Origin of the sequence: Chitinophaga sp. YIM B06452 (assembly GCF_039655965.1) — a bacterium.
Lineage (GTDB): Bacteria > Bacteroidota > Bacteroidia > Chitinophagales > Chitinophagaceae > Chitinophaga.
Genome location: NZ_JAWLKY010000006.1, coordinates 230,686 through 288,356, shown reverse-complemented (window position 1 = coordinate 288,356; position 57,671 = coordinate 230,686). Strand labels below are relative to the sequence as shown.

40 protein-coding genes (2 of these 40 only partly in view) are annotated in these 57,671 nt (G+C 55.2%); 19 read left to right on the top strand and 21 right to left on the bottom strand.

What is annotated here, in order from left to right:
* The 4 genes from R3I13_RS24175 to R3I13_RS24160 form a co-directional block, all read right to left on the bottom strand.
* Positions 1–1,346 carry the 5' portion of a RagB/SusD family nutrient uptake outer membrane protein gene (locus R3I13_RS24175; RefSeq protein ID WP_346320562.1) on the bottom strand. Its footprint begins 127 nt before the window's first position, so only the first 1,346 of its 1,473 coding nucleotides appear in the window; its start codon is at positions 1,344–1,346; its stop codon lies off the left edge, out of view.
* A gap of 11 nt (positions 1,347–1,357) precedes the next feature.
* Positions 1,358–4,744 carry a SusC/RagA family TonB-linked outer membrane protein gene (locus R3I13_RS24170; protein ID WP_346320561.1) on the bottom strand — a complete coding sequence of 1,129 codons (3,387 nt, stop codon included), beginning with the start codon at positions 4,742–4,744 and terminating at the stop codon, positions 1,358–1,360.
* A gap of 67 nt (positions 4,745–4,811) precedes the next feature.
* Positions 4,812–6,035, bottom strand: coding sequence for a FecR domain-containing protein (locus R3I13_RS24165; protein ID WP_346320560.1), 1,224 nt, complete (start codon positions 6,033–6,035; stop codon positions 4,812–4,814).
* Between the two features lie 48 nt (positions 6,036–6,083).
* Positions 6,084–6,680: a sigma-70 family RNA polymerase sigma factor gene (locus R3I13_RS24160; protein WP_346320559.1), complete on the bottom strand. Its 597-nt coding sequence runs from the start codon at positions 6,678–6,680 to the stop codon at positions 6,084–6,086.
* Positions 6,681–6,982: 302 nt separating this feature from the next.
* Here R3I13_RS24160 and R3I13_RS24155 point away from each other — a divergent pair, with 302 nt between their 5' ends.
* On the top strand, positions 6,983–7,237 hold the full coding sequence (locus tag R3I13_RS24155; protein ID WP_346320558.1) for a hypothetical protein: 255 nt from the start codon (positions 6,983–6,985) through the stop codon (positions 7,235–7,237).
* 82 nt (positions 7,238–7,319) lie between these two features.
* Here the strand turns inward: R3I13_RS24155 and R3I13_RS24150 are convergent, their stop codons facing one another.
* The 4 genes from R3I13_RS24150 to R3I13_RS24135 all read right to left on the bottom strand — a co-directional run bounded on the left by R3I13_RS24150 (position 7,320) and on the right by R3I13_RS24135 (position 12,095).
* Complete coding sequence (locus R3I13_RS24150) at positions 7,320–8,063, bottom strand: DUF1080 domain-containing protein (RefSeq protein ID WP_346320557.1); 744 nt, start codon at positions 8,061–8,063, stop codon at positions 7,320–7,322.
* Between the two features lie 7 nt (positions 8,064–8,070).
* Positions 8,071–9,354 (bottom strand): Gfo/Idh/MocA family oxidoreductase, encoded by a 1,284-nt coding sequence (locus R3I13_RS24145; protein ID WP_346320556.1) that lies wholly within the window; start codon positions 9,352–9,354, stop codon positions 8,071–8,073.
* Positions 9,355–9,493: 139 nt separating this feature from the next.
* Positions 9,494–10,996, bottom strand: coding sequence for a magnesium chelatase (locus R3I13_RS24140; RefSeq protein WP_346320555.1), 1,503 nt, complete (start codon positions 10,994–10,996; stop codon positions 9,494–9,496).
* A 4-nt stretch (positions 10,997–11,000) separates the two neighbouring features.
* On the bottom strand, positions 11,001–12,095 hold the full coding sequence (locus R3I13_RS24135) for a VWA domain-containing protein (RefSeq protein ID WP_346320554.1): 1,095 nt from the start codon (positions 12,093–12,095) through the stop codon (positions 11,001–11,003).
* A gap of 134 nt (positions 12,096–12,229) precedes the next feature.
* On the opposite strand from R3I13_RS24135, the gene R3I13_RS24130 reads away from it, so the two are divergent.
* From R3I13_RS24130 to R3I13_RS24110, 5 genes are all read left to right on the top strand, one after another.
* Positions 12,230–13,072: a TIM barrel protein gene (locus R3I13_RS24130; RefSeq protein ID WP_346320553.1), complete on the top strand. Its 843-nt coding sequence runs from the start codon at positions 12,230–12,232 to the stop codon at positions 13,070–13,072.
* A gap of 92 nt (positions 13,073–13,164) precedes the next feature.
* On the top strand, positions 13,165–13,983 hold the full coding sequence (locus R3I13_RS24125; RefSeq protein ID WP_346320552.1) for an AraC family transcriptional regulator: 819 nt from the start codon (positions 13,165–13,167) through the stop codon (positions 13,981–13,983).
* A 102-nt stretch (positions 13,984–14,085) separates the two neighbouring features.
* Positions 14,086–15,456, top strand: a complete 1,371-nt coding sequence (locus R3I13_RS24120) for a TolC family protein (RefSeq protein WP_346320551.1) — start codon at positions 14,086–14,088, stop codon at positions 15,454–15,456.
* Between the two features lie 88 nt (positions 15,457–15,544).
* On the top strand, positions 15,545–18,679 hold the full coding sequence (locus tag R3I13_RS24115) for an efflux RND transporter permease subunit (protein ID WP_346320550.1): 3,135 nt from the start codon (positions 15,545–15,547) through the stop codon (positions 18,677–18,679).
* Between the two features lies 1 nt (position 18,680).
* Complete coding sequence (locus tag R3I13_RS24110; protein WP_346320549.1) at positions 18,681–19,757, top strand: efflux RND transporter periplasmic adaptor subunit; 1,077 nt, start codon at positions 18,681–18,683, stop codon at positions 19,755–19,757.
* Between the two features lie 74 nt (positions 19,758–19,831).
* Here the strand turns inward: R3I13_RS24110 and R3I13_RS24105 are convergent, their stop codons facing one another.
* From R3I13_RS24105 to R3I13_RS24075, 7 genes are all read right to left on the bottom strand, one after another.
* Positions 19,832–22,996 carry a DUF2723 domain-containing protein gene (locus R3I13_RS24105; protein WP_346320548.1) on the bottom strand — a complete coding sequence of 1,055 codons (3,165 nt, stop codon included), beginning with the start codon at positions 22,994–22,996 and terminating at the stop codon, positions 19,832–19,834.
* A 182-nt stretch (positions 22,997–23,178) separates the two neighbouring features.
* A complete protein-coding gene (locus R3I13_RS24100) occupies positions 23,179–23,475 on the bottom strand; it encodes an antibiotic biosynthesis monooxygenase family protein (protein ID WP_346320547.1) in 297 nt (98 codons plus the stop codon).
* On the bottom strand, positions 23,475–24,299 hold the full coding sequence (locus R3I13_RS24095; RefSeq protein WP_346320546.1) for an SAM-dependent chlorinase/fluorinase: 825 nt from the start codon (positions 24,297–24,299) through the stop codon (positions 23,475–23,477). The genes R3I13_RS24100 and R3I13_RS24095 overlap by 1 nt, the downstream gene beginning before the upstream one ends.
* Positions 24,300–24,427: 128 nt before the next feature.
* Positions 24,428–25,243 carry an SDR family oxidoreductase gene (locus R3I13_RS24090; RefSeq protein ID WP_346320545.1) on the bottom strand — a complete coding sequence of 272 codons (816 nt, stop codon included), beginning with the start codon at positions 25,241–25,243 and terminating at the stop codon, positions 24,428–24,430.
* 88 nt (positions 25,244–25,331) lie between these two features.
* Positions 25,332–26,486 (bottom strand): efflux RND transporter periplasmic adaptor subunit, encoded by a 1,155-nt coding sequence (locus tag R3I13_RS24085; RefSeq protein ID WP_346320544.1) that lies wholly within the window; start codon positions 26,484–26,486, stop codon positions 25,332–25,334.
* A gap of 2 nt (positions 26,487–26,488) precedes the next feature.
* Complete coding sequence (locus R3I13_RS24080) at positions 26,489–30,853, bottom strand: CusA/CzcA family heavy metal efflux RND transporter (RefSeq protein ID WP_346320543.1); 4,365 nt, start codon at positions 30,851–30,853, stop codon at positions 26,489–26,491.
* Positions 30,854–30,939: 86 nt separating this feature from the next.
* On the bottom strand, positions 30,940–31,260 hold the full coding sequence (locus tag R3I13_RS24075; RefSeq protein ID WP_346320542.1) for a DUF6660 family protein: 321 nt from the start codon (positions 31,258–31,260) through the stop codon (positions 30,940–30,942).
* 109 nt (positions 31,261–31,369) lie between these two features.
* On the opposite strand from R3I13_RS24075, the gene R3I13_RS24070 reads away from it, so the two are divergent.
* On the top strand, positions 31,370–31,807 hold the full coding sequence (locus R3I13_RS24070) for an SRPBCC family protein (protein WP_346320541.1): 438 nt from the start codon (positions 31,370–31,372) through the stop codon (positions 31,805–31,807).
* On the opposite strand, the gene R3I13_RS24065 is transcribed toward R3I13_RS24070, so the two are convergent.
* Together R3I13_RS24065 and R3I13_RS24060 are read right to left on the bottom strand one after the other, a co-directional pair.
* Positions 31,804–33,033 (bottom strand): sigma-70 family RNA polymerase sigma factor, encoded by a 1,230-nt coding sequence (locus tag R3I13_RS24065; RefSeq protein WP_346320540.1) that lies wholly within the window; start codon positions 33,031–33,033, stop codon positions 31,804–31,806. The two genes, R3I13_RS24070 and R3I13_RS24065, sit on opposite strands and share 4 nt — an antisense overlap.
* Positions 33,026–33,370 carry a YciI family protein gene (locus tag R3I13_RS24060; protein WP_346320539.1) on the bottom strand — a complete coding sequence of 115 codons (345 nt, stop codon included), beginning with the start codon at positions 33,368–33,370 and terminating at the stop codon, positions 33,026–33,028. The genes R3I13_RS24065 and R3I13_RS24060 overlap by 8 nt, the downstream gene beginning before the upstream one ends.
* A 735-nt stretch (positions 33,371–34,105) precedes the next feature.
* Between R3I13_RS24060 and R3I13_RS24055 the strand changes: the two genes are divergently transcribed.
* Genes R3I13_RS24055 through R3I13_RS24020 form a run of 8 tightly spaced genes read left to right on the top strand, consistent with a single transcriptional unit; the run spans position 34,106 to position 48,411 of the window.
* Complete coding sequence (locus R3I13_RS24055; protein ID WP_346320538.1) at positions 34,106–37,078, top strand: SusC/RagA family TonB-linked outer membrane protein; 2,973 nt, start codon at positions 34,106–34,108, stop codon at positions 37,076–37,078.
* A 17-nt stretch (positions 37,079–37,095) separates the two neighbouring features.
* Positions 37,096–38,577, top strand: a complete 1,482-nt coding sequence (locus tag R3I13_RS24050; RefSeq protein WP_346320537.1) for a RagB/SusD family nutrient uptake outer membrane protein — start codon at positions 37,096–37,098, stop codon at positions 38,575–38,577.
* A gap of 9 nt (positions 38,578–38,586) precedes the next feature.
* Positions 38,587–40,206 (top strand): carbohydrate-binding protein, encoded by a 1,620-nt coding sequence (locus R3I13_RS24045; protein ID WP_346320536.1) that lies wholly within the window; start codon positions 38,587–38,589, stop codon positions 40,204–40,206.
* A gap of 9 nt (positions 40,207–40,215) precedes the next feature.
* Complete coding sequence (locus R3I13_RS24040; protein ID WP_346320535.1) at positions 40,216–41,283, top strand: DUF5007 domain-containing protein; 1,068 nt, start codon at positions 40,216–40,218, stop codon at positions 41,281–41,283.
* 33 nt (positions 41,284–41,316) lie between these two features.
* Complete coding sequence (locus R3I13_RS24035) at positions 41,317–44,544, top strand: SusC/RagA family TonB-linked outer membrane protein (protein ID WP_346320534.1); 3,228 nt, start codon at positions 41,317–41,319, stop codon at positions 44,542–44,544.
* A gap of 17 nt (positions 44,545–44,561) precedes the next feature.
* On the top strand, positions 44,562–46,058 hold the full coding sequence (locus tag R3I13_RS24030; protein WP_346320533.1) for a RagB/SusD family nutrient uptake outer membrane protein: 1,497 nt from the start codon (positions 44,562–44,564) through the stop codon (positions 46,056–46,058).
* A gap of 20 nt (positions 46,059–46,078) precedes the next feature.
* Complete coding sequence (locus R3I13_RS24025; RefSeq protein ID WP_346320532.1) at positions 46,079–46,783, top strand: hypothetical protein; 705 nt, start codon at positions 46,079–46,081, stop codon at positions 46,781–46,783.
* Between the two features lie 5 nt (positions 46,784–46,788).
* On the top strand, positions 46,789–48,411 hold the full coding sequence (locus tag R3I13_RS24020; RefSeq protein WP_346320531.1) for an IPT/TIG domain-containing protein: 1,623 nt from the start codon (positions 46,789–46,791) through the stop codon (positions 48,409–48,411).
* A gap of 39 nt (positions 48,412–48,450) precedes the next feature.
* On the opposite strand, the gene R3I13_RS24015 is transcribed toward R3I13_RS24020, so the two are convergent.
* The 3 genes from R3I13_RS24015 to R3I13_RS24005 form a co-directional block, all read right to left on the bottom strand.
* A complete protein-coding gene (locus R3I13_RS24015) occupies positions 48,451–49,716 on the bottom strand; it encodes a DEAD/DEAH box helicase (protein WP_346320530.1) in 1,266 nt (421 codons plus the stop codon).
* A gap of 253 nt (positions 49,717–49,969) precedes the next feature.
* A complete protein-coding gene (locus tag R3I13_RS24010; protein ID WP_346320529.1) occupies positions 49,970–50,368 on the bottom strand; it encodes a hypothetical protein in 399 nt (132 codons plus the stop codon).
* An 11-nt stretch (positions 50,369–50,379) separates the two neighbouring features.
* Positions 50,380–50,733, bottom strand: a complete 354-nt coding sequence (locus R3I13_RS24005) for a hypothetical protein (RefSeq protein WP_346320528.1) — start codon at positions 50,731–50,733, stop codon at positions 50,380–50,382.
* Between the two features lie 164 nt (positions 50,734–50,897).
* Here R3I13_RS24005 and R3I13_RS24000 point away from each other — a divergent pair, with 164 nt between their 5' ends.
* The 3 genes from R3I13_RS24000 (at position 50,898) to R3I13_RS23990 (ending at position 55,433) form a co-directional block, all read left to right on the top strand.
* Entirely contained in the window at positions 50,898–51,578 is a 681-nt protein-coding gene (locus R3I13_RS24000; protein WP_346320527.1) for a hypothetical protein, read from the top strand.
* Between the two features lie 150 nt (positions 51,579–51,728).
* Entirely contained in the window at positions 51,729–54,068 is a 2,340-nt protein-coding gene (locus R3I13_RS23995) for a family 10 glycosylhydrolase (protein WP_346320526.1), read from the top strand.
* Positions 54,069–54,161: 93 nt separating this feature from the next.
* Positions 54,162–55,433, top strand: coding sequence for a DUF5690 family protein (locus tag R3I13_RS23990; RefSeq protein ID WP_346320525.1), 1,272 nt, complete (start codon positions 54,162–54,164; stop codon positions 55,431–55,433).
* Here the strand turns inward: R3I13_RS23990 and R3I13_RS23985 are convergent.
* Positions 55,410–55,778 carry a DUF1304 domain-containing protein gene (locus tag R3I13_RS23985; protein ID WP_346320524.1) on the bottom strand — a complete coding sequence of 123 codons (369 nt, stop codon included), beginning with the start codon at positions 55,776–55,778 and terminating at the stop codon, positions 55,410–55,412. The genes R3I13_RS23990 and R3I13_RS23985 overlap by 24 nt on opposite strands.
* 179 nt (positions 55,779–55,957) lie before the next feature.
* Here R3I13_RS23985 and R3I13_RS23980 point away from each other — a divergent pair, with 179 nt between their 5' ends.
* Positions 55,958–57,671, top strand: partial view of an ABC transporter permease gene (locus R3I13_RS23980; protein WP_346320523.1) — the 5' portion only. Its footprint extends 713 nt past the window's final position; the window shows 1,714 of its 2,427 coding nt (coding positions 1–1,714); the start codon lies at positions 55,958–55,960; its stop codon lies off the right edge, out of view.

The window sequence follows — 57,671 nt, the reverse complement described above, 5'->3', positions numbered from 1 at the left end:
TTCCCCGTCCGTTTCAGGTTGAACCAGCGGAAGCCCCATTCGCAGAAAAGCTCCGTCTGCCACTCGCGGGCCACTGCATCGAGCAGCGCTGGTTGTGTGAGATTGCCCGGGAGGTCAGGCAGGCCGGCCCTCCTGCGGAGGATGTTGAGGTCGCCCACTGCCTGCGCAACGCCGCCGCCCGCATTGTGCGCCGCGGCTTCCGCCCTGACCAGGTATTGCTCTGCCAGGCGCAGCACCATGTACAGTTCAGTAGGCGTGCCGCCCGGCACGTCGTTATAATCGCCTGTCTGGTACTTGCTCACATAATATAACCGTTGATGGGTGGTATAGTCTACGATACTGTCTACCCACACCCTGCGCCTGGCGTCGCCGGGCTCGAAGGCCTGCAGCAGCTGGGGCGAAGGATTATAGCTGACGTACCCGGTATCTGTTCCGTCAAAGCGGGCGTTCGGCACGAGCAGCAACCCGTCCGGCGTTGCATTGGAAGCGGAGTTGCTGACCTGCTGGTCCAGTTGCCAGATAGCCTCGCGGCTGGCCGCGAGGAATATATTGCGCAGATCGGTTTCCAATGCGAACAGCGATGAATGATCGATCACTTCCGTTGCCATCGCGGCAGCGGCGGAGTAGTCGCCGGTAAACAACGCGACCCTCGCCAGCAGCGCGGTAGCAGCCCATTTGTTGGCGCGTACGCGCCGGCCGCCAGCGGCGCCGAAGTCTTCAGGCAGCGCGGCCCGGGCGTCTTCAAGGTCCTTTACGATCTGTTTATAGACCTCGCTTTGCGGGCTGCGGCTCCTGACCACTTCCGTGTTGTACCGCGTACTCAGCACGATGGGTACGTCGCCGTAAAAGTTGACCAGGTAGAAATAACAGAACGCCCTGATGAATTGGGCTTCCGCCGTGATCGTGGCCCGCACGTTGTCGTGCAGCAGGCCCGACTTTGATGCGGCGATGCCTTCTATCACGGCATTGGCATTATAGATCACGTTGTAAGCCGACGACCAGGCAATGTCCGTCGGGCTGTTAAGCGAACCCGCGGTGCCGGTTACAATGATGTGATTGGCGTTGATCTTAAACAGCTCAGGGCTGCCGGACTGCCCCTGGAAAATGGTCAGCTCGTCGGAAGAAAGCGCGCCGAACAGGGTGGCGGCGCCGCAGCTGAAACCTTTGGTCATTGTGCCGTTGGACGACAACAGGCTGAGGTAAACGCCGTTCATCGCCGCATTCGCAAGCTGATCCGTACTGAAGGCCACGCTGGTGGGTATCCTGTCTGTCGGCTCGGAAATAGAGATCAGCCCGTCGCAGGCGGATAAAAAGAAAGTGAATAATATCAACACATTTTTTTTCATAGCAACCCCGTTTAAAAATGATAACTGAACCTTACCGTGTAAAGGCTCGATGTTGGCATGCCGATAATATCAGACACCTGCGGCTCAATGCCTTTGTACGGTGAAAGGGTGAAGAGATTGTGGGCAGACAGGTGAACCCTGAGGTCTTTGAGCAATATCTTCTTTCCCCATGCTTCCGGCAGGGGATAGGAGAGGTTTACATTGTTCAGCCGCAGGTAAGAGGCGTCTGCAAACGCGAGATCGGATGCCCCGACGTACGCCCAGGGATTATCCGCATTTGAGCTGGCAGTAGCGGCAGGGTAAATGGCAATGTCGCCCGGTTTCTGCCAGCGTTGACCCACCAGCGCTGCAGAGTAGGGGATATTCTGGTTGAACTGCCCGGCCCTGGCTGCAAACATGTAGAAAAGATTGTACGCCTTCTGTTTCCTGAAAGTGAAATCGATGCTGAAATCGAGTTTCCCGAAGTTGCCGCTGAGCCCAAAGCCCCCGTCGAATTGGGGTTGCAGGTCGATGGCAATGCCCCGGTCGTCGCTGCCGGGCGTTGATACGGTCTGGCCATTGTTGGTGATGGCGCCGTCGTGGTTGAAGTCCTGGAACGCGGCTTTTCCCGTTTGCGGATCTACGCCGATGTAATGATACACATACATCGTATTAATGGATCTTCCCACCTGGTATTGGCCCGCATAAGGCGTTTTATCGATGTTCGGGAAGTCGATCAGCTTATTCCGGTTGGCGCTGATGCTTAGCCTGGCAGACAATGAAAATTTCTTGCCGCTCACCAGCTGTGCCACGAGCATGCCGTCCCATCCGCTGTTCTGCATCAACATCGGCACGTTCGTCAGTATCGTAGTGATCTCTGCATTGTTGATGAAACCCGGGGTGGGGTAAGCCGTCAGCTGGTTAGACACCCTGTTCCTGTAAAAAGAAACATCCAGCGTCACCCTGTCGTCCAGCACGCCTATTTTTACGGCGCCTTCAAGCTTCCGGTTGTCTTCCCACCTGTATTGCTGGCTGGGGCGCACGGAGGGCGACAGCGCCATTTGCCCGTTGTAGCCGCCCAAACCGGCGTAGTTCTGTATTTTCCACAGTTCGAGATATTGGTAGTCGGGTATGTTGTCTGAACCGGTGAGGCCATAGCTGCCCCTGAACTTCAGGAAACTGATAAAAGATGGCAGCGCTTGCGCCAGCCACTTTTCTTCCGAGGCTATCCACGCGAGGCCTGCCGAACCGAAGCTGCCGTATTTATTATCCGGCCCGAATTTGGAAGAGCCCTGCCGGCTGCCATTCAGGTTGATGATGTATTTATCCTGCCAGTTGTAATTGATCCCTGCCACGAAGCTGGCATTTTTTGCTTTCGCTGAAGCCGTATTGGCCTGAACGATGCCGGCATTATCTATCGATCTGAGCAGGAGGTCGTTTTCATAGTTCCCGCCGTAGAGATTGGTGCCGTTGGTGGCAACTGCCTGTTCCGTGGCTCCCAGCAATAACTGCAGCCTGCCTTTCCCGATCCTGGTGCTATAAGTGGCCTGTGGATTGATGTTCCAGCTTGCATTTTGTGTAGTGCTGAAATTGGCGCTTCCTTTCAGGTTATTTTGAAACGGGTTCTGCGAGGCAATGGTATAATAGTAATTCGTGGAGTTGTACCCGAAATTATATCCCAGCACTGCGCTCAATACCAGCCCTTTGAAAGGCTTATACTCCAGGCTGAGCGCGCTGGACAGGAAAGTAGTGGCCTGCGGGTTGGCAGGAGCAAGGTTCTGCCCGAAAGGATACAGCGAGAGTTGCCCGTTGGCATTCCATTCCGCCCAGTTAGGATTGCCGTTTGAATCAAACGCCGGCGGGGCATTGGGGGCCAGGAACGGGTTGGAGACCGGCTGCACCACGTTTACATAGTTGTAGGAAAAATTCGCGGAGAGGTTCGCCGAAAACTTTTGATCAGTGGTGGCGGTGTGAATATTGCTCGCCACGGTGAGCCGGTCCGTAGCGCCGGATATGGCGGTGCTGTTGGTTTCGCGGTCGTAGCTTGCGCTGACCAGGAAAGTGGCTTGTTCGCTTCCCCCGGAAAGCGAGGCTGACGCTCCGAGCTTGGTGACCCGGTTGCCCAGCAGCGTTCTTTGCCAGTCGGTCTGCCGGGTGGTATCCCAAAGCATGAGGTCCGGCGCATTGGAGATCGTAGGCGTCAGGCCGTCGTTTTTCAGCGCTTCGCGCCGCAGCTGGAGGTATTCGGAGGTGCTCAGCATCCTGATGCGCCGGGAGGTGGTCCCAAAGCTCAATACCGGCGGGTCGATGTTAAAGTTGAACCGGAGCTTGCCGGGCTTCGCTTTTTTCGTGGTGATCAATATCACGCCGTTGCTGCCCCGCGCGCCGTAAATAGCGGTGGCATCGGCGTCTTTCAGTATTTCTATGCTTTCGATGTCTTTCGGGTTGATGTTGAACAGCGGGCTTTGACCGTTTGTAGTGGTCATGCTTGGATAGGAATAGTTGATGCTTTGAATGAGGCCGGTGGATGTGCGGTTGAAGGTATTGCCCAGCGAAAGCACCGTCAGCGGCGTACCGTCTATCACATACAGCGGGTCGGCCGGTATGGCCGTGTTCAATGAATTGAGTCCGCGGATCTCTATTTTAACCGGGGCGCTGGCGAAGCCGTTGGTAGGGGTCACGGTCATGCCGGGCACCCTTCCTTCAAGCGCCATGAGCGGGTTCATGACGGGTTGTTTTTCAATTTCCTTCGCGGTGATCTTCGTGATGTTGCCGGTGATGAAACGTTCGCTGCTTTTGGTGTATCCCTGCAGGATCACCTCGTCCAGCCGGTTGGTGGCGCCGTTGAGCATCACGAGGATCTCCGTTTGCCCTGAAACGCCTACCTGCTGCGGCGTATAGCCGAGGTAAGTGACCGTCAGCACATCGTCCGGCAACACGTTCTTTAAACTGAAGCGGCCATTGACGTCTGTAATAGCGCCCTGCTTTGTACGCTGCACCACCACGCTGGCGCCGTCCAGTATTTTGTTCTCCAGGTTCATCACTACCCCCGATACGCTGAACGCCCCGCCCGGTACGGCTGGCTTCCCGGGTGTTGCAGGGAAGATGGTAATGGTCGCGTTCATGATGTGATACTGGAAAGGCTTCCCTGCAAGGCACTTGTCTATGGCCAGTGCGAGCGGCGCATTTTTCAGGTCGAGAGACACAGGGCCGATCTGCTTCACCCAGTCTTCCTTGCAAACGTAGTTGAACCCCGTTTGCGCCCTTATTTTTTTGAGCACTTTTTCTATCGAAACATTCTTCTCTGAAATAGTGACATTTTGTGCAGAGGCCCTTGTTCCGGCCATCAATGTGGCGGCCGTTAAAAAAAAGACAAGGCGCGTGCGGTCAAGGCGTTTCCGCCAGGTGAACATTCTCATGTGCTTTGGTTGATCAGGTTGGATAAACCGCCTGTGCCGGCGGCAATTAGCTTATCGTATTGGTTGATTATTGCCGGACGATGATGGTTCCCCTTTCCGGTCCTTTTTCTAAAGTGAAATGAACGCCGCTGGTCAGCTCAAGGCTTTTCAGCACGGTGGCGAGGTCGGTGCTCCTGTTCATCACTCCCACGATAGAGGCCTGCGGTTTCCCGCCTTCGTACCGCACGTCCACATTATACCACCGGCTCACCTGGTTCATGACGGTGGCAAGGTCCAGGTTGTTGAAATTGAATGTGCCGCTTTTCCAGGCCACGGCATCTTCGGCATTTTCAGGCGTGGTCACCGATATGGCAGGAGCGTTCTCCCCAAACCGTGCCTGCTGGCCGGGTTTGAGCAACACGCTTTCAGCATCCTTCATCAGCCTGATCTTCCCTTCCAGCAGCGTGGCATGATGTATGGCGTCTGCCGGATAAGCGCTGACGTTAAAATGAGTGCCCAGCACTTCTACTACAGCGCCGTTGGCCTCTACTTTGAAAGGTTTCCGCGGGTTGCGGGCCACTTCAAAATAGGCCTCGCCGCTGATGGATACCCTCCGCTCGCTGCCCGTGAAAGCTACCGGGAAGGTGATGGTGGAAGCGGCATTCAGCCAGACGGCCGTGCCATCGGAAAGCATTACTTTATATTCCCCGCCGTTAGGTGTTTGGATGGTATTGTATTCGTCTGCCTGGCCGGCGATGGACCAGCTGTCTGCTTCCCGGTAGGCAACCTGGCCTTCTTCCGTTTTGCTGACCGTGGCGCCTGCCTGCCGCGCCAGCTGCCCGTTTGCGGCACTGTCCAGCACAATAGTGGCGCCATTGGCGAGCGTTAACACCGCTTTATTGGTATTGCCCGGCACTACATTAAATGCGACGGGAGCGGTTTCTTTCGGGCCGCCGCCTTCCCGGAAGAACAGGTACCCGAGCGCGCCTGTGAGCACGAGCAGGCAGGCCGCGGCGGCATACTTTGCCCAGGGGCGCATCCGGTGAACAGGTTTGTTGTAATGAAGCGCAGGAATGGCGGAGGAGAGCCTGGCGTATACGGTATCTATGACCTGCTGCTGCCGCTCGCGCGGCAAAACGGCGGCGGGTGCGGCGGGCGCATCGTCGAGCAATTGCTGCCAGGTGTGCTGTACATCCGGGTCGTCTGCATACACGGAAAGCCTGTTGAGCGTTTGCTCATCGCCGGCCCCGTTGAGCCATTGCTCAAACAAAAGGCGCAGTTCGTTTTCTTTTTCAGCGGGCGTCATGTACATAATACGCTGCTTGTGCAAAAAGTAACTACTGCCGGCATAAATTTTTTTTTAGCTGAACAGCCAGGCCAGCAGTAAAGCCCCCGCCAGGTCAGACCGCCTGGCCGCCATTTCCCGGAGGCTTTGGGTGGCTTTTACAAGGTGATTGTTAACGGTGGTCCGGGAAATGTTCAATAATTGGCCGACCTCTTCATGGGATTTCTGCTCCAGCTTGCAGAGCTTAAACACCAGCCGGCGCTGGGGCGGAAGCTGTTCGATTGCATTGTTCAGCCACGCGGTGTTCTCTTTCCAGAACATCCAGCGCTCAATGGTTTCCTGGCTTTCCGCACTGGCTTTCAGTAAGGTGTCTACCAGCTCCTGGTTCCGCTTCGCCTTCCTGAAGAGACTTATAACGAGGTTATTGGATATCTTGAATAAAAAAGCGCCAAACGATTTATCAGGGTCTATCTCCGCCCGCTTCTGCCAGATAATGGAAAAAACGTCCTGCAGGATATCCGCCGCCAGGTCTTCGGATTTCAGCACGCTGACCAGTTTGGCAAGAACGCGGGGGCTATAGTAGTAATAAATGGCATGAAAAGCCTCCGCATCTCCTTCCGATAGGCGTTGGACGTATACTTTCTCATGTGCCGGATCAAAACCAGATGACATACCAGATATTATTTGTGCGGCCTCCGTTCAGGCTTTTGGTTGAAATTGCTGCCGGTGTAAAAAGCAGTTGTTGATGAAGGAAATCCGTTGAAATGTGCAACGGCAATTCATATATGAAAATATGAAATCGCCCCCCTGAGCGTATAAAATTACAAATTTCCTGAAATAAAGACAGTCGTTGCAAAAACAGGCAGGGATGGTTAAGATAAACTAATGCGCTATGCCGTACTTCAATAAAAGGCCACGCGATGTGGTCTTTTTTCTTTGCGTATGTTAAAAGATGCGGTTATATTTAGACAATAATGCTGACGCTGAACAAACTGAGGATCTTCAAACAATACGCCGGCGATCTGGATGCCCTGCGGCACGCAAACAGCGCAGACAAAGACGCCATTACCAGCCACGACTGGTTCGTGATCGGCAACCTGCTGCAGGACATCAGGCTGGTGAACCGCAGCCTCGCTTCCGAAGCGTATGCCGGCAGGGTAGAAGAAGCGCTGGAAGGCGCCTGCGACAACCAGGCGACTATTGATGAATTGAGGAAAATGGCGGAGTAAAAAAAACGCGAAGGAAAATAATATAGCAAAAAAAGGAGGCAATGCAAATTGCCTCCTTTTTCGTAAAAGACTAATTAATATATCAAAGCTTCCTGATCCATATATTCCTGTAACTCACCAAATCCCCATGGTCCTGCAAGGCAAGCGGCAGCGCGCCGTGTTTTTCGTAGAACGGTTTGCCGATGTACAGGGTCTTGCCTTTCAGCTCGGTATTGTTCTGCACCAGTACGCCGTTGTGCAATACAGTCACGCGTGCGGGCGATTTCAGGGTGCCGTCGTCGTTGAAGCGGGGCGCCGTCCAGATCACGTCGTAGGTTTGCCATTCGCCGGGTTTTTTGCAGGCGTTCACGAGCGGGATGGCCTGTTTGTAAAGACTGCCGGCCTGGCCGTTTACGTACGTTTTGTTGTTGTAATTGTCCAGCACCTGCAGCTCGTAATTGGATTGCAGGAAAATGCCGCTGTTGCCGCGGCCCTGGCTTTCGCCTTTCACTACTTCGGGCGACCGCCACTCGATATGCAGCTGGAAATCTTCGAATGACTCTTTCGTTTTGATGCCGCCTTTACCCGGGGCTACGGTCATGGCGCCGTCTTTCAGCGTCCAGGGCGCGTTCCCGCCGTCTTTGTCGGATACCCATTTAGAGAGGCCGCTGCCGTCGAACAGCACGATGGCGTCTGAAGGGGCGGTGTTGGTAGCGGTGCCGGGAGTGATCACGGCGGGCACGGGTTCCCATACTTCAGTGTCTGCGGGTTTCGCCTGCTGGGCGGATGCGTGGAATGCGGGCGCGGCCAGTGCCGTGCAGATCAACAGAGATTTGATACGATGCATGTTTCTTTTATTTAGGAAGTTTATAGTTGTTGTGATATTCCGGCGTGATGTATTTGTTGGCGTCTTTGCTGGTGAATTTGCCCTGCGCCGCTTCCCAGTACACTTTTTCGCCGGTGCGGAAGGCAATGTTGCCCATCTGCGCATTCACGGCCACGTTCGCGCCCGTTTTGATATCGCACTTCAGGTCCGCCATGTTGCGGCTTTTGATCACGTCCAGGAAATTCCGGGTGTGCTTCACCAGCCCGTTGTCTGACGCTTTAACGCGCGGTACGGCTTCCATTTTATCTTTTTCGGGTATCACTTCCCAACCGCCGCGGTCCAGCACCAGGGTACCGTTGTTGCCTACAAAAGCAATGCCATGCGTGCGCCCGTAAGGGCCGCCGTCTATGCCGGTGGCGTGTTCCCATTGCATATTGAAACCGTCGAACTGGTAAATGGCGGTGAGCGTATCAGGTGTTTCCGCCGCATCGTCAGGGTAAGCGAATTTTCCACCGGATGCCACGACAGACACGGGGTTGGAAGCTTTCATGCCATACAGCGCATAGTCGATGAGGTGCACGCCCCAGTCGGTCATCAGGCCGCCTGCATAATCCCAGTACCAGCGGAAATTGAAGTGGAAGCGGTTGGGGTCGAAGGGGCGCTTCGCGGCAGGGCCCAGCCATGCTTCGTAGTTCACGCCTGCCGGCGGTGTGGTGATGTTTTGTTTAGGGATGGATTTCATCCAGCCCATGTACGCCCATACTTTCACGAGGCGCACATTCCCGAGCTTGCCGGAATGCACGAAGGCGATAGCGTCGTTGAAATGCTGCATGCTGCGCTGCCACTGGCCTACCTGCACCACGCGGTTGTGGCGCTCCTGCGCGGCCATCATGGCGCGGCATTCGGCGATGGAATTACCGATGGGCTTTTCAACATACACGTCTTTACCGGCGGAGCAGGCGTCTGTCATCTGCAGGCAATGCCAGTGGTCCGGCGTGCCGATCACCACGGCGTCTATGTCTTTATTTTCGAGCAGCTTGCGGTAATCGGTATAAAGCTGCACTTTGATATTTTTCTGGGCCAGTTCGGCGGCGCGTTTGTTCAGCACGTTCTCGTCTACATCGCAAAGCGCAACGCAATTGGTTTCGGCGTGATTCAGCAGGCCGTTCAGGTCGCTGAAACCCATGCCGTTCACACCGATCACTGCAACATTCACGCGGTCGCTGGGGGCTATGGCGCGGAGCGCGGAGGGGAAAAGGGCGGAGCCGGCAAGGAAAGCGGAGGTGTTTTGGAGGAAGTTCCTTCTGTGCATAATTTTTCACTGTTTTTTTGACGTGGAGAATAAGTGTTACTCTGACAAGATAAAAAATTCCTTTTACATACAAGTGCTTCTTTAAAACGGAAAAGGAGCGGATTGACCGCTCCTTTTTTCTCAATATGATTGATCTGTATTACAATTCCTCCTCTTCCTCCGGGTCAGTGGAAGTGCTGAAATTCATCATGGTACCCAGCAGGTCGGAGAAGCGGGTTTCTTTTTCCAGCGTCTTTTTGCTGAGCAGGCTGTAGGCGGAAAGGCCGTGCAGCACCATTTCCATCATCAGCAGCGATTCCTGTTTGTTCGCCTGGGGGAAAAGCTGCTTCACCAGCTCGGGCAGGCCCGTTACTTTGGTGAGGGCGGCTTCATATTGTTTGTCTGTCGTATCCTGCAGCAGCTGGAGGGAATTCCCCTGGTCGAACCACTGGATAACAGGGCGGTACGGGTTGGTATCCGCCGCGCCGGCCTTCCTTTTCTTGAAAGTGTCCGGGTTAGGGAAATACTGCGCGAAAAGAGTGCGCAGGCTCTTTTCAAGGAGGTTCAGCGCCACCTGCAGCGGCCCTTCCTGCTCGCCTTCGTATACCAGCTCTATTTTGCCGGTAATGCCGGGAATAATGCCCTGCAGGTCGTTAATGCGCACGAAGGTACTTTTCTCTTTGTTGAGGATGGCCCTGCGCTCCGCGGCGCTCACGGCGTTCTCGAACGCGGCGATGGTGAGGCGGGCGGAGACGCCGCTCTTTTTGTCCACGTATTCGCTGCCCCGCGCTTCAAACGCCACCTGCTCGATGATCCTTTTCACGATGTCGGGCATCTTCACCACGTCCTGCTGTTCGGCATGGATGGCGGCTTCCTGTTCGGTGATGAGCAGGGAGTTCTCCAGCGTTTTGGGATAGTGCGTGATGATCTGGCTTTCTATGCGGTCCTTCAGCGGCGTTACGATGGCGCCGCGGTTGGTGTAGTCCTCGGGGTTGGCGGTGAATACGAACAGCATATCCAGCGGCATCCTTACTTTAAAGCCGCGTATCTGTATATCACCTTCCTGCAAAATGTTGAAGAGCGCCACCTGGATGCGCGCCTGCAGGTCCGGCAGCTCGTTGATCACGAATATGCCGCGGTTGCTGCGCGGGATGATGCCGAAGTGGATCACCCGTTCGTCTGCATAACTGAGCTTTTCATTGGCCGCCTTGATGGGGTCCACGTCGCCGATGAGGTCGGCTACAGACACGTCGGGCGTGGCCAGCTTTTCGCCGTAGCGCGCTTCGCGGCCGATCCATTCAATGGGCGTTTTGTCTCCCATCTCGGCCACCAGGTCGCGCGCATAGCGGCTGAGCGGGGCAAAGGGATTGTCGTTCACTTCAGAGCCCGCCACGATTGGGATGAATTCATCCAGCAGGTCCGTCATCTGCCGCGCCATGCGCGTTTTGGCCTGGCCGCGCAGGCCGAGGAAGAGGATATTGTGACGGGAAAGCAGCGCCCTTTCGGTATCCGGTATCACGGTATCGTCGTAGCCGATAATGCCGGGAAAGGTGGTCTCCTTCCTTTTGAGTTTGGCAATGAGGTTCTGCCGGAGCTCTTCCTTTACAGACCTGTGTACATAGCCGCTTTTTTTAAGTTCGCCGAGCGTCCTGATCTTTTCCATTTGCTTATAACTTTTTCCTTTTTCCGCTTTCAAAATCATGGAACAGGAACTGTCCCAGGTGATCTGTGCCTGAAAAAAATGCTTTACCGTTGTTGGTTTCTGTGAATTCGTTGACAAATTGCTGCAGCCACGGGTCCGTAGCCACCATAAAAGTGGTGATGGGTATTTTGAGCTTCTTGCACTGGGCGGCCAGGTTGAGCGTACGGTTGAGTATCTTCCTGTCCAGCCCGAAGCTGTTCTTGTAATATTGTTTGCCCTGTTTGAGGCAGGTAGGTTTCCCATCCGTGATCATAAAGATCTGCTTGTTGGGATTGCGCCGCCGCCGCAGGATGTCCATCGCCAGTTCCAGCCCCGCCACGGTGTTGGTGTGGAAGGGGCCGACCTGCAGGTAGGGGAGGTCCTTGATCTCGATCTGCCAGGCGTCGTTGCCGAACACGATGATGTCCAGCGTGTCTTTCGGGTAACGGGTGGTGATCAGCTCGCTGAGGGCCATGGCTACTTTTTTGGCGGGAGTGATGCGGTCTTCTCCGTAAAGGATCATGGAGTGGGAGATGTCTATCATCAGCGCGGTGGAGGTCTGCGTCTTGAAATCCGTTTCCCGGATCTCCAGGTCGTCCTGCTGCATGCTGAATGCTTCTATGCCGTGGTTGATCTGCGCGTTGCGGATGGAAGCGGTCATGTCTATCTGTTCCAGCGCGTCGCCAAATGCATAGGGCCGCGTTTCGGCGTTCAGCTCGTCGCCCTGCCCGGATTTGCGGATGTTGTGATCGCCTACGCCGGATTTTTTCAGTTTGCCGAATATCTCTTCCAGCGCGCGTTTGCGGATGGTCTGCTCCGTTTTGGAAGTAATGGCGAAAGTGCCTTCCTCCTCGTTGTCACGGATGTATCCTTTGTCTTTCAGGTCCTGTATAAAATCCCCGATGCCATATTCGTTGTTGGTAAGCTGGTATTCTTTGTCCAGCTCGGTGAGCCATTGGAGGGCTTCGCCTACGTCACCGCTGGTGTAGGTGAGCAGTTGGGTGAAAATGTCCAGTAACTTATCAAATGGCGACTGACTGTTTTCGGAAGGATCATACCTGGAGAAAATAAAGCCTTTCATATCTTCACCGAAATTACGTAAAAAGTAAATACAGCACCGTTTGTCACGGCGGTGTTGCAAAATCCGGAAAAGGCTGTTATTTTTCGTGTCAGAAGTACATTTTAAGAAAAAGCTAAATTTTAAAATACACGTCTATGAGAACATTACGGAAAGGCCTGCTGACACTCGGTATGGCTGCGTTGGTGTACGCGATGCCTGCCGCTGCGCAGAAAAAGGAAGCAAAGCTGGGCTGGAAACTGGGCGCCCAGGCCTATTCTTTCAACCGTTTCACCCTGGCCGAAGCGCTGGACAAGCTGGATTCCTGCGGGTTGCAGTTTGTGGAATGTTACCCCGGGCAAACCATCGGGGGCAGCATTGAAGGCAAAATGGACTTCAAAATGGATGCCGCCAAACAACAGGAAGTGAAGAACCTCCTGAAATCAAAGAAAAAGACCCTCGTGGCCTTCGGCGTAGTGAGCCCCCGCAGCGAAGCGGACTGGAAACAGCTGTTCGATTTCGCCAAAGCGATGAACATCCAGATCATCACCTCCGAGCCCCGTGTGGAAGACCTGGACATCGTGTCCAAACTGGCGGATGAGTACAAGATCAAAGTGGCCATCCACGACCACCCGAAACCGAGCCATTACTGGCACCCTGACAGTGTGACCGCCGCCATGAAAGGCCGCAGCCAATACATCGGCGCCTGTGCGGACATCGGCCACTGGGTGCGCTCCGGCCTCGATCCCGTTGAGTGCATGAAAACGCTGAACGGCCGCATTTACAGCCTGCATTTCAAAGACCTCAACGAAAAAAGCCGCCAGGCCCACGACGTGATCTGGGGCACCGGCGTAAGCAACGTAGAGGCCGTGCTGCAGGAGCTGAAAGCGCAGAAATTCAAAGGACTGATCTCCGCTGAATACGAGCACAACTGGTTCAACAGTGTGCCCGAGATCACCCAGAGCGTGAAGAACGTGCGGGGGATGATCGAAAAATTATAGGAAATTAACAGGAGAAAAGCGCCGGGAGGAAACTTCCGGCGTTTTTTGTTGCCCGTGGAATAGCGTATATTTCATGCTTAAATGTGCATACAGTGGAGAGCATCATCCCGGTAAAAAATAAGATACAGGCCGGCAACCATATCAAAGCGGAGGCGTTCCGGAAAGATACCCGGAAAACGGAGCCGCATAAGCATAAACAATATTTCGAGATCATACTCCTCACCGGCGGCGCGGGCTTCCACTGGATAGACGGCGTGCAGTACGCGATCCGGCCCAATGTGCTGTTCTTCATTTCGCAAGACCAGGTGCATCACTGGGACATCTCCGCCGAACCGGAAGGGTATGTGCTGATCCTTAAAAGCTCGTTTGCCGAAAAAAGTTTCGATGCCGAATTGAAGATGCTGCTGCAACGCGTCGGCGGGCTTGCCTGTCTGTACCTGGAAGAAACTGCCAGTATCCTGCAGCTGTTTGAGTTGCTGGCCAGGGAAAACATGGCCTCCTCAGATATGGCTTTCCATTTAAAAGAAGGGCTGGTAAAGGCCCTGGTGGCCAAGATACTCGACAGTGCCGGCTTGCCGGCTTTCCCATCACCGGCCCGCGGCGATCTTTATCATTCCTTCATCGGGCTGCTATTGCCTAAACCCGCTAAAATGACGGTCGCACATTTCGCAGCGATGCTTAATACCACGCCGCAGAACCTGAACGCCGCATGCCGGAAAGCGGTGAACCAGCCGGCGGCAGACGTTATATCGGAGCACGTTATGAGCGAAGCCAGGCGGCTGCTGCGGTTTACCAATAAGACCGTTTCCGAGGTCTCTCTCTTCCTGAATTTCAGCGATCCCTCGCATTTCGTGAAATTCTTCAAGCGCCACTCCGGCCAAACGCCCCTGGTATACCGCGACGCTTCATAAATACCATAACATTTTCAAAAATACCAGGAAACCCTAGTAAATTAGTATACTTTTAAACCCTGACATGCGGGATGATCCCGTGTTAATTAATCAGAGCCAATCATGTTGCTGCCGAAAATCATCTGCTCAGCCGGTTTTTTATTGTTCCTCCCGTATGCGCTTGCCGCCCAGCAAAGACCGTTATCTATTACAGAAGCTGTTGCCGCCGCCACGCAGGCGCCGCGCCTGGCGGTGCTCAGGGAGCAAAGCAATGCATCCATGGCCGGCGTAAGCCAGGTAAAGAATACCCTGGTGCCGGAACTGACGGCCGGGTACCAGGCCGGTTATGCCACCTACAACAATATCACGGGCATGAGTTATCCCGGCCTGTTCCTGCCGATCAGCGGCCCGCCTTCCGCGGGTAATACGTACGACGGGGTGCCGGGCACGGCGCTTACCGCGCTCCTGAAATGGGAACCTCTCACTTTCGGGCAGCGGCAGGCAGCGGCAGAGAAGGCTTCCAGCCAGTACCAGCTGGCCGTCAGCCAATACAATGAAGCGCTTTTCCGGCAGCAATACAGCGTCATCTCCGCTTATCTCGACGGGGTTTATCTTTTGACCCTGATGAAAAGTTACCGGGCAAATATCGAACGCACGCAAACCGGGCTGGGCCAGTCGCTGGTGCTGGCCAGGGAAGGGCTGCGGCCGGGCATAGATACCGTCCAGTTCCAGTCCGCGCTGGCGCAGGCCGAAACCGACCTGCTCACGCTGGAGCTGCGTTATTATGAGCAGCTGGCGGAGATCGTGCGCCTGACCGGTTTGCCCGCCGGCGCCCGCGATATTTCCCTGACCGACACTGCTTTTATCGGGAGGCTGCCGCAATGGCTGCATTCGCAGGCGCAGGGCACGCATCCTGCTATTAAGGTCTCAGAGTTCAGGCTGGAAGCGGGAAAAGCGGCGTTAAAGGAAGTGCAGCGCGAATGGCGGCCCCGATTCGACGTATGGGCCAATGCTTATGCCCGCGGTTCGGGCGTGGCGGCGGATGGAACGGTCACAAAAGCGGACGGCTGGTCGCTCACGCGCAGGAATTATGGAGCAGGCGTACAACTCAGCTTTCCCATCCTCGGGTTTACCCAGCAGAGCATCCGGAAAAAACAATACCGCTCCCTGCTTCGCGCGGATGAAGCGCAGCTGGAACAAACGAAGCTGGACCTGAAGGTGCAGATGGAAACGGCACAGCTGCACTACGACCAGAACGGCCTCATTGCCCGCAAGGCCTTCCAGCAGGCAGCCGCGGCGCAGCTCGCATTCGACGGCCTGAAAATAAGCTACGAAAGCGGCCTGGTCGATTACACACGGCTGATGCAGGGACAGTTTGAATTGCTGCGGTCTGAAGCCTTGCAGGCAGGCGCCGTGCTTAAGCTTTGGCGCTCCGTGCTGGACATGGCCGTTGCGCAGGGCAGCCTCGATTTATTTACCAATACTTTGAAATAAATAATAGCGGATGACACCGGGCATAATAAATTTCCCGCAAGGAAACATGCAAGGTTCCATCCGGCCTTTAAAAGAAAACTATTAGCGGATGAAACTAATTACTGCGGCCTTACGGCATCCCGTGACCATATTGGTGTCCGTGATCGCGATCTTCTTCTTTTCCTTCCTTTCCATCCGCAATGCGAAAGTGGATATCTTCCCGAAGCTCGGGCTGCCGGTGGTATATGTGGCACAGCCTTACGGCGGTTTGTCGCCCGAGCAGATGGAAGGTTTCGTGACCTCTTATTACGAATATCATTTCCTTTATATCACCGGCGTGAAGTATGTGGAATCGAAGAGCATACAGGGCGCTGCCATCATCAAGATCGAATTCAACGAAGGAACGGACATGGCCCAGGCCATGGCTGAAGTGGTGGGATACGTGAACCGCTCGCGCGCGTTTATGCCGCCGGGCACGGTGCCGCCGTTTGTGACCCGTTTCGACGCCGGCAGCGTGCCTGTCGGGCAACTGGTGTTCAGCTCCGAATCGCGTTCGCTCAGTGAGATATCGGACCTGGCGCTGTTCCGCGTAAGACCCATGTTCTCCACGCTTCCCGGCGTTTCCGCGCCGCCGCCTTTTGGCGGGAACCAAAAAACGGTGCTGGTAACGGTAGACCCTGAAAAGATCCGCAGCCATAATCTCACGCCGGACCAGGTGGTGCAGTCGCTCGTGAAATTCAACAGCATTTCTCCCGCCGGCAACCTGCGCATCGGCGATACCGCTTATATCACCCCGCAGAACAGTATGATCGAAACGCTGGAAGACCTCCAGAATACGCCGCTGCAGCTTGGCGCCGGGCCCGCCGTATATGTGAAGGACATTGCCAGCGTGAGCATGGGTGCAGACGTAACCACCAGTTATGCGCTGATCAACGGCAAACGTTCCGTGTACATTCCTGTTACAAAAAGAGCCGACGCGTCTACCTGGGAAGTGGTGCAGCGCGTAAAAGCCGCATTGCCGGACATGCAGGCCGCTATTCCTGAAGATATCAAAGTAACATACGCATTCGATCAATCCGGTTATGTAGTGAACTCGCTGAAGAGCCTGCTGTTTGAAGGCGGCCTCGGCGCTATCCTTACAGGCCTGATGGTATTGCTTTTCCTGGGAGACAGGCGCAGCGCGGTGATAGTGATCCTCACCATACCGCTGGCACTGCTCAGCTCCGCCACGATGCTGTACCTCACCGGGCAAACGGTGAATATCATGACACTGGGCGGGCTTGCATTATCTGTAGGCATACTGGTGGATGAAGCCACCGTAACGGTTGAAAATATCCACCGGCACCTGGAGCTGGGCAAAAGCAAAGCCCGCGCGGTGCTGGACGCATGCCGCGAGATCGCCGGTCCGAAGTTGTTGATATTGCTGAGCATCCTCGCGGTGTTTGTACCCGCGTTCTTTATGAACGGCGTGCCAAAGGCTATGTTCCTCCCGCTGTCGCTCGCAGTGGCTTTTGCGATGATCGCTTCGTTTTTGCTTTCGCAAACGTTCGTGCCGGTGCTGGCCAGCAGGATATTGAAAGATCATGTGAGCGTTCAGAAAGAAGGTTGGTTTGAAAGGATAAAAACACGCTACCGGTCCGCCGGGCAAAGGATGCATGCGGGCGCAGGATTGGTTTCCACGTTGTTCCTCGTTATTTCTGCAGGGCTGGCTGTGCTGTTGTACCTGGCAACAGGTACGGAATTATTTCCCCGGTCAGACAGCGGGCAGGCCCAGGTTCGCCTGCGCCTCCCCGTGGGTACACGCTTCGAGCGAACGGAAGATGCAACGCGCAGGCTCCTGGCATTGTCTGACAGCATTGTAGGAAAGAACAATACCGAGATCAGCTCTGCATTCGTCGGCACGCAGCCTTCCAGCTACCCCGTGAATTACATCCACCTGTGGACGGGCGGCCCGCATGAATCTGTGACCCGCATCAAGCTGAAGCGGGGCGTCATGTCCATTGCCAATTATAAAGAATCGCTGCGCGCCGCCGTGGAAAAGGAAATGCCGGCGGCAAAAATATCTTTTGAACCGGGCGATATCGTGGAGCAGGTATTGAACCTCGGAAGCACCAATCCCATAGAGATCGCAGTAACGAACAGGAATCTTGCCGAAGGCCGGAAAACCGCGCAGCGGCTGCTGCAGGAGCTCAAAAAAATTCCCTCCGTGCGCGACCTCCAGGTGAGCACGCCGCTGGACTACCCGGCCATCAGGCTGGAAGTAGACCGCGTAAAGGCAGGCCAGCTGGGCATTACAAGTGAGCAGATCGCAAGGTCTGTTACCACGGCCACCTCTTCCAGCCGCTTCACGTCGCCCAGCTACTGGCTGGATAAAGCCACCGGCACAGCTTACCAGATACAGGTGCAATACCCTGAATACCGTATGAACAACACCACGCAGCTGGAAGCGATCCCTGTTTCCGGCGGCCAGGGCAATACGCATTACCTCAGCGAGATTGCTTCCTGGAAACCCATGGCAGTGCCCGGGGAATATGACCGGCTCAACCAGCAGCGGTATATCACCATCACCGGGAATGTGCAGGGGCAGGACCTTGGCGGTGTTTTTAAAGAAGTGGAAAAAACGATCACCTCGCTCGGAAAATTACCCACAGGCACCAAAGTGGCCATGCGCGGGCAACCTTTATTATTACAGCAAACGCTGGACAGCCTGCGGGCAGGCCTGCTGGTGGCTGTGGTGGCTATCTTCCTGCTGATGGCGGTCTATTTCCAGTCGTTCCGGGTGGCTTTGTCTATCCTCTCCGTAGTGCCCGCGGTAATAGCGGGTTCGCTGCTGCTGCTGTTCGTAACGGGGCATTCGCTGAACATTCAATCCTACATGGGAGCCATCATGGCGGTAGGCGTGGCCATTGCCAACGCGGTGCTGTATGTGACAAATGCGGAGCAGCAAAGAAAGCAGCACATCGAAGGCGCCAATATGCACGCGGCGGAAGCGAGGCTCCGGCCGATATTGATGACGGGCTTTGCGATGATCGCGGGCATGATCCCGATGTCGCTGGGCATTGGCGAAGGCGGTGACCAAACGGCCCCGCTGGGTATCGCGGTGATAGGCGGCCTGTTGTTTTCCACTATCAGCGTGCTGTTTTTCCTCCCGCATGTGTACCAGTTGGCAGCGGGCCGGCGGAAATATCGATCCGTTTCATTAGATCCTGAAGACGAGAACAGTATTACTTATGATAAACAATAGTATGCGATCCTTTTACATCATAGCATCCTGCGCGGTGCTTGCTGCCTGCGGCAACCAGGGCAAAGCGCCTGCGGAACAGGCCCCGGCGGGCGATACCGTCCAGGTATTTATCCTGAAAACGGACACTGCGCGCAAAACGGTGGAACTGCCCGCCGAACTGATACCTTATGAACATGCGGACCTTTACGGCAAAGTGCAGGGCTTCGTGAAAGCCATGCACGCCGACCTGGGCGACCAGGTAAAGAAAGGGCAGACCCTGGCGGTGATCGAAGCGCCGGAGGTCAACAGCCGCTACGCTGAATCCGAAGCCGCACTGCAATCCGCCAGGGCGAAATGGCTCTCCAGCCGCGATAATTTTGAACGGCTTAACAGGGCCTCCCAGGCCAAAACACCAGGCATTGTAGCGCCGGTAGACCTGGAAAGGAGCCGCCAGCAAATGCTGGCAGACAGCGCATCGTTCCAGGCAGCTTCCAAACAGGCACAGTCTTACAAAGCGGTTTCCGGTTACCTTCACATCACTGCGCCTTTCAACGGCATCGTCACGTCCAGGAATGCGGATCCCGGCGCACTGGCAGGGCCCAACACGGTTCTGCTGACGGTTCAGAACAACAACACCCTGCGTTTACGTGTAGCCGTGCCTGAGATTTACGTCAGCACCATGACGAAGCTGAAAGAAGCAGGCATCCGCGTGGACGCTTATCCTACAAAACAATTCAAAGCCGCCCTCACCCGCAAGTCCGGCGCCATAGACCCGAACACAAGAACAGAAACCTGGGAGTTTATGGTAGACAACAGCCGGCACGAGCTGAAAGCAGGTTCTTTCGCTTACGTAAAGATCCCGATGGAGCGGGAAGGCGCTTCACTCGTGGTGCCTGCCACAGCCATCGCCACCACGCAGGAGAAAAAATTCGTGATCAGGGTAAAAGAAGGGAAAGCGCAATGGGTAGACGTTCGCCAGGGCATGACGCTTGATAAGGGAATCGAGGTTTTCGGCGACCTGCAGCCCGGCGATACACTGCTGGTGAAAGGAACGGACGAACGGAAACCTGGATCGGAGGCGTTTTGGAAGGTGAAATAAATGCCGTCAGCATTAATATAACAAAAGCCCCGGCAGTTCGGATTGCCGGGGCTTTATTATGCTTTTGATAACAATTACTTATTACTGTCCTGCGCAGGCTGCGGTACAGGCACTGTACTGATCTGGCCGCTGCCTACTTCGTTGCGGCGGCTGGTATCGGCGCCGAGGTCTGTTTTCCATTGTTTCAGCATCAGCATGAAACGTTCTGCACGCTGCGCATCGTCCTGCAGGTCGTTGGTAAACTTGTTGGCCGGCAGGGCACGGTAGTAGCGCATCTGCTGCTCCAGGTCCTTGATGATCTGGCCGGAGATCTCCTCCGCTTTTTTGTTGTTGCCTGCGATGTAATATGCGTATACAATTTCCATGCTCCACAGGTTGTGCATATTACCGGGGGAGGTCATGGCGTAAGGCATATTGCCGGGCAGGAACACGGAATCCTGGCGGCTCAGCAGTTTGAGCGCTTTTTCTTTATCGCCTTCTTTCACCAGCGCTACGCTCGCTTTGGTATAAGCGTTGCGGATGGTTTGCAGCATGCGGCGGTTAGGCTCGTCGAAGTACACGCCTTCGATGTTCACGCTGCCGTATACGAACTTGTTCATGAGGTTTTCGTACATGCGGCGGGTGTTCACCTGGTCGTTCAGGCCGGGCAGCATTTCGTCTGAGGGCAGCCTGCGCGTGGGTACAAGGCGGTAGGTCAGGCCTTCCACGGAGAGGTATTCGTTGAAGCCAAGGTCTACCGGCCCGGTGAAATAGATCGGGCGTTTGAACGCGTTGGTGGCGATGATGTCGTACACGGCCAGGTCGTTCTTGTAGATCACGTCTTTCGGCACTTCAAACGGCACCTGCGGCGCAATGCGGCCGCTGTCCCGTATATCCACGGTGCCGTTCTTCACAGCCTCGGTAGCGTCTACGGGTATAAAGAGGCGTTTGGAAGGCAGGTAGTTCACGAACTCGCCGTTCTGCAGCTGCACTTTGGCGGCCGGGTTGTCTTCACCCAGGAAGGTGATCACTTCCTTGAGGTTATAGAAGCGGTCCTGCGGTACTTTGCCGCCGTCGTAGTGCATCACGTAGTTGCGGTTCTCACCGCGGTATTTGTCTGCGCTGAGCGTCATGGCAATGGCCGGGCTCTTGTTGGTGGCTTTGGTCTGTTGTTCGATGTACCAGTCCACACCCAGCAGGCTCAGGTTGATCACCCTGATATCCGGGCGGATGCCTTCCACTTCCTGGGCGTACCACAGCGGGTAGGTGTCGTTGTCGCCTACGGTGAACAGGATGGCGTTCGGTGCGCAGGATTCAAGGTAGTCGCGGGCAACATCCCTTGCCAGCACTTTCTTGGAACGGTCGTGGTCATCCCAGCCCTGCTGCGCCATGAGCACGGGCGCTCCCAGCATGCACAGCACGCCGGCTATTACGCCGGGTTTGGGCAGTTTGGGCGCTTTTTTCAGGAAGAACTGGTAGAGGCTCAGCACGCTCAGGCCGATCCAGATGGCGAAGGCGTAGAAGGAGCCCACATAGGCGTAATCACGTTCGCGGGGCTGGTTGCCGGCCTGGTTAAGGTATAATACGATGGCAAAACCGGTGAAGAAAAAGAGCACGCCTACAATGAGCGCGTCTTTCTTATGACGGTTGTAATGGAAAAGGAAACCGATGATGCCGAGAATGAGCGGCAGGAAGAAGAAGGTGTTGTGCGCCTTGTTGTTCTTCAGGCTGTCCGGCATCATGCTCTGGTCGCCGTAGAGGAAGTTGTCTATGAAAGAGATACCGGAAACGGTGTTGCCGTCTCTCGGGTTGCCGAAGCCCTGTGTATCGTTCTGGCGGCCCACGAAGTTCCAGCCGAAGTAACGCAGGTACATGAAGCCGACCTGGTAACGTACAAAGAAGCTGATATTGTCTCCAAAGGTAGGCGCTTCGCCGTCTCTCAGGCCGAGGTTCGCTTTATAGAAATCGGCATGCCCCTGGTCGTTGCTGGCGTCCCACACGCGGGGGAACAGCATCATGTCTTTGGGATTGTAAACAGGTACCTGTTTTTTGCCGACTACAATGTATTCCTTGTTGCCGCGGGCGTAGATGTTCCCTTTCTCCTCATATTTTTCAGGGCGCGCGGTAAACACCTGGCCGTAGAGCAGCGGGAAGTCACCGTATTGTTCGCGGCCGAGGTAACCCACGAGAGACACGGGATTGTCCACATTATACATGTCCACGGTGGGGTTCGCGGAGGAGCGGATCATGGTGGTCACGTAAGTGGAGTAACCCATGAGCACGAAGAATATGCAGGAGTTGATCAGCTGCACGGAACGTTTCATGCCTGCGCCGCTCAGCTCCACCCCGAACAGTTTCAGGAGATAGGGGATGAACAGTACGCCGGCGCCGATCACGAAGCGCAGCACGCGCATGCCGCCGCTGTCGCCGTCGGCAAATGCCGGGAAGATGATCAGGGAGGCGATGATGATCAGCGGCGCGTAGAGGCCGATCTTGCCGGGTTTGAAATAACCGTATACCAGCAGCGCGATGATGGCCAGGAAATAGAAGGTGAAACCGGAGAAGAACGGCAGGCCGAGGCTGTTCACGAAGAACACGTCCATCATGCCGGATACTTTAATGGTATCCTGTATGATGAATTTCTGCACCAGGCCGGTGATCACGCAGCCGAGCACGAATGCCCAGAATGCGCCTTTTACGGATACGTTTTTGCCGCGTTTGAAGTAATAAATGAGCACCATCGCGGGGATGGTGAGCAGGTTCAGCAGGTGGACGCCGATGGAAAGCCCCATCATGTAAGCGATGAAGATGATCCAGCGGTCGCCGTATTTGGTATCTGCTTCGTGCTCCCATTTCAGCATGGCCCAGAAAACGAGGGCGGTGAAGAGGGATGACATGGCGTATACCTCGCCTTCCACGGCGGAGAACCAGAAAGAATCGGAAAAAGTATAAGCAAGCGCACCTACCGCGCCGGCAGCCATTACTACATGGACCTGCTTTTGGGTGAGCTGTTCGCCGTCCTTGCTGAAAATGCGGCGGGCAAAGTGCGTGATGGTCCAGAATAAGAACAGGATCGTGAAACCGCTGGCCAGGGCACTCATGATGTTGATGCCGAGCGAAGCCTCGGAAGGTTTGAAAGGCAGCGTGAAAATACGGCCCAGCAATACAAACAGGGGGGCACCGGGGGGGTGGGGCACCTGTACTTTATAGGCCGCGGAAATGAACTCCCCGCAATCCCACAGGCTTCCCGTGGCTTCCATGGTCATTAAATAGACAGTACAGGCAATAATACACACTATCCAGCCCGTAATGTTATTAATCCGGTTAAAATACATAAGGTTGTTTTAGATAATTCCGACAAAAATAGAAAAAGTAACCAATTAAGCTAATGTGAGCAATAGTTTTAACTTTTTATAAATACTTTAACTTTTTACTGGGCTTTTTATTGCAACAGGGGCGTTTTATCATCCAGGCTCCAGGCCTCGGGTTTGCCTGTAAACCAGCCTTTAATGCCCGCCCATACCTCCGCAAACAAAGGGGAGTGGCGGTAATGGTCCAGGGACTCCGGCCCGTCCCAGATGCTGTACGTGAAATAAACGCCGGCATGGCTGCGGTCTTTCCACAATTCCAGGTGGCTGCAGCCGGGGTAATGGCGGATGGCTTCCTGTCTTTCAGCAAAAAGGGCCTCAAAGTCGGTTCCCCGTTCGGGGGCCATGGTAAGTTTCACAATGCGGATCATTATTCAAACAGGATTCTGACGGTTTGATAGAAGGAGAGCTGCTGGTAAGCGCCCTGCTGCAGCTGGTCGCGCCGGAAGCCCTGCAGGCCGAACAGCCCGGCGGCGTTTCCCTTGTTCACGGCAATTTCGAGGTAACCCGCAGAATTGAACAGCGCCAGCTTCTGGCCCTCGGGCACGTCCGCATACGTTTCACTGATCTGCGTGATCATTTCATCGCGGCGGAACATGATGGCGAATTTGCGGTTCCTGCGCTGCTCGTCGAACTGCCCGCGGGTGATGTTCACCACTACGTTCTCAAAATTATCGATATGCAATATCTGCCCTTCGATATAATCTTCCCCGGTAAGGGGCTGCAGGTTGTTTTTGACGGTGATCTCCGTGGTGAGCGTGCCCGTTTCGGAGAGGGCGGCGCCCTTGGTGAGGCGGGCCAGGGCTCTGGCCATCACGGCCACCATGTTGAGCGTATTGCGGCTTTCAGCCGGGTCCAGCGGGATGCGGTATACTTCCGCGGGCATTTCCCCGGCTATCATGGTGAGCAGGCCATTGTCCGCACAGAGGATGAACTGGTTGTTGTGGCGGCCGATCAGCAGGTAATCCGTTTTGCGGTCGAACAGGTTGTTGAGCACCAGGTGATAGGTTCCTTCCGGGAAGTAACGGAAGGCGCTGCGGCAAATGTAGGTGGCCTGCGGCAGGTTGAAGGGGGAAATGTGATGGGAAATGTCCACCACCTGTGCATCCGCGCAGTGTTGCAGCAACAGCCCTTTGATGGAGCCTGCCAGGTAATCCTGCAAACCAATGTCAGATGTCAGTGTGATGATGGGCATATGTTATAAAGCCGGAGCTGTAAACCACAGGGGTGTTGTAAATCCTGTGCAAAGAAAATCAATTATTCAGTGTAAACGTGCAAAAGAGCGATAAAAAAAGGGATGTATAACAAAATGAGGACCAGTTTTCAGGCTTCGAGGGGGGAGCCGGGCTCTTTCCTGAAATGGTTGAACACCAGCCTGTCTGCCCAGGCGGGAAACAGCCTGCTGAGCAGCACGGTGAGCTTGCCCTGCGTAGTGAGTATCAGTGTGCGCTTCCGCTGGATGATGGCGCGCAGCGTATGGCGGGCCACATCTTCGGGGCTCATCAGCTGGTCTTCTTTGAGCGGGGTCTCTTTCTGGGAATGCCCGGTTTTATCGAGCGCGGTATTGCGGATATTGGAGGCGGTAAACCCGGGGCATACCCACATCACGTTAACGCCTGTATGGAGATTTTCGGTGCGGAGGGCTTCCAGGAAACCCTGCATGGCAAACTTGGAAGCGGAATAACCGGTACGCCCCGGCAGGCCGCGGTATCCGGCGATGGAAGACACGCCCACGATGGTGCCTTTGTTGGCGGTGATGGAAGGAAGGGCGAATTTGGTGCAGTACACAGCGCCCCAGAAATTGATGTCCATCAGGGATTTGAGCACATCGGGACCGGTGTCTTTAAAAAGGGCGCGCATGCTGATGCCTGCGTTGTTCACCAGCACGTCTATTTTGCCGAAGCGGTTCAGCGCACTGTCTATGAACGCTTTGCATTCTTCCTCGCGGCTTACGTCTGCCACGAAGGTGTGCAGCGCATCGCTGCCTGCCTCCGCCGCCAGGGCTTCCAGGGCTTCCCGGTTGCGGGCGCACACGGAAACGCTGGCGCCTGCCTGCAAAAAAGCAATGGCGAGGGCCCTTCCGATGCCGGAAGAAGCGCCCGTGATAACGACAGAATTATGCTGGAATACGCTTTGCATCCCGCAAAAATAATGTGAAGCACCCCAATAGAAAAATTTATTGCAGGCTAAAAAAACATAGCCTGCAATAAAAATTATCCAAAGCGGGTCAATGGGCGTGCCCTTCTTCGCCGCTGTTCATCATTTTTGCCATCAGGTCGTTGGCGCCTTTCACGGCAAACCGGGCATTGGCGGGCGTTCCATCGGGCAATATCACTTCCGTGTACCCGTTGCCGCTTACTCCCGCAGCCACTTCCAGGCGTTTGAAATGATTGGGCTCTTCCATGGCCATGAACACGTAGTATTTATCGCCTTCCATCACGATGGCATCATCCGGCAGGGATGGCACTTCCGCTGCGCCGGTTTCCACCCAGGCTTTGAGGTAGGTGCCGGGCATCATTTCCTTGTCTTCCCGGTCCAGGTGGCAATGCACGCGGATGGTGCGGTCGCTGTCTATCTCCCGGCCAATGAGATGGATGGTGGCGGTGCGCTCGGCGGTTTCGTTAGACAATACAAAGCGCACCCTGCGGCCGATCTTCAGGCGGGGTATGTCTTTCTCGAACACGGTCAGCTCTGCATGCAGGTGCTCCGTATCTACTATCTCGAACATGGGCTCGTTGGCATTCACAAACTTCCCGATGTTGGCGTTCACCTTCGTCACATAGCCGCTGATGGGCGCTATCACGGGGATGGCGCGGATGATGATGCCTTTTTCGAGGTTCGCGATGCTGATATTCATGAGCAGCAGCTTCTGGCGAAGCCCTTCCATGCGCACTTTGAGGGTACGGTGGTCCGCTTCTGTTTTCTGAAGGGTCTTTTTCGCGGTCACGTTCTCGCGGCTCAGTTCCTGCTGCCTTTCCAGCTCCTGGTCCAGGAAGCCGAGCTGCGCCTTTGCTTCAAGGTAATCCTGCTGCAACTGGATGTAATCGGGATGTTCCATTTCCGCGATCACCTGTCCTTTTTTTACCCAGTAGCCTTCCAGCAACTGGGTGTTGCGGAGGATGCCGCCGAAGGGCGTGGAAATGCTGAGCATCTGTTGCGGCGGCACGTCCAGCATGCCGTTCACTTTAATGGAGCCGCTGAGGGAACGTTTTTCGGCGGCGGCGGTTTGCAGGCCGGTGGTTTTGGCCTGCGCGGCGGTCAGCTCCACGACGGTTTCTTCATGATGTGCTTCAGCGGCCGTGCTGTCGGCCCCGGAAGGTTTAGACGCATTGCCGCAGGAAACAAGCGCGGCGGCGGAAAATATGATCAGTAATCTTTGCATGTCTATTCAGGTTTGTTGCCGGCCAGGTATTGCAGGTGCAGGATACGCTGGTTGTAATTGTTGATCGTTTCAAGATGCTGCTGCTGCACGTTCATGGAAGTGCGCAGGCTTTGCAGGTATTCCACATACCCGATCTCCCCGTTGGCGTAGGCTTTGCCGGCGTGACTGATCATGAGGTCCGTCTGCGGCAGCAGGGAGGTTTCGTAGTATTGAAGGGATTCCCTGTATTTAAGGGTTTCCTGGAGGCTTTCGTTATACATGCCGGCATAGTTCTGCTGCTGCTGCTCGTAGCGGAAAGCGGCTGCCTGCCGGTGCATGCCCGCGGCTTTGATCTTCGCGGCCTGGGGTTTGAACCACAATGGAATGGAAAGCCCGGCTTCCAGCCCGTTGAAGCGGTTGCCGGAGGTGGCCAGCGGCATGCCGGAAGCGTTCACCGGCGTGCCATTGAGCGTTTGCGTAAAAAAGCCGATGGAAATATCGGGCAGGAGGCGGTTCTTTTCGACCTTCTGTTGTTTGTCCGCTATCACGGCCTGTTGCCGGTACCAGAGCAGGCCCGGGTTCTGTGCTACGGCAGCCGAGTCTGCGGCAGTCATATCCAGCGCGCGCAGCGGCTCTTCCTGCACGTTCACAGGCGAGCCTGCATGCATGAGCGTTTGCAGGCGCGTCAGGTACAGGTGCACGTCTGCCTTTACCTGTTGCAGCTGTGTGCGCAGCTGTTGCTGCTGGTTCTGGGCGGAGGTTTGCTCCAGCAGGTTGCTTTCGCCGGTGCGCAGCTTTACGCCGGCGGCTTTTACGAAACGCGCATACACTGTGTCCTGCTCTTCCAGCTTGTGTTGCAGCGCCAGCAGGTATTGCAGCTGGTACCAGGCGCTTTTCACCTGGAAGATGAGATTGTTCTTGTCTGAAGCCAGCTGCAGCTCGCTGCTTTTCACGCTTTCCCCGGCAAGACTGCCTTGCGCACCCAGCAGGGTGGGGAAGGGGATCTTTTGTGATATGCTGATATTGTTATCATTTTTCACGTAGCTGTTGTACTGGCCGTATTGAAGGCTAAGGTCCGCTTTGGCAATCTCCGGGGCAGCTGCGCGCAGCTGGCGGCTTGTGTTCACATCCATCTGCGCGGCCTGTATGCCGCGGTTCTGCTGGACGGCAGCGCTGATGCACTCCGGCAGACTGAGCGGTTTTTCCTGCGCGCCGGCGGAGAACGGAAAGGCCAGCAATGGCAATAACATCAACTTATTCATATGGCCTGTTTTTGATCTGATCTTTTCGAAATACAAATAGAATACGGGCAGCACCAGCAAAGTGAGCAGGGTGGAGGTAACCAGCCCGCCGATCACCACGGTGGCGAGCGGTTTCTGCACTTCCGCGCCCGCGCCGCCGGAAAGCGCCATGGGCAAAAAGCCCAGCGATGCCACGGAAGCGGTCATGAGCACGGGCCGCAGCCTTAGCCGCGTTCCTTCCAGCACTATTTTTTCCAGGTCTGTCATGCCTTCTTTTTTTAACCGGTTAAACTCCGCGATCAGCACAATGCCGTTCAGCACCGCCACGCCAAAGAGCGCAATGAATCCCACGCCCGCTGAAATGCTGAAAGGCATGCCGCGCAGCACGAGGGCAAACACGCCGCCGATGGCAGCCATGGGAATGGCGGTGAAAATGAGCAGGGATTGTTTTACGGAACCGAACGTGAAGAATAGCAGCAGGAAAATGAGCGCCAGCGCGATGGGCACGGCCACGGATAAACGCTGCTGCGCTTCCTGCAGGTTCTCGAACTGCCCGCCATAGGTGATGAAATACCCCGGCGGCAGCTTGATGCCGCGTTCTATTTTTTCCTGCACTTCTTTTACGACGCTGGCAATATCCCGCCCGCGCACGTTAAAACCTACGATGATCCTGCGTTTGGCGGCTTCGCGCTGTATCTGGTTGGGGCCGGGTGAATAGGTGATCTCCGCCAGCTGGTCCAGCGGCACCTGGCGCCCGTCGGGCGTGCTTACGAATACGTTCTGCACGTCGCTGATGTTTTCGCGGCTGGTTTGGGAAAAACGCACCACGAGGTCGTACCGCTTTTCGCCTTCGTATACCTGCCCGGCGCTTTGCCCGGCAAATGCTGCGTTGAGCGCCTGGTTGGCCGCCGCCACACTCAGGCCGTATTTGGCCAGCTGTGCACGGTTGAGGCGCACCACGATCTGCGGCAGGCCGGTGATCTTTTCCAGGTAAAGGTCTTTGGCGCCTTCTGTTCCACCGGCGATCCTGCCCACCTGTTCGCTAAGCGCGGTGAGGGTTTGCAGGTCTTCGCCGAATATCTTCACGCCTACATCCTGCCGTACGCCGGAAATAAGCTCGTTGAAGCGGAGCTGGATGGGCTGGGAGAACCCGAAGCTCACGCCTGGTATGCTTTCCAGCGTTTCCTGCATTTTGCTGACCATTTCTTCCCGGGTGGAAGCGGAGGTCCATTCGGATTTGTCCTTCATCACGATCATTACGTCTACAGACTCCATAGGCATCGGGTCTGTCGGTATTTCGGCGGATCCGATCTTACCCACTACTTCTTTTACTTCCGGGTATTCTTTGAGCAGCAGCTGCGAGGCGAGATTGATCTTGTCTATCGATTCCGAAAGAGAACGGCCGGTGCTGAGGCGCATTTCGATGGCAAGGTCTCCCTCTTCCAGCGTGGGTATGAACTCGCCGCCTAAACGAAAAAAGGTGATGATGGCTGCGGCAAACAGCAGCAGGGATACCAGGGTGGTCAGCATTTTCCTGCGCAGCGTGCCGTGTATAACGGGGCTATATATACGCTGCAGCCAGTCCATCATCCTGTCGGAGAAGTTTCGCTTATGCTCCACGTTCTTGCTGAGGAACAGCGCACTCATCATCGGCACATAGGTGAGCGATAAAATGAACGCGCCCAGGATGGCGAAGCTCACGGTTTGCGCCATGGGTCTGAACATTTTCCCTTCGATGCCTACGAGGGCAAGGATGGGCAGGTATACAATGAGGATGATGATCTCCCCGAAAGCCGCGGCATTCCTGATCTTGCTGGCGGAGCTGTATACTTCTTCGTCCATTTGTTTTTGCGTAAGCCTTTTCAGCGGGCTGAGGCCCAGGTGATGCATGGTAGCTTCCACGATGATCACCGCGCCGTCCACGATCAGCCCGAAGTCGATGGCGCCGAGGCTCATCAGGTTGCCGGATACGCCGAATACGTTCATCAGGCTGATGGCGAAGAGCATCGCCAGCGGGATCACGGAGGCTACGATGAGCCCTGCGCGCAGGTTGCCGAGGAATACGACCAGCACGAAGATCACGATCAGCGCGCCTTCTATGAGGTTTTTGCTGACAGTGCCGAGGGCGCGGCCGACGAGATCGCTGCGGTTGAGGTATACTTCCAGCTCCACGCCTTCAGGCAGTGATTTGCGGATCTGCGCGATCCGTTTTTCCACGGCTTTCACGACGGTGCTGGCATTTTCATTTTTGAGCATCATCACGATGCCGCCAACGGCTTCGCCGCTCTTTTTACCGTCTGCATGCGTGAGCGCGCCATAACGGATGGCTTCGCCGAAACGCACTTCCGCAACGTCGCGCACGAGTACGGGAAAACCTTGCGAAGTGCGGGAAACGACGATCATGCCGATGTCTTCCAGCGAACCGATAAGGCCCTCGCTGCGGATGAAATAAGTGTTGGGCTTTTTATCGATGTATGCGCCGCCGGTGTTCTGGTTATTGTTTTCCAGCGCGGTAAACACGTCGTTGATACCAATGTGGTAACTGGCCAGCTTGTCAGGGTCCAGGGCTATCTCATATTGTTTCAGCCTGCCGCCAAAGCTGTTCACCTCCGCCACGCCGGGTGTGCCCAGCAATTGCTGGCGCACCAGCCAGTCCTGTATGCTACGCAGCTCCATCGCGTCGTACTTCGATTCGAAGCCGGGCTTTGGATGCAGCACGTACTGGTAAATTTCACCCAGGCCGGTGGAAATGGGCGATACCTCGGGGTCGCCGATGCCCGGCGGAATGCGGCTGAGGGCTTCGCCCAGCTTTTCGTTCACCTGCTGGCGCGCCCAGTAAATGTCCACATCGTCGTGGAAAATAACGGTCACTACGGAAAGGCCGAAGCGGGAAATAGAGCGGATCTCTTTCAGCTCTGGAATAACGGCCATGGTTTGCTCCACGGGAAAGGTGATGAGCCGTTCCACCTCCTGCGGCGCAAGGGAAGGGCTTTGCGTGATCACCTGCACCTGGTTGTTGGTAATGTCCGGCACGGCGTCTACCGGCAGGCGGGTGAGGGAATACACGCCCCAGGCTATCAATGCCAGGGTCATCAGCCCGATGATCAATTTATTTTGTATTGAGAACCGGATGATCTTATTCAACATTATCTAAAACTGGATTTAACGGCGCATACGCACGCTATACAGCGTATGGCCATATACGTTAAAATGGGTTGGTCTGCATTAAATGATCACCGGGAAAACCGGGGTGGCTGCCAGGGAATGGCGGTAAAGTCGGCCGCCGGGGGACAGATATACATATCCGGGATCACCGCAAGGGTCACGGGCCGGGGAAAGAATACGGAAGTAACGGGAAGCGTGATGGTCACCGCGCAGCAGTAGCAGGTGCAGAAAGGCGAGCACAGGTCCACGCCGGCTTCCTGTTCTGTAACGGGTATGTGAAGGTAAGCCATGGTCTCCTTCCCGGAATCGTCATGCACATGCCCGTCCGCGCAGGGCGTGCCTGAACAGAGAATGATCCATATGCTTAACAGGAAGCAGAGCGCTTTCATACCTGCGAAGGTAGTTAAACCTGCCGGCCCCGCATAATGTATTTTTACAAACGGGTTGCAAAAAGGACCGGTTTTTGTTGCTCATATCCCTGTACAAACGCGGATCTATATGTTACAGGACTTCGTAGTGAACAAAACCATAGACATTGCCGCCCCGGTGCCTGAAGTGTGGAAATTCATCACCACCCCGGCGGGTATGAAACAATATCTTTTCGGTACAAATGCCATCAGCGACTGGAAAGTGGGCAGCCTCATCCGGTTCACCGGGGAATGGGAAGGGAAGCCTTATGAAGACAAAGGCACGATCGAAGTGATGGACGAGAACGAGGTATTTGAGTATACCTACTACAGCGCTTTCAGCGGCGTACCGGACCAGTCGGAGAACTATACGCTGGTGCGTATGGAGCTGGAGCCTATTGAAACGGGCACCCGGCTGACGGTGAAACACAGCAATTTCCCGAGCGAGACCGCCTACCAGAACAATGAAAAACATTGGGAGCTGGTGCTGGACACTATCAAAGAAAAAACCGAGAAAGCCGCCGGTTAAGGCATTTGCAGGCATGCTTTGATCTTCCCGCGGATAAATGCTTCCTCCCCCGGAGAAGGCTTGCCCCATAACGCTTTGCGGTAATGCTGCAATGCAAGGTGATTGTTGTTCCCGTCCGCATAAATGCGCGCCAGGCTGCAATGCAGCAGGTGGTGATGTTTCATGAAAGGCTCTTGTGCCAGTTCGTCCAGCATATGCAAAGCTGCTTTCGTTTGCCCTGCGAAATGCAGGGCCACGGCCTGGTTCAGCCTCACGAAAGGAGAGGGGGCCATTTCATGCAATTGCGCATAGAGGTTCGCGATCTGCTGCCAGGGCGTTTGCGCAAAGCCTGGCGCAACGGCATGCAGGTAGGCGACGGACGCTTCGATGATGTAGGTGGACGGCGCGGGCACGGTGCTGGCCTGTTTCAGGTAGTCCGTCGCCACCGCGATCATATCACGGTTCCACAGCTGCCTTTGTTGTTTTTCAAGCTCCAGCAGTTCCCCGGCCTCGTTCGTGCGCGTTTCCCAGCGGGAGAGCTGGAAAAGCATCAGCGCATACAGCGCTTTGGCGTCGGGCACGGAAACCCTGGCGCGGCGGATCACTTCGCGGGTAAGGCTGAGCGCGTCCTCGCAGAGGCGTTCTTCCCTGATCTTCCATCCTTCGGTGAACACGACATACAATACTTTCAGCGCAAGGTCCACCTTGCCTGCGCTCCACCATACAAACCCGCTCCTGAAAGCGATATCACCGCTTCTGAGCTGCTGGCGCTGGCGGTAGATGATCTTCGAGATATTGTCCGCTTCCGTGCCCAGCAGTTCCGCGATCTGCTGCATCTGCAGGCCGAATACATAGCGCAGCGCGGTAACGAGCTGTACTTTGGCGGTGAAGCGCGGGTGCATGCAGGCAAACAGGAGGCGCAGCAGGTGGAGGTCGCCGTCTTCGCTGGTTGCGGCCGCCACGGGATCGGCGGGCAGGTGCTCCAGCGGCACGTGGCCCTGGCGGCGCAGCCTGAAGCGCGAAGCCTGGTTGCGGATGGTGGCGTAGAGCCATGCTTCCGGTTTTTCGGGCAGGGTTGTGCGCCAGGCCGCAGAGGCCGCGGTAAAGGCTTCCTGCACCAGGTCTTCCGCATCGGAAAGCTGGAGGCTGCTGTAGCGCAGCAGCAGGTGGCTCACCATTTTCCCGAAATGTGCGCGGTAGAGCTGCTGCAGGAGCCCGGTCAATTGCATCGCATCATGTTCACTCATGTACCATCAAAGGTCTTACTTCTATCGCTATTTCTTCGTCTATCACGGAAGGGCAGGAGGCAGCAAGGGCGGCGGCTTCTTCCAGGCTCCCGGCCTGAATGAGCATATAGCCGGTAACGCTTTCGCGCGATTCGGCGAAAGGCCCGTCTGTAGCGATATGCGCCTTCTTCACATACCTTACGTCCGCTTCCAGCGGCTCGCCGCCCAACAGGTTGCCAGAACCGGCGAGCTGTTCCGCCCAGCGGGTCATCTTGGCGATGTCTGCCTGCAATTCGGCTTCGGTCATGTTCTTTACGCGCTCCAGGTCTTCCCGGATCAATAACAGGAACTTTTTCATGGTGTGTCTGTTTTTTAAATATAGTACCATCCGCAACAAAAATCCGGACACGGCCGCGCAGTTTTTTTCTTACCGGCTGGTTACCAGTGCGCCTGCCTCCTTAACACAGAGATAATGTGCCTCGTTAAGCATATTTAATAGTTTTAAACGCTGAAACGATGTTCGAGTATACGATTTTGCTTTTCGGCAATGTTATTTTCGCAATATCGGTTTATTTTGTATGGAAAGCAGGGGGTACACTTGACGCTTATGGTTTAGCGATGTATCTTTCCCTTCAACATACCTCTATACACCGGGGTTGAAAAATCCCTGAAGCCTAACGTCACGAACTAAAAATTCTCATTTTTTATTTAAAAAGAAACTAAACCACGGTACATGAAAAGTATTTACTAAAACGATTTTGCAGAGCGAACCATTCCACAGAACAGATCATATTCCGGTTCCCGTTGAGAAGCATATTTTAAGGCCTGACCTATGCGTGATTTGTATGACCCTATAACCGGAATTTTTTTGTAAACCTCGGAACTAACAGCAGGTTCTCATTTACCGGCTTCTTGTTAGCAATCGATTGCTGCCCCCTGCAGGGCAACGACATTGCATAACCGCAATGCTTGCGCATCAGCGGAACAGGGAGCGTTATGCCTGCCCGTCCCTCCGGCAGGCCGAAAAGTATTTTGCCCGCAGTTCATCGCAATTGCGGGAAAGGGAATGCCATGACCAATACAATCCATGATTATGACGTATATCTACTCACGCCAGCGTAAAAGGCTGGTCCTGCTGCTTGGCCTGCTAGGGCTGGGAACAGGCGCCGCCGCGCAACAAAAGCTCTACAAGAAGCCTCCCGCCGCCGAAACCGGCAGCGAAGCCACCAACAGGCTGAAGCAGCTGCCTGTTTCCGCAAGGGATACCATCGGCTACCTGCGGTACAACGAAATGATGCTCCGTACTAACGGCGCCGCCTCTACGCTCAATCTTGACGAAGTGAAAAAACTGCCTTACAACAGCCTGCACCAGATGCTGCTGGGCAGGGTCACCGGCGCGGATGTGAGGATCCCCAGCGCCGAGCCCGGCAAGCGCAGCGCGCTGTTCATCCGCGGCGCCTCAGGCCTGCTGCTGAAGAATGGGGACCTGTTCGGCGCGCAGCCGTTGTACGTGGTAGATGGCGTTCCGCTGATAAACGACCATGCTTTCGCGTACGACATCCAGCGTTTCGACTTCAACCGGCTGGGCTCTGAAATAGACCCGCTGGTGTTCCTGGATATGAACGATATGTACAAGGTGGAAGTGCTGAAAGACTTTGCTGCCAGCGCCCGCTACGGCCCGTTTGCCAGCAACGGCGTGGTGAATATCAGTACCCGCGGCCCGCGCACGGGAGAGCTGAGGGTGGAAGTGAACGGGTATGCCGGTATCATGATGAAACCGGTGGCAGACGTGATCAACGGCCGCTGGGAGCGCGATTTCCGCCTGCCGTTTTACGATAAATACGCCACCGCCGAACAATACCGCAGCTTCCCCGCTTACCTGGCCGATTCCACCAACGCGCAGTATTACGGGAACGCAGACTGGGACGAAGCGTATTACCGCTATGGCTGGACCACCGGCCTGCAGGCGGCAGTGAGCGGCGGCAACAGGCTCGCCAGCTTCCGCTTCAGCGTCGGCGAAGCATCGCAGCAGAATGCGGACAAAACTTCCATGCGCAGGTACAGCGTAAACTTCGGGATCAACATCACGCCGGTAAAACGCCTGGAATGGAGCACCTTCATCAATGCAGGCATGGTCAACCGCAAGCGCAACAACTCCCTGCGCGACCGTATGGGCGACGAAGATTACATTCTCAATCTTGAAAGGCCGCCTTCCCCCAACAAAGCTTTGCTCGAAGAATACTACGGCTACCTCGAAAAAGGCCGCGACCGCAACCGCAACACGAGCATCCGCGTGCTGAACAATCTCAGCTATAACCTTGCTACAGGCCTTACATTCAGCTCCCGCTTCTCTATCGATTACGGGCAGAACTTCCGCGATCTTTTTATACCCCGCACGGTGAACGACGGCAACAGCTTCGTGTCCAACTTCGACGGTATTCAAAGCCGCATGGTGCTCGATAATTCGCTGGAATACATCCGCACGCTGGGTAAGATGCACAAGTTCACCATTACAGCCGGGCAATACGGCCAATGGGATCAATGGCGCTATATCTACGGCAAAGCATACCGCGGCAAAAGTGATTACATACAAATATACCAGCCGGGCATAGACCTGTCACCCGAAGGCGGCTCGCACAACCTGCGTTTTACCGCCAACTTTAAAGACCGGATAAAAGCAAACCTGGCTTCGTTTTACGGGAATATCCAGTACGACCTGGCCAGCAAATATTCCCTGAGGCTGTACCTCCGCTACGACGGCAGTTCCAACGTGAACCCGGACAAACGCTGGCGGATGTTCCCCACGCTTTCCGCTGCCTGGCAGATGAAAGAAGAAAAATTCCTGAAAGATTCCAGGCTGATCAGCAACATGCGCCTGCGCCTCAGCGCGGGCCGCATAGGCAAGGCCTACCAGCTGGATTATTACAAAGGCGGCCCCATCTACAACGTGGAAGCAGGCTGGGAAGGAACGCCCAATATGGCCACCTACAACGCTTTTCCCATCCTGAACGCAGCCTACGAAACCGGGTATATCTCGCCGGGCCTTGGCTGGGCGTATACCGATCAGCTCAATGCGGGCCTGGATGTTGGCGTGCTGAAAGACCGTGTTACTTTTTCGGTGGACGTGTACAGCAAAACAGACAGGGACCTGCTGATGAAAGTGCCCGTAGTGGAAGAGCTGGGTTATTCCGGCGTGGTGAAGAACGGGATGGACATCCGCAACTACGGCGGGGAGCTGACCGTGGATGTGGCCGTGATCCGCAACAAGAACTTCGCCTGGTCTACCGCGTTGAACGCATCCGCCAATAAAACCAAGCTGCTCGCGCTGCCTGACGGCGCGCAGGACGTGGTGCTGGGCAACCGCCGCTTCATGGTGGGCAAGCCGGTGGATAAATACTGGCTGCTGATCAACGACGGCATTTACAATTCCGCATCAGAAATACCGCAGGGAAGAAGCTACCAGGGCCTGCCCATGAAGGTGGGAGATCCCAACTGGCGCGACGTTAACGGCGACAATACGATAGACGATAAAGACCGCGTGATCAGCGGCACGCATAATCCTGCCGTGCAGGGCGGCTGGGCCAACACATTGCGCTACAGGCAGCTGGAGCTGAACATGCTGTTTGCCTACGCCTTCGGCCGCAAGCTCATCAACGAAGCGCTGGCGCAGCGTTTCGATTTTGTGAACCGCGAAGGTGCGGACGCCGTTGCGGGTATCAAGGAAGTGTTTTACTGGAGCGAACCCGAAGGAGACCTGGACCGCATCCCGAAATATAATCCCTGGAGCCCCGTGCAGGCATACCAGCCCAACCAGACGCTTTTCCTGGAAGAAGCCTCTTTTGTGCGCCTGCGCTCGCTTACGCTGACCTATAACTTCAGCCCCAAATGGATCGCGAAGAACGATATCCGCCAGCTGAGGGTATACGTTACCGGAAACAACCTGCTCACCTGGACGCGTTACAGCGGCGGCGACCCCGAGGCTTTCGACTATTTCGGGTATGACCAGGGCGGCTACAACTGGCCGCAGCCAAAGAGCTTCACACTCGGATTCAACCTTCAGTTCTAATGCTTAAAAACGATCTTATGCGATATATATCGATAGGCGCGCTGCTTTGTGTGATGGCAACCGCCTCGCTCTCCTGCAAAAAAATGCTGGATATCGATTCCACCCGCGCCGTCAGCGAGGAGAACATGTGGAAGACGAAAAACGATGCCTGGGCCGGCAGCTTCGCCTGCTACGGACTGTTACGCGCCGCCATGCTGAATGAAAATGCCCATTGGGCCTATGGCGAAATGCGCGCAGGCGATTTTACCGTGACCAAACGGGGCGACCTGAAGGCGCTGCGCCAGAACGAGCTTACGGCCAACTACGCTGCAATGGACAGCTGGCGCGATTACCGGCGCTTTTACGCCGCCATTGCGCAGTGCAACCTCGCCATACAGAAGCTGCCGCTCATTCCCGCGATGGACAACCGCTATTCAAAATCCGAAATGGAGCTGGACCTTGCGCAGGTACGCTTTGTGCGCGCATTCATCTACTACTACATCGTGCGCATCTGGGGCGACGTTCCGCTGGTCACCGAATATACCAACGGCGAGTTTAAACCCGTTGCCAGGGAGTCGCAGGAGAAAGTGCTGGAGTTTGCTTATAGCGAAGCAGAACAGGCCTTCCAGAAACTGCCCTGGGCCTACGACGGCAAATGGCCGGAAGCGCCCGGCAACTACCGCGGCCAGGGGCTCAGCCACTGGAAAAGCATACTGGCCACCAAAGGCTCCGCATTGTGCCTGCAGGCGCATATCAAAACATGGATGAAAGATTATGCCGCGGCGTTGCCGCTGATCCAGAAGATACTGGACAACCAGGCACTCGCTCCATACGGGTACGTAACGCTGGCCAACCTCGTAGGCACCAGCACCTTCCGCGGCCGCGTCAACGAAAACATCTTCCAGATAGACATGAACCTGGACCATGCGGAAATATCCACCACCGGCCACATCGAATACTGGACGCTGCGCGCGCCCGACGTGCCCAAGCAGGAAGCGGAGATATTCGTTACCAAAGACAGCATCCTCAACATCTATCCCGATGTAACGGACGAACGCGGCAGGCTGTTTTTCACAGACCTGGGCAGCATGCAGCCTATGTTCTACAAGATCAAAATGCTGGACGCTTCGCTGCGCAACCCCACGCTGCGTTTCTTTAACTCCTGCGTGGTGCTGTTCCGCTACGAAGAACTGATACTGCTCCAGATAGAATGCCTGGCCCGCACCGGTGATGAAGGCGCCGCGCTCACCAAGCTCAACGACTGGCGCAACAGGCGCACGCTCGTTAAGCTGCCGGCCGGCACCAGCGGAGAAGAACTGCTGGATGCAGTGCTGGAAGAACGCCGCCGGGAGCTGATCGGGGAAGGCTGGCGCTGGTACGACCTGGTGAGCTTCGGCAAGATACCGAAGTATACCAACCTCACAGAAAGCGACGTGGAGAAAGGCGCAGCCTACTGGCCGCTGTCTAAGACCGCGCTCTCCCTGAATCCTCTTCTTCAACAAAATGAATTCTGGAAATAATCACCGCGTATGAAAACGACTTCGTTCTCCAAAATACTGCTGGCCGCCTGCGTAACGCTTTCCGCGGCAGGCTGCGCCGAAAAGAGTGAATACCGCAACATGCAGCCGGTACGTGAAGTGAAGAGCAACACCTATGACTTCATCAAAAGCGCCAACCACGGCGGGCTGTACGATTCATTGCTGTACATCCTCGATAAAACGGGATTGGCGGAAAAACTGAAAACAGGGAAAACAACCTTCTTTGTTCCGCAGGACTTTTCCATCAACGCCGCCATGTACAACCTTAACTTCACCCGCGAAAAACGCGGCGACCCCGGCAACTGGACCATAGACAGCGTAAGCACCGGCATTTGGGACACCCTGCTTACCCGTTATATGATCAATGGCGAATACAATCTCGATTCCCTCCGCTTCGCAGACGGCGTGAACCTCGTAACGCCCTATGGATACGAGATGAACGGGAAAGCCATTACCACCACCGCATCCGGCATAGAAGCCGGCGGGTCGATGGTGATACAATACAGCGACAAGAACAATTCCCGCATCATCAAGAACTGGGTAATGACCACCACAGAAGCCGCCAATCTCAAAACCAGCACAGGCATGGTGCATATGCTGGAACCCAAGCACATCTTCGGTTTCTCTTCTTTCGTAGACAAAGTGTACCCGCCCCGCATGACGCCCTTCCTCGGCAAGCCCATTTCCATTCCCGGCCATATAGAGATCGGGTATTTCGACATCGGCGGCCAGGGCGTGGCTTATTACGATGTGGACCCCGCGGTCAACAAAGGCGCCCCGGACTTCCGGAAGGCAGAAGGGGTAGACATCGACGTGTGCTCGGATGGCGGGCTGTATAATATCGGCGCCACCAACCCGAACGAATGGCTCAAGTACACGGTGAAAGTGGAGCATACCGGCATGTATGCCGTATTTGCCAAAGTAGCTTCCCCGAATTCAGACGGCGTTTTCCATATTGAAAAAGACGGGGTGGACATCACCGGCCCGCTGAAGTCGCCCAAAACAGGGAACTACCAGTCCTGGACTGTTGTGAAAGCCAATGATGTATTATTGACAGAAGGCACATACGTATTCACTTATTACGAAGAATCAGGCGGTTTCAACGGCGGCCGTTTCGGCTTCCTGCCGCGCTTCCGCGTGCCTTACAACGGCCAGCCCGTTAACGTGCCGGGCACCGTGATGGCCACTGAATTCGATTACGGCGATAACATGTGTAACGATGCGGACGCCTACAATAAAGGCAGCGCAAGGCACCTGCACCGCGTGTTTGAAGGAACCGATACAGAAGCCACCAACGAAGCGCCGGGTTCCTACCACATTTCGCATGTGGCGGTAGGTGAATGGGCGGTCTATTCCATCAACGTCACCAAAGCCGGCAATTACCGCATACAGGCGCGCGTGGCTTCTACCAACGCCACAGGCCGCATGCACCTGGAGATAGACGGCGTGAACGTTTCCGGTGAAATGGCAACGCTCAACACCGGTTCCTACCAGACGTTCACCAATGTATCGAGCCCGGTTATCCATCTCACCGAAGGTCAGCACGACTTTAAGTTCGTCGCGGAAAAGACAGGGTTCAATCTTTCAAAATTCATATTCGTGGCTTTATAATCAACTTATATGCGATCAACATCTCCCAATATAAAACAACCTGCGCGGCGCCTGCTGGCATGGGCCATGCTGGGCCTGGTGGCGGCGGTTTCAGGCTGCTATAAGGAACTGCTTCCTGAAGAGCAGGACCACTTCAGCAAAGACATGAACTATACCGTGGAGTCTTTCCTGCCCAACCTCGGTAAAACAAACGTGTTCATCAACGTATTCAACGCGGATTTTTCCACCCAGCCGCTGGATTTCTCAATTGAGAACCCGCGTTATGGCGATAAATCGCCCGCAAACTTCCTGCTGGATTCCGTGGACACACGGCAGTGGAAAACCTGGTACGCCGGCAACGAAGCCTCCATCCAGGAAATAGAGAATAAAATGTACACCATTAAGCGCCCGATCCTCGACATCAGACCGAATTCCGGTGAGATCATTTTCTGGAACGTGGATTCAAACAAAGTACGCTACGGCAAATATTACTTCGATGTAAGGGTAAAAAACAAAGCGGGAGAACGCGTGTTCTCCGGCCTGCTGCTGGATGTGCGCCGCCCCAGGCCCTATGAGCCTTACATCTACGACGATGCGACCGGCCTGCAAAAAGGCCTCACCGCTGGCGGCATCGTAAAGCCCACCGGCGTGGTTAACTTTATGGACGAACTGCTGCGCCCGATTCCCAAAGACAGCGTGGACGTATATTTCGTGAAAGAAGGCACGGCAAAGAATTCTATTTCCTTCAAATTCTACAACAAGGATTCCGCCATTATTCCGCTCACGAAGTTCAACTTCCAGCAATGGGACAGCCTGTTCTATTTCAGCAAAATGGCCGGATCCCGCGTGCGCTTCGGGTTTAACCGCCAGATGAATGCAGACAGCACCAAGGTCACCTTCGACATCACCAATCCCTTCCCTGTATTGTCGCAGGTAAGTGGCGGGCTGGACGTTGCTTCCATTGCCTTCAACTTCACCCGCATTTCGTTCGGCCGCCGCATCAGCGGCGGGCTGGGGCTGGATTTTTCCATCAACGAACCAGGCGAGTGGACCGCGATCGTAAAGTTCAGGGTCACGCCGAAATTCAGCGACGATTGACCTGCAACCATTCACACAAAAAATTCATTGCACATGAATAAAAGATATTTCCGCATATCGATGTTTTGTACGGCGCTGATGCTGGTTTTCGGCATAGCTTCCGCGCAGCAGAAGATCACAGTAAAGGGCAGGGTAACAGACGCACAGTCGCACGCCGGCATCCCCGGGGTGAGCATTGTAGACGTTACCGCCAAAAAAGGGATCGCGGTCACCGACCCCAACGGTAACTACCAGATCACCATCGAAGCAGACAAGACGCTGCTGTTCCGCTTCATTGGCTACGAAGACAAGACCGTGAAAGCCAAAGCAGAGCTGAATGTACAAATGGCGCCTTCCGAAAAATTCCTGAAAGAATCCGTGATCGTGGGCTACCAGACGCGCAAAAAAGAAACCGTGACAGGTTCCGTTACGGTCATATCCGGCAAAGACCTGCAGAACGTGCCGGTATCCAACCTGGAGCAGCTGCTCCAGGGTAAGGTGGCGGGGATGAACATCCAGAACAATACCGGCGCGCCCGGTTTTGGCGGTACCGTATCCATCCGCGGCATTTCGCAGCTGAACGTTTCCGGCAGCGGTGACGAGGCTTTCCTTTCCAACTCCAACCCATTGCTGGTGATAGACAATGTGCCGGTAGACTACGACGGCGGCATAGACCAATCCATGCTGCAACCCGGCGCCGCCACCGGCCCGCTGGCACTGCTGCCGCCTGAAGACATCGAATCCATCGAAGTGTTCAAAGATGCGCAGGCAGCTTCCCTCTACGGTTCCCGCGGGGCCAACGGCGTGATCGTGATCACGACCAAACGCGGAAACTCCGAAGTGCCTATCATCAGCACCAACAACAGCGTGTTCATCAACTTCCCGCCGCCATTGCGGCCGGTATTGGGCGGCAGCAACGAAAGGGATTTCAGGGTATTCACCATCCTGAATTACAGCGAATACGATTTCCTGGCAAAAGAGTTCCTCGACAGGGCGCAATTCCTGACAGACAGTCTCAACGGCTTCTACAATAACAGCACAGACTGGCAGGGGCTCTTTTACCAGCGCACCACCAATACCAACAATAACCTGCAGATCAGCGGGGGGAATGTAAAGATGAACTACAAGGCCAACCTGGCCTACCAGATGAACCAGGGCGTGATCAAGAACACAGGCTTCAACAAATACAGCATGAACCTGCAGCTCAACATCCAGCCCAATACCCGCCTTCGCATCAGCGGCCAATTGTTTGGCGCAATGGGGCAGAAGCAGCGCGGCAACGGGGGCGGGCTTACCGGCAACGGCGCGGGCAACGCCTTCTCCAGCTCACTGCTGCCCGGGCCTTCCCACTTCCTTGAATTCCCCGAGCTGAGGGCATACCTCGAAAACGTGGACGATAACAATACCGTGAATATCCGCAGCTACCTCAGCATAGACTACGAGATACTCCGCGGCCTGCGCCTTACCTCCGCCACTTCCTACGATTATTACACCGATACCAGGGACCGCTTCAACCGCGCCTTTTCCAACAATAACCAAACGATGGTGTACGGCTATGTAAGCCGCCGCGGCGAGCTGAACACCCGCAACGGCTTTGCTTACAACTTCAGCACCAACGAAGCCAACGTGGAAAAAGGACACAACATCCTGGTAAGCCTTTTCGCCGAAACCAATATCAAGGAGAGGGAAGACCACATCCGTGAGATGCGGAACGGCCCCAGCGACTTCTACTGGGGCCCGCGCGGCTATTCCCCGAGGTTCTATCCCGGCAACCACTGGAACGATCTGAACGGGCGCAATACCAACGGTACTTCCGCCAGCCAGATCTATCACGCCGTTTCATGGGCGGGCTTTGTTTCCTATAACTTTCATACCAAGTACAACATCGACCTTTCTTACCGGGCAGACGGCAACTCCAGCTCCGGCACGGCCAGCAGGTATGCCATCAATCCCTCCGTGGGCGTGCGGTACAACTTCACCAAAGAACCCATTTTCGAAAACCTGAACTTCATCGATTACGGCTCCATCAGGGCGTCTTACGGCGTGAACAGCCGCCCGGCATCCACGCAGGTCAATTCACTGGGCCTCTACCAGGTGTACGCCGACTATAACAACATGAACGCCATCGCGCCGGACTTCGGCGTCATGCCGAACCCTTTCCTTGAATCAGAAAAAGCGTACCAATACAATGGAGGCATAGACCTGAGCTTTTTCAAAGGGAGGCTGAGCTTTAACTATGATACCTATTTCAAGAAATCGTACAACATCCTGCAGGACCAACAGCTGACCGACGTAACAGGGTACAAAAAGATACAGGTGAACGGCGGCGGTATCGTGAACTATGGTCATGAACTGGCAATCAGCATCAGGCCCATTGCCTCCACCAAGCCGCAGGGCTTCCAGTGGAGCCTCAACCTGAACGGGGCCATTGCGCGCGGCGTGCTTACCGAGCTGCCCGGCGGGCTGCAGTTCTCCCGGTTCGACGACGGCGCACCCTTCTACATGGACCTTGCCCGCAAAGTAGGCCGCAACCCGATCAGCAACTACCTCTACGAAACACAGGGCATCTACCAGAACGACAGCGATGTGCCCGTGGATCCCATCCGCGGCGTGCGCTACAAAACCGGGCGCGGCAACGGCACATCCTACTTCCAGGCGGGAGACCCGATGTGGCGGGATGTGAATGGGGATTATTTCCTGGACGACAAAGACGACAACGTGATCGCAGGCAACCCCGAGCCCGGCGTTACCGGCGGTTTTTCCAACACCTGGAGCTATAAGAACTTTTCACTGAATGTCTTCTGCTCCTACGTGATCAACCGTACGATCATCAACACGGCTATGGCATCGCGCCTCATGAAGCTCACAGAGCCTTACAACATCACTTACTCCGGCGCGGGCGGCGGTTCCGTGAACATCTACGACCTCAGCCGGCTCGATTACTGGCAGTACCCCGGCGATGTGGCGAAATACCCGAACGTGTACTACATCTGGCGCAACGGCAGGATACAGCCTTTCCGCGTAGACCAGACCCTGTTCCAGGAAGACGGTTCTTACTTCAAGATCAACCAGATCACCATGGGCTATAACTTCAGGGATTTCGGGTTTATGAAAAGGCTCAAAATGCGCACACTGAGAGCATATGCCACGCTCTTCAACGTAGCCGTGTTCTCCAGCTATTCAGGCCCCAACCCCGAAGCGGTGAGCCAGCTGGGCAGGGACAATATCAACGGGTACCCGCCGGCGCGCAGCTTCACCGCAGGCATATCAGCAGAGTTTTAACCAGAAAAATGCACACCATGAAAAAATGGCCGATCATACTTTTAACAACATTCATAATTGGGGCAGGGCTTAGCGCCTGCAACAAGTTCCTGGACGTGAATCCCAACGACCGGTTTACAGGAGCGGACTACTGGAAAACGCCGGAAGACGCACAAATGGGTGTAACAGCAGCCTACAGCATTTTGCGGAACAGGTATGCCAGCTGCATCCAGTACGCCTTCGGCGATCTCAGGCCCGGCAACTTCAACATGTTCAAGAAAACCAATTTTGCCGCGCTGGCCGCGAATGACCTCCGCGGAGGGGGGCTGACGGATCAGGACGGCGCCAACAGGCCGCGCGAGAGATGGAACGAATGGTGGGAATCTATTGCTACCGCCAATCTTTGCATTGCCCGCATCGATGAAATGAAGTCTAACCAGATCAGTCCCGCGGAGAAAGCGCGGCTGATGGGAGAAGCGCGCTTCGTCCGCTGCTTCAACTATTACATGCTCGTGCTGCAGTACGGCGATGTGCCACTGCAGTGGGATCCGTACGATATAGAACTGAAACCCAGGATGGACATGCTCCGCATATTCGACACCTGCATCAGCGATCTCAGGATTGCCGCCGCGGACCTGCCTGTTACTTACAACGACCCCACGTACCGTGCTGTAAGAGCCACCAGGGGCGCGGCGCTTACATTGATGGCGCATATGTACATGTGGCAGGCGGGTTTCGACGCAGCCAACGCACAGGCGTTGTACCGCAAAGCCGCGGATGCATGCAAAGAAGCAATGGACCTGAATATCTACCGCCTGATGCCTTATGGCCCCGAAGCCTTTAAAGAGATATTCAAAGGCCGTTCCGAAGAAGGCATCTGGGAGATATCGATGGATGCGAACTATGGCAACATCATGAACAACTTCATTTCACAATGGGTGCTTCACCAGCCGATACTGGCTTCCAGCGGCTCTTTATACGGCGGCCTGGGAAGCGAGATCACCATTAAGAAAGAATACCTGGATTACATGTACACCCCCGGCGAGCCGGACGCGCGTTTCACCTTGTGGTTCGACGATCCGTATTCCACCGTGAACCCGCAATCGCAGATGTTCCTGAAGTTTTCCAGCATACCCGACCCCGCCGTACGTTCGTTTGACGCGAACATTATCATCTTCCGGTATGCAGACCTGTTGCTGCTGCGCGCAGAAGCACTGTCTTACCTCGGCACCGAAGATGCAACGGCCATCGAGCTGCTGAACGAAGTGCGCAGGAGAGCGGAAGCGGAGGATTATACCGGCGCAGGCGGCAAACCCTTGCAGGACGCCATATTCAGGGAACGCGTAAAAGAACTGTGGGGCGAAGGCCACCGCTGGTACGACCTGGTGCGTACCGGCCGCGTAAAGGATTTCACGCAATGCGAGAACTTCCTTTCCGACGACCAGTTTGAACGCGGGGCATGGACCTGGCCCATTCCCAACACCGCCATCCGCAGCAATCCATTGATCACACAAAATCCTTACTGGGCACAATAGTGCGCATAAAACAAACGCGTATGAAAAAGATAATAAAGCGCTTGCTGGTATTGATCTGTGGCCTGGCCATGCTGCAAGCCTGCTCCAAAGACGATTATTATGTGGACGGCGGCCTTGCCGACCCTGTATATAACGGTACCATCTACAATTACCTCGAAGAAAAGAAGCTTTACTTCGATACCATCAAACATATCGTGGACCTTGCGGGCCTGAAGGATATGTTCAGCAACGATACCATCACTTTTTTCGCGCCAACGGACGATGCCGTTAAACAGGCGATGCTGGCGATCAATGCCGTCCGCTGGTCGCTGGACCAGGATTCCGTGCATATAGACGATATAGGGCAGGAGGTATGGCGGAAATTCCTGGGCATGTATATCATGGAAGGAAAACGCGTGGCAGGCTCCTTTCCCCGTGTGAACCCCGACAACATCAGCGCCTTTCCCGGTATCAACTACGTGATGCTGGACGGGTATATCCTTAATATCGGGCTCGTATATACGAATTACAACGGCGTGGAAGCCGTTGGCCCGCGGCTGCTGCAGCTCACAGATATCACGTTCGACCCGTCCAATTTCAGGAACAATCCCTACGTGATGATCGCATCCTCTGATATTCAGCCGAAGAACGGGGTGATACATGCCCTGAAGAACAATCACCTGCTCGGTTTCAGGGGAGGCGAGTTTTTGCGCGTGGCGCTGGATTATTTAAATACCAAAGAATAATGCACATGAAAAGAGCGATATATCAATACTTTGCATGCGCCCTGGCAGGCATGGCGCTGCTGGCGGCCTGTAAAAAGGAAACCGTGAACAGCAGCGGCAAAAGCCCCTATGGCGATCCTGTGCTGCCTTCCATCGTGTTTGCTGAAAACGCCATTGACCCCGGTAAAGGCGCCGTGAACGATGAAATAGTGATAAAAGGAACCGGGTTCCGCGCGCTGAAAGACAAGCTGGAGATGCAGTTCAACGGCATTGCCGCCAGGATACTGGAAGTGACGGACAGCAGCGTACGCCTGCAGGTGCCTGAAATGGCCAGCTCCGGGCCGGTGAACGCCAAACTGGGACAGGAATTCTACTTCGGCCCATTTTTCCGGGTATTAGGCCCCATGCAGATGGATACTGTCTACCCCAGCGTACGCGGCGCCGACCGCACCGTGAATGCCATCATTCCCGTGGGCGACAACAAATACCTGGTAGGCGGCGCTTTCACCAACTTCGACCAGGCCAATATTGCCGGGGGCACCAACAGGGTAGCCCGCGTGAACGCCGATGGCACCCTCGACAGATCGTTCACCTACGGGCATTTCACCGGGCCAACCGGCAGCGTGAATGCCATGCTGTACCTGCCTTCAGAGCAGAAGTACCTGGTGGCGGGGTCTTTCAACCGTTATTCCAGGATAGAGCATGTTTATTCCATCGCCCGCCTGAATTTTAACGGAACGATGGACAGTTCGCTGGTAAGCCTTCCCTCGCAGTTTGTGGCAACCCGCTCTTCGCTGATGGGCGGCGTTCGCGGTAATATCACGAATATGCACCTGCAGGCAGACGGGAAGATCATCATCACGGGGAGCTTTCGTTATTACGTAAAGCCTGATTACAACCTGGTATCTGTCGTAACCGGCGCAGATTCCCTGCACCTCGATTCCACGGCGGTGAATTACATTGCCCGCCTTCATCCCGATGGAAGCCTTGATTCTTCCTATCATTACGACCTTGTGAACCACCGCGGCCGCGAGACCGTGAACGGGTACATTGCCCGTTCCATCCTGCAGCCCGATGGCAAACTGGTGATCGTGGGCAACTTTACCAAATACAACAACCAGACCGTAACGCGCATTGCACGCCTCAATACGGACGGCTCGCTGGATAATTCCTTCAACCCCGGCGCCGGCGCGGATATTGCGATACAGGATGTGGTGCTGCAGCCTGATGGCAAGCTGCTGATAGCGGGAGGTTTCAACCGTTATAACGGGGTAAAGGCGATGCGCGCGGCGAGGCTGATGCCCAACGGCGACCTGGATATGACCTTCAGCATAGGCGATGGGCCCGATGGCTCGCTCTTCCGCGTAGGCCTCGTGCCCGACGCCAATGGCGCCATCATCCTGTCCGGCAACTTCCGCAAGTTTGCAGGGGTGCCGAGGAATAACTTTGTTACCGTAAATGCAGACGGCAGCCTGCATAAGACCTATAACAGCAACGGCGGCATTACGCTGAATATCGATGCGGACCTGGGTGGTGTGAATTGCATTACCCCGATGCAGGGAGGAACAAAGGCGCTGTTGCTGGGCGGCAGCTTTACTGTGTTTGATTACCGTACGGCCAACCGTATCATAAAATTGAAATACGAGTAAACCTGTTTATGAGAGCACTAAAAAAGGCCATAAGAAATCTTATGGCCTTTTATTTTGTCTGTTTGGATTGGGTCTGTAGTTGCGGCGTTTCCCGTTCTTGGGTTTGCCTTTCCCGCCCCCGCCTCCATGACCGCCGCCGGAGCCGCGGAATTTCGGCTGGTATTCGGGCACAGGGCCGAGTTCCTGCGGTACGGCCGCTTTGCTAACGGGGTGGCCCAGCAATTGCTCAATGCGGGCGAAACGGCCCTGTTCCTTGGGACTGATAAAGGTATACGCGGTACCGTCGGTAGCGGCCCTTGCCGTACGGCCAATGCGGTGGATGTAGTCCTCCCCGTCGTTGGGCACATCGTAATTGATCACCAGGTCTATGTCCTCGATATCGATGCCGCGGCTCAGGATGTCTGTCGCCACGAGGATATTCAGTTTTTTATTCTTGAAGTTCAGCAGCGTCTGCTCGCGCGCGGCCTGCTCCAGGTCAGAGTGTATCTCGTCTACGGAGAACTTTGCGCGTTTCAGCACATGGGTGAGCTGCTTCACATTCTGCTTGCGGGAACAGAAAACGATCACGCTTTCCTTCTGCCGGCTGCCGAGGATATGCTTTGCCAGCGGCACTTTCTGCTCTTCGTGCACTACAAACGCTTCCTGTTTGATCCTTTCCGGCGGCTTGGAAATGGCAATGTTCACCTGTTCCGGGTTGTTGAGGATCTTCAGCGCCAGCCTGCGCATCTTTTCAGGCATGGTAGCGGAAAAGAGCAGCGTCTGCCGGTCTTTCGGGAGGAAAGAGATGATCTTTTCAATGTCGTCGTGAAAACCCATGTCCAGCATACGGTCCGCCTCGTCGAGCACGAGGTATTTGAGGCCTTCCAGCTTCACGTAGCCCATGTTCAGGTGGGCGATCATGCGGCCGGGGGTGCAGATCACAATGTCTGCCCCGGAGGAGAGCGCTTTTTTCTCGGTAGCGAAAGAAGCGCCGTCGCCACCGCCATAAACAGCAATGGAGCTGATATTGGTGAAGTAAGACATTCCTTCCAGCGCCTGTGCGATCTGTACGGCCAGCTCCCTGGTGGGAACGATGATCATGGAATTGATCTGGTGCGCGTCGTGCGTATGTGTAAGGAGGTTCTGAATAGTGGGGAGCAGAAAGGCGGCGGTTTTGCCGGTTCCCGTTTGCGCAGAGGCGATGAGGTCCCTGCCGGATAATATTATGGGGATTACTTGCTCCTGTACTGGTGTAGCGGTTGTATAGCCCATCGCATCTATGCCATCCAGTAAATCGTCGTCAAAATCAAATTCGTGAAAATACAATGTATATATACTTTTGTTAATATAGGTAATATGTAAAGATAACGATAATCTGGCACTGGCGGGCAGGTTTCTGGATTTTCAGCCGGCGCCGGGCATTCGTATGTGCTTTTACGTGAGTGGCTGTTCTGGCGGAAAACCTGGACCGGAGAAGGTTTGAGGGCGGCATGCATTGCCGGCGGGGCAGGGGAGGAATGGCAAAGCCGGCGCTGTCGTGGCAACCGGCTTTCTTTACCAGGATAGACCAGGACCTGCATTAAGGCTGGGCCTTCAGCTGGGCGGCCGCTTCAGCAAGCCTCATTTTCTGCCGGGCCACTCTCCTGCCGCGGAAAAAGAGGTAGAGGTTGAGGAAAAGCATGATGCCGAGGTAGATGCAATACCCGCCGATCTTGGTGCTCAGCAGTTCCAACATGGTGCGCGTCTGGCTGATGTCTGTTCCGATCTTCATGATATAAAAGGCGCAGCCCAGGTTGAGCAGGTAAAACCCTGTTTCGAAAAGACGGTTGGTAGCCGCGGCTATATCGGTTTTGCCGCCGAAAATATCGAGCATGAACACCTTGCTGTTCCTGAACAGGATGTGCGCCACATACCAGGTAAGCACAATAACAACGGGGAGATAAATGAGATAGGCGAGGAAGTTGAAAGTTGTTTGCATGATACTGCATTTTATAAATGAGTGAATGTATTTTTCCTTTTACTGAAAACATAGATCGCCGCCATATTGCAATAATGGATCAATGAAAGCGTGAGGATGATGCGGGCCGTCATCCGTGTAATGCTCTCCAGCAGCGCAGTATAGGTTGTGATGGTTTCCCAGGTGCTGATCATAAGCGCGGCATATCCCAGGTTGAGCAGGTAATACCCGATGAGCAGGATGCGGTTGATCGCGTCTGTGACCGCAACGTCCTGCCGCATAAGATCAAGGATAAAGAGCCTGCCGTTGCTGTAGAACCGCCTGCCCACCCATATGGTAATGAAACCGGTGATGATGAAATAGATGAGATAAGCCAGCGTGTTCATAGGTTGCTGTTTGATGATACAAATCTATTGTAAAGTTTTGAAGTTTCAAAACATTCTGAAAGATAAATATTTTAAAACTCCGTTTCCCGTATGTTTTTATCCGTTTTGCGTACCTGCCGGCAGCTGGGCGTAGCCGATCTTTGCGGCGACAAAATGAATCTGACATGAATAAGTTGACCCCATTGTTTACCGGGCTGATATTTATAACGCTGCTGCTCACCGCCTGCAGCAAACGGATCGAAAAGGCCAGCCCGGCCCCGGACGGGATCACTGCCCTTCAATATGCAAAAACACTCCCCGGCGCTTCAGCGAATATACCCGTTGGCGCGGATTACAGGCTGCCCAAAGGCGTCAGCGTATGGCGCAATGAAATAAAAGGATACGATTACCGCAGCTGCGAATGCCGGGCAGACCAGGCGCATTGCGCCATCGGCGCGGGAGAGCTGGTACGCCTTTGCCTGCGCCTGCGCAATCATACGGCAGCGCCCGTAACGGTAGCGCTGCCTGCAGGCCTCATTTTCATCTCGGAGAATAAGGCCACGCAAAACGGCCTGCTGGTGCGCAGCGAAATCCTCACGATCCCTGCGAACACTACTGTGGCATATAACCTGGCGCTGTTTTGCCTGAACGCAGACCGTAAAGTGACGGTTTCGGGCGACCGCTACCGTATCGGGCCCGTAGCGCAGGACGCCGCACTGGCGGCCGTGATGCTGGCCCTTGGTGAAAAAGCGCTTGCAGACGAACATAGTAAAGCCGTGGCCCAGGAAGCCATCTGGGAGGCGGCGAAAGGAAATGCGCTGACCGCAGCGCAGCATAGCAGGATCGCACAGCTTCCCCATAGATAGTGCGCGTCCGGGTATTTGAAATGGCAGGGGCCGTCTTCGCGGGAAGGCGGCCTCTTTTTTGAAGAAAAAGGGAAGAGGAATAACGGTAATGATCCGCCAGTTGCTCTTATATGGGTAACAAGCTTATCATTCAACCAAAATCATTCCCCAATGCCTCGAATGCTACATATCCTGCTGCTTTGCGGCCTGCTGCCACTGGCAACCTCCGCGCAAAAGTCCCCCAAAAGGGAGCTGCGCGGCGCCTGGGTGGCCACTTTCACCGGCATAGACTGGCCGAACAGGACGCAAACGCCCGCCCAGCAGAGGGCAGCCTTTATCACCATCGCAAACCATCACAAGGCCACCGGCATGAACGTATTGTATGTGCAAATGCGCAGTCAATGCGACGCCATGTACCCCAGCGCCATCGAGCCCTGGAGCGCGGACCTTACGGGCCGCCAGGGCCTTGCGCCCGCCGAGCCCTGGGACCCTATGGCTTTTGCTATCGAAGAATGCCATAAGCGGGGTATGGAATTCCACGCCTGGCTGAACCCTTACCGTGCGGCGAGCAACAGCGCGAACATCCCGAACTTCGCGGAGAACCACGTGACCCGGGCGCATCCCGAATGGCTGCTGAGCCAGGGCATCCTGCGGGTGCTGGACCCCGGCCTGCCCGAAGTGCGCGATCATATCATGAGCGTGATCACGGACATCGTGCAACGTTATGATGTGGACGGCATTCATTTCGACGATTATTTTTATCCTCCCGCCGCGCCGGCCGGTACTGTGCCGTATAACGACGATTCCACCTTCGCGCTCTACCCGCGTGGCTTCACCGTAAAGGCAGACTGGCGGAGGGACAACGTGAACCTGCTGATACAGCGCGCCTACGACAGCATCAAAACCATCAAGCCCTGGGTGAAATTCGGTGTAAGCCCTTCCGGCATTTACCGCAACAGCACCAATCCAGCTATCGGCACACCTACCTCGGGACTGGAACATTACACCACGCTGTTTGCAGACACGCGCCGGTGGCTCCAGGAAGGCTGGGTGGACTACATCATGCCGCAGGTATACTGGTGGATCGGGCAGCCGGGAGCGAACTACGGGGCCATTGTTCCCTGGTGGAACAACCAGGCGAACGGCCGTCATATCTACATCGGGCTTGCCGGGTATAAAGTGGGCGACCTGGCGCAGGGCGCCGCCTGGCAGGATTCCACGCAGATACCGCGGCAGCTGAGGATGAACCGCGACAGCGCCCATGCCAATATTTTCGGGCAATCCGTTTATAATACGAACAGCCTGCGCAATAACCGCAAGAACTTCCGCGATTCCCTGCGCCTGCATTTTTACGCGCGGCCTGCATTGCTGCCGGCCATGCCCTGGAGAGACAGCATCGCGCCCATAGCGCCGGAAGGGGTCAGCGCAAACCCCGCGGGCGACGATGTACAGCTGAGCTGGTCGCATACCGGCGACGCTGCAGACCAGCTGAACCGCGCCCGGCAATTCGTGATCTACCGCTCCGAAAACCCGGTGGTGAATACGGAAGCGGCAGAGAACATACTCGCAGTTACAGACACTGCATCCACTTCTTTCACCGACACCACTGCATTGCCCAATACCACATATTACTACACTGTTACCGCGCTTGACCGGTATCATAACGAAAGCGTTGTTTCGAATCTTTCCGCCAACCTGCCGCCGGAAATACTTTGCCCGGGAGACCAGCAGCTGAACGGGGATTCGGACTGCTCGGCCGTTCTGCCGGACTATCGTTCCCTGGCGATCATCAGCAATCCGGCAGGCGTGAGCCTGGCGCAGTATCCCGCGCCCGGCAGCAGGGTGGGGCACAGCAGCCCGGTGCAGATCATCGCCACCAATGCAGGCGGCAGGTCAGACACTTGTACCTTCAGTATCCAACTGCGCGATACCGTACCGCCGCAGATATCGGAAATAGCGGTGAGCCCGGCCATCCTGCCCGTTCCGGACAACAGGCTGCATACGGTGAACCTGCAATACAGCGTAACAGACTGCAACACGGTGAGCAATAGGGTCACCGTCGCCAGCAACGAGACCGATTATGGCGCGCCGGATTGGGAGATCGTGAACGATCATACCGTGAAGCTGCGCGCAACGCGTAACCCGCTTGGCAATGGCAGGTTCTACACCATCACGGTTACGTCAACGGATGCATCAGGCAATACAAGCACTGCCACCGCGCAGGTGCTGGTGCCCGGCAACAAGCCCTGGACGCATGGCGACGGCCTTGCCGTGACAGCGCTGCCCAACCCGGCCTTCCACCAGTTTGCAGTGGTGATGACCAGCAAACACCCGCAACCGATCACGCTGAGAGTGTACAACAGCAGCGGTGCATTGGTTGAAACCCGCGGCAGCATTGCGCCTAACACAACCATCCTGCTGGGCGGCAATTACAACGCCGGCACTTATTACCTGGAGATCATCCAGGGCAACAGGCGCCAGGTATTGAAAGTGATGAAGCTCGGGCATTAAACGAACCATTTGATAACCTAAGCACCACAGGGCCGTTTGCACATGCAGCGGCCCTGTTTTAATTACCGATATAACAACGTATCTTCCGGGAGTATGCGTTTTACCCGTCGTGAAATAGGCGTGGCATTGTTTGCCGCCTTCACCAGCTTCTCTGCTTATACCGCCATCTTTGCATTCCGCAAAGCCTTCAATGTAGGGGCTTTCGGCGGGCATACGCTTTTCGGGCTGGATTATAAAACAGTACTGGTGGCCACGCAGGTGTTCGGGTATATGCTGAGTAAGTTCTACGGCATCCGGTTTATTTCGGGCATGAAACGCGTGAACAGGCATTGGCTGATACTGGCGTTAGTAGGCGTTTCGTGGCTGGCCTGGCTTTTATTTGCATTCATTCCCCCGCCGTATAATTTCTGGTGCCTGTTCCTGAACGGCTTCCCGCTGGGCATGTTGTGGGGCGTGGTGTTTTCGTACGTGGAAGGAAGAAGGACCACGGACCTGATCAGCGCCGCGCTGGCAGTGAGTTTCATATTCGCATCGGGCCTTGCTAAAAGCACGGCGCAATGGGTGATGAACGCATGGGGCGTGAGCGAATATCAAATGCCTTTTGTAGTGGGCTGCGTGTTTATGCCGGCCCTGCTCATTTTCGTGTTCCTGCTGGAAAAGATACCGCCGCCAACGGAAGCGGACAAATTGCAGCGCATGGACCGGCAACCGATGTCCGGCGCGGAACGCAGCGCTTTGCTGAAGCGGTTCTGGCCGGGGCTTTCATTGCTGGTGCTTATCTATATCCTGGTAACGATCCTGCGCGAGGTGCGCGACAGCTTCATGGCCGATATGTGGCGGGATTCCGGGACAGTGTTCGAACCGGGCGTGTTTGCGCAGACGGAAACGGTCATTTCGCTGGTGATACTGGTGGTGATAGCCGCGATGATATGGCTGCAGCACAATTTCACGGCCTTCATGCTCACGCAGTGGATCATGCTGGCGGGTTTTGCACTGGCGCTTACGGCAACCTTCCTGCACGGCAGCGGCCACACGGCCATGTTCACCTGGATGCTGCTCACCGGCCTGGGGCTTTACATGGTCTACATCCCATTCAACAGCATCCTCTTCGACCGCTTCATTGCCGCGTTCCGTTTTGCCGGCAACGTAGGTTTCCTGATATACCTCGCGGATTCTTTCGGCTATCTCGGCAGCGTGGGCGTAATGCTGGCCAAATCTGTTTTCCGGGTGAAGGCCAACTGGCTGGACTTCTACATGCAGCTCGTGATCATTACCGGTTTCACCGGGCTGGCAGGCACTGTGCTGAGCATGCTGTATTTCAGGCGGAAGCACCGCCGCTACTTACAGCAGCCAGATCAGCAGTAAGGTGATCAGCGCCGGGAGCGCCTGCACGAAGAAGATCTTTTTGCTGGCGGTGAATGCGCCGTAAATGCCGGCAATGGCTACGCAGACGAGGAAGAACACGGCCACATGCTGCTGCCAGGCCGGGTCGCTGATGAGCAGGCTCCATACCAGGCCCGCGGCCAGGAAACCGTTGTACAGGCCCTGGTTGGCCGCCAGTACTTTTGTAGGCTTGAAAAGGTTTTCGGGGATGGTCTTGAAGATCTTCGGCGCGCGGGTGGTCCAGGCGAACATTTCGAGATACAGGAAATAAAAATGCAGCAGGGCGATGAGCCCGATAAGCGCGAGGATGAAGGCGGACAATGTCATAGTGCGATCTTTACTTCAATATAATGGAAACCGGCGGGAATTGTTCAGAATCGGACAGGGCCTGTATTGTAACCGGACATATTTTCGCATTTAAAGCCTTTCTTTTCATTCAGTATCAATCAATTGTATTTTTGACCTGCTTTTTGATAAGGGGAAGTAACTGTATAAATCCCGCCATTATGTTTTATAACTACCTCAAGATCGCTTTACGCTCTTTAAACAGGAAGCTCTCTTTCACTCTTTTGAATGTGGCCGGCCTGGCGGTGGGCATTGCGGCAGCGCTGCTCATATTCGTGGTGATAAGGCATGAGCTGAGTTATGAGGACTTCCATTCAAAGAAAGACCGCATCTACCGCGTGGCTTCCCGGGCGGTCAGCCGCAGCAACGGCGAAATGGTGACGATGAGCGGCGGCGTGCCCCTGATTTTGCCGCAAACTTTCCGCAACGATTTCCCGCAGTTCGAAAAAGTGGCGGCGGTATGGTATCTCGGCCAGGGGCAGATCTACATTCCCGGGAAGAACGGGCATGACGAGAAACGTTTCCTGGAATCAGAAAGCAGCCTGATATGGGCAGAACCCAACCTTTTCGGCATATTCGATTATACCTGGCTGGCGGGCAACGCCAGCGCGCTGGAGAGGCCCAATACCACGGTGATCAGCGAAAGCATAGCCCGCAAATATTTCGGAGGGACGAATGAGGCCATGGGACGCACAATTCAACTGTTCTCCTATCGCATACCTTTTGAAGTGACCGGCGTGTATAAAGACCCCCCAAACAATACGGACCTCCGCATGAAGATCGTATTTTCCTATTCCACCTTTATCGGGAGCACGAAGTTCACTTCCGAGGAATGGAGGAATATCAGCGGCAACTCCGTTTGTTATGTGCTGATGCGGGAAGGGCAGCCGGCAGAGGCCGTACAGCGGCAGCTTCCTGCATTCGTAAAAAAATATTATAACGAAGACGCAAGAAACACGCCCAATACTACTGAATTGATATTACAACCGCTGAAAGAGATCCATACCAGTAAGCTATTAGGGCCTTTTTACGGTACGAAATTCACCCGCCGCGAGCTGTTCACCATTTCGATGATCGGCGTGTTCCTGCTCGTGGTGGCCTGCATCAACTTCATCAACCTGGCTACCGCTTTGTCTGTTAACCGCGCGAAAGAAATAGGCGTGCGCAAAGTGCTGGGCAGCAACCGCTGGCAGCTGATGCGGCAATTCCTTCATGAAACGGCTTTTGTTACGTTCTTTTCCATCATGCTGGCCCTGTTGATAGCCGCGGCAGTATTACCCGGTTTGCAAAGGCTTATCGATACACCGGTGGACATCGCATGGGGAAGCACGATCCTGTTCCTCTTCCTGCTGGGCATTGTAGTAACGCTGCTGGCTGGTTTTTACCCGGCTATGGTAGTGGCGGGATTCAATCCGCTGGCGGCTTTGAAGAATCGGATCAGTGCCCGCAGTATTGGCGGCATTTCGCTGCGGCGGGGTTTGGTGGTGGTGCAGTTCGTGATCGCGCAGCTGCTGGTGATCGGTACGCTGGTAGCCATCCAGCAGATGAAATTCTTCCGCGAAAAACCCATCGGGTTCGACAAAGAATCCGTGCTCATGGTGGAGCTGCCGAGCGACAGTGCGCTGGCTGCCAGGTACCCGGTGCTCCGCGAAAAGATGAAAGCCATACCCGGCGTGGAGGCTGCTACATTTTGCATGGAAGCGCCGTCTGCTTCATGGTTCTGGGGAGCGGAATTTTTCTTCAACAACAAAACGGAGATGGAACCTTTTATGGTCGCCCGCCAGTTTGGCGATACAGCATATCTCCATACTTTCGGCATACCCGTTGTGGCAGGCCGTCAGCCTTTCTACAGTGATACCGTGCGTGAAGTGCTCG

Coding starts and splice junctions, on each gene's coding strand:
- R3I13_RS24170 (WP_346320561.1), bottom strand. CDS start 4,744: ATGAGAATGTTCACCTGGCGGAAACGCCTTGACCGCACGCGCCTTGTC.
- R3I13_RS24165 (WP_346320560.1), bottom strand. CDS start 6,035: ATGTACATGACGCCCGCTGAAAAAGAAAACGAACTGCGCCTTTTGTTT.
- R3I13_RS24160 (WP_346320559.1), bottom strand. CDS start 6,680: ATGTCATCTGGTTTTGATCCGGCACATGAGAAAGTATACGTCCAACGC.
- R3I13_RS24155 (WP_346320558.1), top strand. CDS start 6,983: ATGCTGACGCTGAACAAACTGAGGATCTTCAAACAATACGCCGGCGAT.
- R3I13_RS24150 (WP_346320557.1), bottom strand. CDS start 8,063: ATGCATCGTATCAAATCTCTGTTGATCTGCACGGCACTGGCCGCGCCC.
- R3I13_RS24145 (WP_346320556.1), bottom strand. CDS start 9,354: ATGCACAGAAGGAACTTCCTCCAAAACACCTCCGCTTTCCTTGCCGGC.
- R3I13_RS24140 (WP_346320555.1), bottom strand. CDS start 10,996: ATGGAAAAGATCAGGACGCTCGGCGAACTTAAAAAAAGCGGCTATGTA.
- R3I13_RS24135 (WP_346320554.1), bottom strand. CDS start 12,095: ATGAAAGGCTTTATTTTCTCCAGGTATGATCCTTCCGAAAACAGTCAG.
- R3I13_RS24130 (WP_346320553.1), top strand. CDS start 12,230: ATGAGAACATTACGGAAAGGCCTGCTGACACTCGGTATGGCTGCGTTG.
- R3I13_RS24120 (WP_346320551.1), top strand. CDS start 14,086: ATGTTGCTGCCGAAAATCATCTGCTCAGCCGGTTTTTTATTGTTCCTC.
- R3I13_RS24115 (WP_346320550.1), top strand. CDS start 15,545: ATGAAACTAATTACTGCGGCCTTACGGCATCCCGTGACCATATTGGTG.
- R3I13_RS24110 (WP_346320549.1), top strand. CDS start 18,681: ATGCGATCCTTTTACATCATAGCATCCTGCGCGGTGCTTGCTGCCTGC.
- R3I13_RS24105 (WP_346320548.1), bottom strand. CDS start 22,996: ATGGAAGCCACGGGAAGCCTGTGGGATTGCGGGGAGTTCATTTCCGCG.
- R3I13_RS24100 (WP_346320547.1), bottom strand. CDS start 23,475: ATGATCCGCATTGTGAAACTTACCATGGCCCCCGAACGGGGAACCGAC.
- R3I13_RS24095 (WP_346320546.1), bottom strand. CDS start 24,299: ATGCCCATCATCACACTGACATCTGACATTGGTTTGCAGGATTACCTG.
- R3I13_RS24090 (WP_346320545.1), bottom strand. CDS start 25,243: ATGCAAAGCGTATTCCAGCATAATTCTGTCGTTATCACGGGCGCTTCT.
- R3I13_RS24085 (WP_346320544.1), bottom strand. CDS start 26,486: ATGCAAAGATTACTGATCATATTTTCCGCCGCCGCGCTTGTTTCCTGC.
- R3I13_RS24080 (WP_346320543.1), bottom strand. CDS start 30,853: ATGTTGAATAAGATCATCCGGTTCTCAATACAAAATAAATTGATCATC.
- R3I13_RS24075 (WP_346320542.1), bottom strand. CDS start 31,260: ATGAAAGCGCTCTGCTTCCTGTTAAGCATATGGATCATTCTCTGTTCA.
- R3I13_RS24070 (WP_346320541.1), top strand. CDS start 31,370: ATGTTACAGGACTTCGTAGTGAACAAAACCATAGACATTGCCGCCCCG.
- R3I13_RS24065 (WP_346320540.1), bottom strand. CDS start 33,033: ATGAGTGAACATGATGCGATGCAATTGACCGGGCTCCTGCAGCAGCTC.
- R3I13_RS24060 (WP_346320539.1), bottom strand. CDS start 33,370: ATGAAAAAGTTCCTGTTATTGATCCGGGAAGACCTGGAGCGCGTAAAG.
- R3I13_RS24055 (WP_346320538.1), top strand. CDS start 34,106: ATGACGTATATCTACTCACGCCAGCGTAAAAGGCTGGTCCTGCTGCTT.
- R3I13_RS24050 (WP_346320537.1), top strand. CDS start 37,096: ATGCGATATATATCGATAGGCGCGCTGCTTTGTGTGATGGCAACCGCC.
- R3I13_RS24045 (WP_346320536.1), top strand. CDS start 38,587: ATGAAAACGACTTCGTTCTCCAAAATACTGCTGGCCGCCTGCGTAACG.
- R3I13_RS24040 (WP_346320535.1), top strand. CDS start 40,216: ATGCGATCAACATCTCCCAATATAAAACAACCTGCGCGGCGCCTGCTG.
- R3I13_RS24035 (WP_346320534.1), top strand. CDS start 41,317: ATGAATAAAAGATATTTCCGCATATCGATGTTTTGTACGGCGCTGATG.
- R3I13_RS24030 (WP_346320533.1), top strand. CDS start 44,562: ATGAAAAAATGGCCGATCATACTTTTAACAACATTCATAATTGGGGCA.
- R3I13_RS24025 (WP_346320532.1), top strand. CDS start 46,079: ATGAAAAAGATAATAAAGCGCTTGCTGGTATTGATCTGTGGCCTGGCC.
- R3I13_RS24020 (WP_346320531.1), top strand. CDS start 46,789: ATGAAAAGAGCGATATATCAATACTTTGCATGCGCCCTGGCAGGCATG.
- R3I13_RS24010 (WP_346320529.1), bottom strand. CDS start 50,368: ATGCAAACAACTTTCAACTTCCTCGCCTATCTCATTTATCTCCCCGTT.
- R3I13_RS24005 (WP_346320528.1), bottom strand. CDS start 50,733: ATGAACACGCTGGCTTATCTCATCTATTTCATCATCACCGGTTTCATT.
- R3I13_RS24000 (WP_346320527.1), top strand. CDS start 50,898: ATGAATAAGTTGACCCCATTGTTTACCGGGCTGATATTTATAACGCTG.
- R3I13_RS23995 (WP_346320526.1), top strand. CDS start 51,729: ATGCCTCGAATGCTACATATCCTGCTGCTTTGCGGCCTGCTGCCACTG.
- R3I13_RS23990 (WP_346320525.1), top strand. CDS start 54,162: ATGCGTTTTACCCGTCGTGAAATAGGCGTGGCATTGTTTGCCGCCTTC.
- R3I13_RS23985 (WP_346320524.1), bottom strand. CDS start 55,778: ATGACATTGTCCGCCTTCATCCTCGCGCTTATCGGGCTCATCGCCCTG.